At 69.7% G+C, this 56,002-nt stretch carries 48 protein-coding genes and 6 pseudogenes (1 of these 54 running past the window's edge); 29 read left to right on the top strand and 25 right to left on the bottom strand.

Annotated features, from left to right (window positions below; genetic code table 11):
• Positions 1 to 597: 597 nt before the first annotated feature.
• Positions 598 to 2,865 (top strand): protein translocase subunit SecD, encoded by a 2,268-nt coding sequence (gene secD, locus R2D22_RS00500; protein WP_318100058.1) that lies wholly within the window; start codon positions 598 to 600, stop codon positions 2,863 to 2,865.
• A gap of 268 nt (positions 2,866 to 3,133) precedes the next feature.
• Positions 3,134 to 3,814: a DUF998 domain-containing protein gene (locus R2D22_RS00495; protein ID WP_318100056.1), complete on the top strand. Its 681-nt coding sequence runs from the start codon at positions 3,134 to 3,136 to the stop codon at positions 3,812 to 3,814.
• Positions 3,815 to 3,989: 175 nt separating this feature from the next.
• Here the strand turns inward: R2D22_RS00495 and R2D22_RS00490 are convergent, their stop codons facing one another.
• Positions 3,990 to 4,889, bottom strand: a complete 900-nt coding sequence (locus R2D22_RS00490; RefSeq protein ID WP_318100054.1) for an arginase family protein — start codon at positions 4,887 to 4,889, stop codon at positions 3,990 to 3,992.
• A gap of 32 nt (positions 4,890 to 4,921) precedes the next feature.
• Positions 4,922 to 5,248 carry a DUF6336 family protein gene (locus R2D22_RS00485; RefSeq protein ID WP_318100053.1) on the bottom strand — a complete coding sequence of 109 codons (327 nt, stop codon included), beginning with the start codon at positions 5,246 to 5,248 and terminating at the stop codon, positions 4,922 to 4,924.
• A 270-nt stretch (positions 5,249 to 5,518) separates the two neighbouring features.
• Here R2D22_RS00485 and R2D22_RS00480 point away from each other — a divergent pair, with 270 nt between their 5' ends.
• Positions 5,519 to 5,722, top strand: coding sequence for a cold-shock protein (locus tag R2D22_RS00480; protein ID WP_147981444.1), 204 nt, complete (start codon positions 5,519 to 5,521; stop codon positions 5,720 to 5,722).
• A 245-nt stretch (positions 5,723 to 5,967) separates the two neighbouring features.
• On the opposite strand, the gene R2D22_RS00475 is transcribed toward R2D22_RS00480, so the two are convergent.
• Positions 5,968 to 6,294 (bottom strand): hypothetical protein, encoded by a 327-nt coding sequence (locus R2D22_RS00475; RefSeq protein WP_318109516.1) that lies wholly within the window; start codon positions 6,292 to 6,294, stop codon positions 5,968 to 5,970.
• Between the two features lie 453 nt (positions 6,295 to 6,747).
• On the opposite strand from R2D22_RS00475, the gene R2D22_RS00470 reads away from it, so the two are divergent.
• The gene (locus R2D22_RS00470; RefSeq protein WP_318100050.1) at positions 6,748 to 8,013 is read left to right on the top strand and encodes a S1 family peptidase; all 1,266 of its coding nucleotides are present in this window, start codon (positions 6,748 to 6,750) and stop codon (positions 8,011 to 8,013) included.
• Positions 8,014 to 8,412: 399 nt separating this feature from the next.
• Complete coding sequence (locus R2D22_RS00465) at positions 8,413 to 8,853, top strand: VOC family protein (RefSeq protein WP_318100049.1); 441 nt, start codon at positions 8,413 to 8,415, stop codon at positions 8,851 to 8,853.
• A 78-nt stretch (positions 8,854 to 8,931) separates the two neighbouring features.
• Here the strand turns inward: R2D22_RS00465 and R2D22_RS00460 are convergent, their stop codons facing one another.
• On the bottom strand, positions 8,932 to 9,897 hold the full coding sequence (locus R2D22_RS00460) for an SMP-30/gluconolactonase/LRE family protein (protein ID WP_318100048.1): 966 nt from the start codon (positions 9,895 to 9,897) through the stop codon (positions 8,932 to 8,934).
• A gap of 242 nt (positions 9,898 to 10,139) precedes the next feature.
• On the opposite strand from R2D22_RS00460, the gene R2D22_RS00455 reads away from it, so the two are divergent.
• Positions 10,140 to 11,126 carry an ArsR/SmtB family transcription factor gene (locus R2D22_RS00455; protein WP_318100046.1) on the top strand — a complete coding sequence of 329 codons (987 nt, stop codon included), beginning with the start codon at positions 10,140 to 10,142 and terminating at the stop codon, positions 11,124 to 11,126.
• A gap of 62 nt (positions 11,127 to 11,188) precedes the next feature.
• Here R2D22_RS00455 and R2D22_RS00450 read toward each other — a convergent pair whose 3' ends face one another.
• A complete protein-coding gene (locus tag R2D22_RS00450; protein WP_318100045.1) occupies positions 11,189 to 11,326 on the bottom strand; it encodes a hypothetical protein in 138 nt (45 codons plus the stop codon).
• Between the two features lie 55 nt (positions 11,327 to 11,381).
• Between R2D22_RS00450 and R2D22_RS00445 the strand changes: the two genes are divergently transcribed.
• The 4 genes from R2D22_RS00445 (at position 11,382) to fxsT (ending at position 14,842) form a co-directional block, all read left to right on the top strand.
• Positions 11,382 to 11,843, top strand: a complete 462-nt coding sequence (locus R2D22_RS00445) for an SRPBCC domain-containing protein (RefSeq protein ID WP_318100043.1) — start codon at positions 11,382 to 11,384, stop codon at positions 11,841 to 11,843.
• Positions 11,840 to 12,202 carry an ArsR/SmtB family transcription factor gene (locus R2D22_RS00440; RefSeq protein WP_318100042.1) on the top strand — a complete coding sequence of 121 codons (363 nt, stop codon included), beginning with the start codon at positions 11,840 to 11,842 and terminating at the stop codon, positions 12,200 to 12,202. Before R2D22_RS00445 ends, R2D22_RS00440 begins: the two co-directional genes overlap by 4 nt.
• 14 nt (positions 12,203 to 12,216) lie before the next feature.
• On the top strand, positions 12,217 to 12,660 hold the full coding sequence (locus tag R2D22_RS00435; protein WP_318100040.1) for an SRPBCC family protein: 444 nt from the start codon (positions 12,217 to 12,219) through the stop codon (positions 12,658 to 12,660).
• A 169-nt stretch (positions 12,661 to 12,829) separates the two neighbouring features.
• Complete coding sequence (fxsT, locus tag R2D22_RS00430; protein WP_318100038.1) at positions 12,830 to 14,842, top strand: FxSxx-COOH system tetratricopeptide repeat protein; 2,013 nt, start codon at positions 12,830 to 12,832, stop codon at positions 14,840 to 14,842.
• A 132-nt stretch (positions 14,843 to 14,974) separates the two neighbouring features.
• On the opposite strand, the gene R2D22_RS00425 is transcribed toward fxsT, so the two are convergent.
• Positions 14,975 to 16,192 carry an aminotransferase class V-fold PLP-dependent enzyme gene (locus tag R2D22_RS00425; RefSeq protein WP_318100036.1) on the bottom strand — a complete coding sequence of 406 codons (1,218 nt, stop codon included), beginning with the start codon at positions 16,190 to 16,192 and terminating at the stop codon, positions 14,975 to 14,977.
• 258 nt (positions 16,193 to 16,450) lie between these two features.
• On the bottom strand, positions 16,451 to 17,632 hold the full coding sequence (locus R2D22_RS00420) for a low temperature requirement protein A (RefSeq protein WP_318100035.1): 1,182 nt from the start codon (positions 17,630 to 17,632) through the stop codon (positions 16,451 to 16,453).
• Between the two features lie 166 nt (positions 17,633 to 17,798).
• Between R2D22_RS00420 and puuE the strand changes: the two genes are divergently transcribed.
• Complete coding sequence (gene puuE, locus R2D22_RS00415; RefSeq protein ID WP_318100033.1) at positions 17,799 to 18,701, top strand: allantoinase PuuE; 903 nt, start codon at positions 17,799 to 17,801, stop codon at positions 18,699 to 18,701.
• Between the two features lie 361 nt (positions 18,702 to 19,062).
• Here puuE and R2D22_RS00410 read toward each other — a convergent pair whose 3' ends face one another.
• Entirely contained in the window at positions 19,063 to 19,764 is a 702-nt protein-coding gene (locus R2D22_RS00410) for a helix-turn-helix domain-containing protein (RefSeq protein WP_318100031.1), read from the bottom strand.
• 343 nt (positions 19,765 to 20,107) lie between these two features.
• Between R2D22_RS00410 and R2D22_RS00405 the strand changes: the two genes are divergently transcribed.
• On the top strand, positions 20,108 to 21,577 hold the full coding sequence (locus R2D22_RS00405) for an NCS2 family permease (RefSeq protein ID WP_318100029.1): 1,470 nt from the start codon (positions 20,108 to 20,110) through the stop codon (positions 21,575 to 21,577).
• A gap of 404 nt (positions 21,578 to 21,981) precedes the next feature.
• Here the strand turns inward: R2D22_RS00405 and R2D22_RS00400 are convergent, their stop codons facing one another.
• A complete protein-coding gene (locus R2D22_RS00400) occupies positions 21,982 to 23,298 on the bottom strand; it encodes a phytase (RefSeq protein ID WP_318100027.1) in 1,317 nt (438 codons plus the stop codon).
• Positions 23,299 to 24,107: 809 nt separating this feature from the next.
• Here R2D22_RS00400 and R2D22_RS00395 point away from each other — a divergent pair.
• The gene (locus R2D22_RS00395) at positions 24,108 to 25,349 is read left to right on the top strand and encodes an NAD(P)/FAD-dependent oxidoreductase (protein WP_318100026.1); all 1,242 of its coding nucleotides are present in this window, start codon (positions 24,108 to 24,110) and stop codon (positions 25,347 to 25,349) included.
• A gap of 293 nt (positions 25,350 to 25,642) precedes the next feature.
• On the opposite strand, the gene R2D22_RS00390 is transcribed toward R2D22_RS00395, so the two are convergent.
• Positions 25,643 to 26,551, bottom strand: coding sequence for a helix-turn-helix domain-containing protein (locus R2D22_RS00390; RefSeq protein WP_318100025.1), 909 nt, complete (start codon positions 26,549 to 26,551; stop codon positions 25,643 to 25,645).
• 88 nt (positions 26,552 to 26,639) lie between these two features.
• On the opposite strand from R2D22_RS00390, the gene R2D22_RS00385 reads away from it, so the two are divergent.
• Positions 26,640 to 28,433 (top strand): ABC transporter ATP-binding protein, encoded by a 1,794-nt coding sequence (locus tag R2D22_RS00385; protein WP_318100023.1) that lies wholly within the window; start codon positions 26,640 to 26,642, stop codon positions 28,431 to 28,433.
• Entirely contained in the window at positions 28,430 to 30,145 is a 1,716-nt protein-coding gene (locus R2D22_RS00380; protein WP_318100021.1) for an ABC transporter ATP-binding protein, read from the top strand. Before R2D22_RS00385 ends, R2D22_RS00380 begins: the two co-directional genes overlap by 4 nt.
• A gap of 30 nt (positions 30,146 to 30,175) precedes the next feature.
• Here R2D22_RS00380 and R2D22_RS00375 read toward each other — a convergent pair.
• Positions 30,176 to 30,295: pseudogene (locus R2D22_RS00375) on the bottom strand (adenosylhomocysteinase); the annotation flags it as partial.
• 481 nt (positions 30,296 to 30,776) lie between these two features.
• Positions 30,777 to 31,280 carry a hypothetical protein gene (locus tag R2D22_RS00370; RefSeq protein WP_318100020.1) on the bottom strand — a complete coding sequence of 168 codons (504 nt, stop codon included), beginning with the start codon at positions 31,278 to 31,280 and terminating at the stop codon, positions 30,777 to 30,779.
• 62 nt (positions 31,281 to 31,342) lie between these two features.
• Between R2D22_RS00370 and R2D22_RS00365 the strand changes: the two are divergent.
• A pseudogene (locus R2D22_RS00365) lies at positions 31,343 to 31,536 on the top strand (IS5 family transposase); the annotation flags it as partial.
• Positions 31,537 to 31,893: 357 nt separating this feature from the next.
• On the opposite strand, the gene R2D22_RS00360 reads toward R2D22_RS00365, so the two are convergent.
• From R2D22_RS00360 to R2D22_RS00350, 3 genes are all read right to left on the bottom strand, one after another.
• Positions 31,894 to 32,832 (bottom strand): squalene/phytoene synthase family protein, encoded by a 939-nt coding sequence (locus R2D22_RS00360; RefSeq protein WP_318100018.1) that lies wholly within the window; start codon positions 32,830 to 32,832, stop codon positions 31,894 to 31,896.
• Positions 32,825 to 34,147 (bottom strand): FAD-dependent oxidoreductase, encoded by a 1,323-nt coding sequence (locus R2D22_RS00355; protein ID WP_318100017.1) that lies wholly within the window; start codon positions 34,145 to 34,147, stop codon positions 32,825 to 32,827. Before R2D22_RS00355 ends, R2D22_RS00360 begins: the two co-directional genes overlap by 8 nt.
• Before the next feature lie 557 nt (positions 34,148 to 34,704).
• Positions 34,705 to 35,091, bottom strand: a complete 387-nt coding sequence (locus R2D22_RS00350; protein WP_318100016.1) for a RidA family protein — start codon at positions 35,089 to 35,091, stop codon at positions 34,705 to 34,707.
• Positions 35,092 to 35,138: 47 nt separating this feature from the next.
• Here R2D22_RS00350 and R2D22_RS36060 point away from each other — a divergent pair.
• Positions 35,139 to 35,414 (top strand): annotated as a pseudogene (locus tag R2D22_RS36060) (DUF6283 family protein); the annotation flags it as partial.
• Between the two features lie 135 nt (positions 35,415 to 35,549).
• Here R2D22_RS36060 and R2D22_RS00345 read toward each other — a convergent pair.
• Positions 35,550 to 36,686 carry a LuxR C-terminal-related transcriptional regulator gene (locus R2D22_RS00345; RefSeq protein WP_318100015.1) on the bottom strand — a complete coding sequence of 379 codons (1,137 nt, stop codon included), beginning with the start codon at positions 36,684 to 36,686 and terminating at the stop codon, positions 35,550 to 35,552.
• 164 nt (positions 36,687 to 36,850) lie between these two features.
• Here R2D22_RS00345 and R2D22_RS00340 point away from each other — a divergent pair, with 164 nt between their 5' ends.
• On the top strand, positions 36,851 to 38,329 hold the full coding sequence (locus R2D22_RS00340) for an FAD/NAD(P)-binding protein (RefSeq protein ID WP_318100012.1): 1,479 nt from the start codon (positions 36,851 to 36,853) through the stop codon (positions 38,327 to 38,329).
• A 345-nt stretch (positions 38,330 to 38,674) separates the two neighbouring features.
• On the opposite strand, the gene R2D22_RS00335 is transcribed toward R2D22_RS00340, so the two are convergent.
• Positions 38,675 to 38,944 (bottom strand): NHL repeat-containing protein, encoded by a 270-nt coding sequence (locus R2D22_RS00335; RefSeq protein WP_318100009.1) that lies wholly within the window; start codon positions 38,942 to 38,944, stop codon positions 38,675 to 38,677.
• A 49-nt stretch (positions 38,945 to 38,993) separates the two neighbouring features.
• Positions 38,994 to 39,410 (bottom strand): annotated as a pseudogene (locus R2D22_RS36055) (NHL repeat-containing protein); the annotation flags it as partial.
• Positions 39,411 to 39,511: 101 nt separating this feature from the next.
• Between R2D22_RS36055 and R2D22_RS00325 the strand changes: the two are divergent.
• The 5 genes and pseudogenes from R2D22_RS00325 to R2D22_RS00305 all read left to right on the top strand — a co-directional run.
• A pseudogene (locus R2D22_RS00325) lies at positions 39,512 to 39,709 on the top strand (SAM-dependent methyltransferase); the annotation flags it as partial.
• Between the two features lie 124 nt (positions 39,710 to 39,833).
• A complete protein-coding gene (locus R2D22_RS00320; RefSeq protein ID WP_318100008.1) occupies positions 39,834 to 40,085 on the top strand; it encodes an ABC transporter permease in 252 nt (83 codons plus the stop codon).
• Entirely contained in the window at positions 40,082 to 43,486 is a 3,405-nt protein-coding gene (locus R2D22_RS00315) for a choice-of-anchor D domain-containing protein (protein WP_318100006.1), read from the top strand. Before R2D22_RS00320 ends, R2D22_RS00315 begins: the two co-directional genes overlap by 4 nt.
• A gap of 63 nt (positions 43,487 to 43,549) precedes the next feature.
• Positions 43,550 to 43,834, top strand: a pseudogene (locus R2D22_RS00310) (HNH endonuclease); the annotation flags it as partial.
• A gap of 959 nt (positions 43,835 to 44,793) precedes the next feature.
• The gene (locus tag R2D22_RS00305) at positions 44,794 to 45,000 is read left to right on the top strand and encodes a hypothetical protein (protein WP_318100005.1); all 207 of its coding nucleotides are present in this window, start codon (positions 44,794 to 44,796) and stop codon (positions 44,998 to 45,000) included.
• A gap of 211 nt (positions 45,001 to 45,211) precedes the next feature.
• On the opposite strand, the gene R2D22_RS00300 is transcribed toward R2D22_RS00305, so the two are convergent.
• The 6 genes from R2D22_RS00300 to R2D22_RS00275 form a co-directional block, all read right to left on the bottom strand.
• Entirely contained in the window at positions 45,212 to 46,000 is a 789-nt protein-coding gene (locus tag R2D22_RS00300) for a hypothetical protein (protein WP_318100003.1), read from the bottom strand.
• Positions 46,001 to 46,864: 864 nt separating this feature from the next.
• Positions 46,865 to 47,419 (bottom strand): hypothetical protein, encoded by a 555-nt coding sequence (locus R2D22_RS00295; protein WP_318100001.1) that lies wholly within the window; start codon positions 47,417 to 47,419, stop codon positions 46,865 to 46,867.
• Between the two features lie 237 nt (positions 47,420 to 47,656).
• A complete protein-coding gene (locus R2D22_RS00290) occupies positions 47,657 to 48,040 on the bottom strand; it encodes a bifunctional DNA primase/polymerase (protein ID WP_318109514.1) in 384 nt (127 codons plus the stop codon).
• Between the two features lie 1,313 nt (positions 48,041 to 49,353).
• A complete protein-coding gene (locus tag R2D22_RS00285; protein WP_318099998.1) occupies positions 49,354 to 49,512 on the bottom strand; it encodes a hypothetical protein in 159 nt (52 codons plus the stop codon).
• Positions 49,512 to 49,724: a hypothetical protein gene (locus tag R2D22_RS00280; protein WP_318099996.1), complete on the bottom strand. Its 213-nt coding sequence runs from the start codon at positions 49,722 to 49,724 to the stop codon at positions 49,512 to 49,514. Before R2D22_RS00280 ends, R2D22_RS00285 begins: the two co-directional genes overlap by 1 nt.
• A gap of 62 nt (positions 49,725 to 49,786) precedes the next feature.
• Entirely contained in the window at positions 49,787 to 50,389 is a 603-nt protein-coding gene (locus R2D22_RS00275; RefSeq protein WP_318099994.1) for a hypothetical protein, read from the bottom strand.
• A gap of 705 nt (positions 50,390 to 51,094) precedes the next feature.
• Here R2D22_RS00275 and R2D22_RS00270 point away from each other — a divergent pair.
• From R2D22_RS00270 to R2D22_RS00260, 3 genes are all read left to right on the top strand, one after another.
• Positions 51,095 to 51,280: a hypothetical protein gene (locus R2D22_RS00270; protein WP_318099992.1), complete on the top strand. Its 186-nt coding sequence runs from the start codon at positions 51,095 to 51,097 to the stop codon at positions 51,278 to 51,280.
• Positions 51,281 to 51,717: 437 nt separating this feature from the next.
• A complete protein-coding gene (locus R2D22_RS00265; RefSeq protein WP_318099991.1) occupies positions 51,718 to 52,002 on the top strand; it encodes a hypothetical protein in 285 nt (94 codons plus the stop codon).
• A gap of 292 nt (positions 52,003 to 52,294) precedes the next feature.
• The gene (locus R2D22_RS00260) at positions 52,295 to 52,672 is read left to right on the top strand and encodes a PaaI family thioesterase (RefSeq protein ID WP_318109513.1); all 378 of its coding nucleotides are present in this window, start codon (positions 52,295 to 52,297) and stop codon (positions 52,670 to 52,672) included.
• Between the two features lie 161 nt (positions 52,673 to 52,833).
• Here R2D22_RS00260 and merB read toward each other — a convergent pair whose 3' ends face one another.
• Positions 52,834 to 53,541 (bottom strand): organomercurial lyase, encoded by a 708-nt coding sequence (merB, locus tag R2D22_RS00255; RefSeq protein WP_318099989.1) that lies wholly within the window; start codon positions 53,539 to 53,541, stop codon positions 52,834 to 52,836.
• 86 nt (positions 53,542 to 53,627) lie between these two features.
• Between merB and R2D22_RS00250 the strand changes: the two genes are divergently transcribed.
• From R2D22_RS00250 to R2D22_RS00240, 3 genes are all read left to right on the top strand, one after another.
• Entirely contained in the window at positions 53,628 to 54,086 is a 459-nt protein-coding gene (locus tag R2D22_RS00250; RefSeq protein ID WP_318099988.1) for an AraC family ligand binding domain-containing protein, read from the top strand.
• Between the two features lie 821 nt (positions 54,087 to 54,907).
• On the top strand, positions 54,908 to 55,639 hold the full coding sequence (locus R2D22_RS00245) for a sporulation protein (protein WP_318099987.1): 732 nt from the start codon (positions 54,908 to 54,910) through the stop codon (positions 55,637 to 55,639).
• Between the two features lie 285 nt (positions 55,640 to 55,924).
• On the top strand, positions 55,925 to 56,002 hold the 5' portion of the coding sequence (locus R2D22_RS00240) for a hypothetical protein (RefSeq protein WP_318099985.1). The gene runs 99 nt beyond the window's last position; only the first 78 of its 177 coding nucleotides appear in the window; its start codon is at positions 55,925 to 55,927; its stop codon lies off the right edge, out of view.

The raw sequence follows: 56,002 nt of genomic DNA, 5'->3' as shown, positions 1-56,002 counted from the left end.
CAGACCGCCTCAAGGATCCCAGCTGCCCACTCCCCAGCCGGGACCTTGAGGCCCCACAGCCCGCTGCCGAAACAGCCACACCGAGCGCACCGAGGAAGGGGGGACGGGGCATGACCCGCTCCACGCACACCGTCCCTCACACCGTCCCGCGCAGCGGTGGCCTCGGCCCGGCAGCGGTGATCGCGGTCCTCCTTGCCGTCCTCACCGCCCTGCTCAGCCCGCCGACGCACGGCAACCCTCAGGTACCGGATGGTGCGGTGCTCGCTGCCGGGGCACTGCAGGCCGGCAGCGGACCTTACGCGGACGACGGACACTCCGCCGTACACAGCGCCGCGGCCCGAAGCCATCGCGACACCACCGGCGAACGACCTTCGCCGCCCGCCCCCGCCACTCCCACCCCATGCTGCACAGCCGACAGCCCGCCGCGGTATGCGTCCTCACCGCTGCCTGCGACGCGCCTGCCCACCTCCACTCAGTCGGCGGACTGCCACCCGCTGCGTGCACCACCTCCGCTGTCAGGCACCTGACGCACACCCTTCTCTTTTTCCCTGACCGCAGCCACTGACCTGGCCGCGGTGTGCCTGCCGGAGGCCCCCTGTGAACCGATCCCTGCGCATCAGAGGGCTGCTTGCCCTCGCTGCCGTCGCCCTGTCCCTGTACATCGCGCTCACCGTGCCGGTCCAACTTGGGCTTGATCTGCGCGGCGGCACGCAGATCGTTCTGGAAACCCGACCCACCGCCACCGCCGACGCCACAGCCACCGATGACGCCGACGCCGACACTGAGACCACCGACCGCATCGTGGAGGTGCTGCGTGGCCGTATCGACGCACTCGGTGTCGCCGAACCGACCATCGCGCGATCCGGCAGCAATCGGATCGTGGTCGAGCTGCCCGGTGTCCAGGACCCGAGCGAGGCCGCCGACGTCCTCGGCCGTACCGCTCAGCTCACCTTCCACCAGGTGGTCGGCACCGCGAACAGCGCCGACGACACTCCTGAACCGCTGCCCAAACGGCCCCGCCAGCACGTCCTGGCCGACGAGTCCGGCCAGCTCCTGCGCCTGCAGACACCCTCACCCTCGCTGACCGGCAACGAGGTCAAGGAAGCCACCGCCCGCTTCGACCAGCAGGGCGGCGCCGGATGGCACGTCACCGTCGACTTCAAAGGCCCCGGCCGTGACGGGTGGGCCCGCCTGACCGGCCAGGCCGCCTGCCACGCTGCGGGCGACCCGTCCCGCAGGCTCGCCATCGTCCTCGACCACAAGATCATCTCCTCCCCGCAGGTCGACCCCTCGGTCGGCTGCGGCTCGGGCATCAGCGGCGGCTCCACCCAGATCACCGGATCCTTCAGCGCCGACGAAGCCAAGGAACTGGCCCTGCTCATCAACGGCGGTGCCCTGCCCGTCCCCGTCGAAACGGTCGAGCAGCGCACCGTCGGACCCACCCTGGGCGCTCAAGCCATCACAGCCAGCGCCTGGGCCGCCGTCATCGGCACCGCGTTGACCGCGCTGTTCATCAGCGCCGTCTACCGGCTCATGGGAGCCCTGGCCGCCGTGGCACTGGCCTGCTGCGGCCTCATCTCCTACGCCGCCCTGGCCGCCCTCGGCGCCACCCTCACCCTCCCGGGTCTTGCCGGGTTCGTCCTGGCCATCGGCATGGCGGTCGACGCCAACGTCCTCGTCTTCGAACGCGCCCGCGAAGAATACGCCGTGCGCCACCGCCCCACCTCACGGTCGTCGCTGACCGCGGGATTCCGCAGCGCCTTCAGCGCGATCGCCGACTCCAACATCACCACCCTGATCGCCGCCGGCCTGCTGTTCTTCCTCGCGTCCGGACCCGTCCGGGGCTTCGGGGTCACCCTGGGCATCGGCGTCCTCGCATCCATGCTCAGCGCCCTGGTCATCACCCGCGCGCTCGCTGAGTGGGCCCTCGCCCGCACCTTCGTGCGTCGACGCCCTCGCCTCACGGGCATCGCTCACACCGGTGCCGTCCGCGACCGTCTCAGCCGCAGAAACCCCCACCTGATGCGCCACCCCCGCCGATGGCTCGCCGCCTCCCTCGCCGCGCTCGTCCTGGCCGTCGCCGGCATCGCCCTGCGCGGCCTCGACTTCGGCATCGAATTCACCGGCGGGCGCATCATCGAGTACTCCACCGCCACCCCCGTCAACCCCGACCAGGTGCGCACAGCCCTCACCGACGCCGGATTCCCCCGAGCCGTCGTCCAGACCTCCGGCGACAACCAACTCACCGTACGCACCCACCAACTGAGCAACACACAGGCAGCCGAGATCACCGAAACCGTCGGCGATCTGACACGGAACGCGAACAAGATCCGCGACGAAGCCATCGGCCCCAGCCTCGGCAAGGAACTACGCCAAGGCGCACTCATCGCCCTCGCCGTGGCCCTGGGCGCCCAACTCATCTACCTCGCGGCACGGTTCCGCTTGCTGTTCGGAACCGCCGCGGTCGCCGCCCTCGCCCACGACGTGGTGATCCTCATCGGCATCTTCGCCTGGCTCGGCAAACCCATCGACGGCGTTTTCCTCGCCGCGCTCCTGACTGTCATCGGTTACTCCGTCAACGACTCCGTCGTCGTCTTCGACCGGATCAGAGAACTCAGCCGCCGCGACCGCAAGGCACCTTTCTCCCGCATCACCAGCCAGGCACTCCTGCAGACCCTGCCCCGCACCGTCAACACCGGCATGGGCGCGGCATTCATCCTCACCGCGCTGGCGGTCCTCGGCGGCGACTCCCTCACCGACTTCGCCCTCGCCCTCCTCATCGGCCTCGCGGTCGGCACCTACTCCTCCATGTTCACCGCCACACCGCTGGCCATCGAACTGCACAACCGCGCTCAGAACTCATGACGGAATGAGGCGCCGGCAATCTGGTGCTCCTCCACCGTCGGCTGCTGGACGACGCGGGGTGACCTGACGGCGGTAGGCGCGCGCCCGGCCGATTCGGACGTCAACACCGAGGCGCAGAGCCAGGATTCGGCCTGGTGGGGATTGCCCCACCCTGCTGCGGGGGCTCGTCGGAGTGATCGGAACCGAGTCTCGTGGTCTGCTGAGTGCACGGGAATCGTGCGACTGAGGGGGACGGGTGAGAGGTCGGTTCGGGTATACAGCGTGGATCGTGGGTGTGGTGCAGTTCTTCGTCGTCCACGTGATCGTTCAATCGGCCTGGGCGGAGCCGTACAGCTGGGCGGGGAACAACATCAGCGACCTCGGGAACGTCCACTGCGCCCTCCAGCCCGAGCCCGAGCCACGGTACGTCTGCTCGCCCGAACACGGCCTGATGAACACGTCGTTCGTCGTGCTGGGCGCCCTGCTCGTCGTCGGTGTCGTCCTGACCGGGCGCGCCGTGTGGCGCAGGGGCCCGGCCGCAGTCGCGGCCCGGTTGCTGCTGGCCGGTGCCGGTGTCGGATTCGTCCTCGCCGGACTGGCCCCTGCGGACGCCGACGAGAACATGCACGTCCTCGGCGCCCTGCTCATCATGGCGACCGGCAACATCGGTCTGCTGCTAGCCGGACTCGGGCTCGCCGCAAGCCCTGCGAGCCGCTGGGCGACCGCCCTCCTCGGATTCGCGGCGGCGACGGCCCTCGGCCTCTTCCTCTCCCACCACTACCTCGGACTCGGAATGGGAGGCATGGAACGCGTCGCCGCTTTCCCGCTCCTGGCCTGGGCGCTGGCCGTCGGCGTGTCCGGCTTGACGGGACGCCGGTCAGAGGCAGCCGCACCCGACTCCATGGAGGACGAACCGAGCCGGCGGAGCCAGAAAGACGCCCCCGGCGGCTTCAACCAGAGGACTTCCTGAGGGAGTACCACGACGGGCCGCGAACCATCGGCGGCGCGGCGCATCGGCGCTGCCGAGTGGTTCGCGGCCAGGACCACGCAATTGCGCAGCACCAGAGCCGCCGTCCACGCGCTCCACGTCATGGACGCGGCCTTCGCCGGAGGTCGCCCACGCACCCCGCCCCGGACCAGTGGCGTCAGGACGCCGTGAACGCCGCCACCACGAGATCCGTCAGGAGGCGGCCTGCGGAGCCGTCCGCGTCGAGGTCGGGGTCGTAGATGGTGATGTTGAGGCCCACGCAGCGCGGGGAGCGGATCAACGGCCGCAGAAGCGCGGTCACCTCGTCGGGCAGCAGGCCGCCGGGGTCGGGGCTGTCAACGGCCGGCATGACCGTGGGGTCGAGGACGTCGGCGTCGAGGTGGACCCAGAAGCCGTCGAGCGCGTCGTTCTCCAGGCTCTGCGCGACGTCCGCGGCGACGTCCGCAGGGCCTCGCTCGCGCAATTCAGATACCGTGACGACCGGTACCTTCAGCTCCCGCAGCTCGGCGACATCCTCCTCGAACTCGTCGCGGATGCCGAAGAGCCGTACGTCCTCGTCGCGCAGATACGGCCGCCGGCCTTCGAGGTCCGTGAGGTCGTCCTGGCCCCGACCGGTCGCCAGGGCCAACTCCTCGCCACCGGCCGCGCCGACCCGGTCGGAGTTGCCCGGGTGGCGGAAGTCGTGCGAGGCGTCGATCGCCGCGAGACCGTACCGCCCGAGCCGGCGCAGTGCGAGCGCAGCCCCGAGCTGAATGGAGCAGTCGCCACCCAGCACAAGCGCGAAGTCGCCTGCCTGGACGTGGTGTTGGATCCGGTCCGCGAGCTTCGGCGTGTACGCGGCGAGCGCCGCCGCGTTGAAGACGCCGTCGCCTTCCTGCCAGTCGCCCCGGTCGTATCGGGGAGGCACGACGACCCCGCCGTCTTGCGCGCCCAACCGCTGCACGATCCGGTTCTCGCGCAGCGCTCCGGCGAGCTTGTAGCACCCGGGGACCGTGCCGGGCGCCGGCGGGCGCAGACCGAGATTGGACGGGGCGTCGATGACCACGATGTTCCGCATACGGGCCATCCAACCCGCAGCAGCGCGCTGGTTCAACGGGCTATGCGCCCGCTGCGCGGTTCGCATCGACTTCCGTACAGCCAGCTGCCGAAGCCGGCCGCGTCCACCAGTCCGTACAGCAGGTACGGGCCCCGGAACAGGAAGAGACCGAGCACCCCGAGCCGGACCAGGTTGATGGCGGCGGCCGCGGTGAGGGCCGGGCCGGCCGTCACGCCGAGGGCTGCGGCACAGCGGCGGATGAGCTCGGTCGGTCGAGCGGGAACCCGGACCGCGTCCGTCCGGCAGACCAGGGCGCGGTGATGTCGTCGTGGAAGGCGCCGACCGCAAGGGCTGTGCCATCGACGCCTGCGGTGCGGCACTCGGCGTACTGTAGCCGCGATCCGTCCGAGCGCCTGCGCGACGTGGACTACTCGGCGACCGGCGATTGCGAGAGCACGGCCGCGACCTGCTCGGTGAGACCGCCGATCGAGGCCCCTATGGCCTGCTGTCCGCGGGCGCTGAGTTCGAACACGATCGGATGAATGAGTGTAGGTGCGAGGGTCTGGGGGGAGGACTGGTTCGGGCGTCCGATGGGGAAGCCCGGGGTGGCCCGAACCCGGTCCACCATTGAACTGACCAGAAGGACGAGCATGGCCAGCGGCACCGTGAAATGGTTCAACTCCGAGAAGGGCTTCGGCTTCATCGCCCAGGACGGAGGGGGACCGGATGTCTTCGCTCACTACTCCAACATCTCCGGCAACGGGTACCGCGAACTGACCGAGGGCGAGACGGTGACGTTCGACATCACCCAGGGCCAGAAGGGCCCACAGGCCGAGAACATCATCCGCGGCTGAGTTCCGATCCTGCTTCCGGCGGCGCCTGCACCATGTGCAGACGCCGCTGGTGCATTTGGAGGACGTGGCTTCTCTGCCTCTTCGATTCGGTCCGCTTGTGTGTCGCACCGGGTGGCCACGCGCGGCCGTCGAACCTGCAGCTCGTGCCGGGACCAGGGGGACGGCAACAGGAGCCACGGGCCTCGGTTCCAGCTGTGGCCCGCTGCTGCGCGACGGGGGCGCCGGGCGGACGCTCCGCACCGCTTTCAGGGTGCGGGCAGTGGAAGGGGCACCCGTCGTCCCAGGCCGAACTGTTCGGCCTCGTCGTTACTGAGGACCGCGACGGTTCCCGCGGGGACCCCGGGCAGCGTGGCCACGCGGGACGCCGCCGCCAGCAGGTCCCCCTCACCGGCTCCGGTGAGGAAGAAGACGTAGGCGTCCCCGTCCTCCTCTGCCTCGTCGAAGACTTCCACACCACCTTGGTCCTCGAGACCAGACAGGAAGTCCTCGACCTCCTCGATCCAGGGAAACGGGTAGGAGCCGTCCGGCAGAGCGGGCGTCGGCAGCATCGGCACGTGGATCTCAACAACCATGGTGGGCACGAGGGCATCATGCCCCAGGGCCTCCGCCCCGGCTCGACCCGGGGCGAGACGCGTCACCAGCCCTACTGAAAACAGGCTCCCTGCCTTCCCGTGGGGAAACTGAGCGGTCGGCCCGTTCGGGCGGGCGCGGGTCGCTGGGGGTGTCTCCGGCGCCATCGGGTTCGGTCGGGCGTTCCGCGAAGGCGTACGAGTTCACCCCAACCGAACGCCGTTCGTCGGCGCGCGTCGCTGCCCCAGGACTTTGACTCCCGACACCGGTGCATCTCAGAGCGGCTGCTCCCCTTCTGTGACGATGTGTTCGCGAAGGCAACTCCGCCCTGGGTAATTCCTTGCTGAGGCGATGAACGGAGCCCGCCCCTCCATCCGTATGAAAGGCCGGACACGTGCCCGGCGGTCGCTCCTTCAGCGATCGCAGTCCGTACCCCCACAGCAGGAGGCGAAGCTTTGAGTCACAGGCGAATACCCAAGCGGAAGGCCGTTCTCGCGGGAGCCGGGGCGGTGGGCATCGCCGCGGCGGCGATCCTGCTGCCGCAGGCCAATGCCTCGCAGGACGGAGCGGGGGAGCAGGCGGGCTCGCCGAGAAAGATGAGCGCCGCCTCAGCCGCGGGACTCGTTCAGCGGCTCGGCAAGCAGCTCGGCGACTCCTACGGCGGTGCCTACTACGACGCGGACAAGCAACAGCTCGTCGTCAACGTCGTAGGCGACGACAACAAGGCCGACGCCGATGTCGAGAGGGCCGGCGCCGTTGCGCGCAGCGTGCAGAACAACCTCTCCGCACTCGCCTCCGCGATGAACTCTCTCCGCGGCAAGGCGTCGGTCCCGGGCACCGCCTGGGCCGTCGACCCCAGGACGAACCAGATCCTGGTCACCGCCGACCGTACGGTCACCGGTGAGCGTTGGGACACAGTGGATAACGCCGTCCGCGCGCTGGGCGACGGCGTCGCCCGCATCCAGAAGTCGAAGGGGGAGTTCAAGCCCTTCATCGAGGGCGGGGACGCCATTTTCGGCGGCGGCTCGCGCTGCTCGCTCGGGTTCAATGTCACGACCCAGGACGGCCGGCCCGGCTTCCTGACGGCAGGACACTGCGGCGTCGCCTTCGAACAGTGGTCCGAGCAGCAGAACGGCCAGCCGATCGCGACGGTACAGGAAGCCGTCTTCCCGGGTGCGGGCGACTTCGCACTCGCGACCTACAACGACCCGAACGCCCAAGCCCCGAGCGCTGTGGACGTCGGAGACGGCCAGACCGTAGAGATCAAGCAGGCGGCCGATGCGGCGGTCGGCCTGCAGGTGTTCCGCATGGGCAGCACGACCGGTCTTCGGGACGGCCAAGTGACCGGCCTCAACGCCACCGTCAACTACCCCGAGGGCACAGTCTCTGGGCTCATCCAGACCGATGTCTGCGCGGAGCCCGGCGACAGCGGCGGTGCCCTGTTCACCCGGGACGGAAGCGCGATCGGCCTCACATCGGGTGGCAGCGGCGACTGCACCTCGGGCGGGGAGACGTTCTTCCAGCCGGTGACGACCGCGCTGGACGCCGTCGGCGCCCAGATCGGCTCGGGCGGTGCCGACGACGGTGGCACCGGGGACGGCGGTGCCGACAGCGATGACACCGCGGACGGCGGTGCTCAGGACGGTGGCGTCAGCGGCGGTGACAGTGACGGCGACGGTGCCGCCGGCGGTGCCATGGAGGAGGGCGGCTACGGGGGCTGATCGCAAGGCATCGGGCTAGTGCCTGCCTGTCGGATGTTCTGCGGGTCCAACAGCTGATCACGTGCTCGGCCGGCGGAAGCGACGTGGGGTGTCAGGCCACGTCGCTGTCCCGTGCCCGATCGCCTTGAGGCGGTTCATGAGCCGATGGCGCGTCGCTCGAAGACAACTTCCCGCCCGTCTCGGTCGGGGAGTATCTCCAGTGACATCGGAGGCCCTCCCTGGTTCAGATCGTCTCCCTTGGCCCGATGGTTCTCGTTCTGTGAGGTCGGCACTCAGGCCGAGGCCAGAAAGGGGCCTCAGGAACTCGGCCCATTCATGGGTGTCGGGAATGGCCGCTGGCTCCTTCCTCGGTATACCGGTGGTTCCAAAGGGCTGCCGCAACGCAGAGGGAGAACCGTCATGACGCTTCAGAGGATGGACAACGTGGGCATCGTTGTCGAAGACCTGGACGCCGCCGTCGCCTTCTTCACCGAACTTGGCATGGAGGTCGAAGGCAGGGCGCAGATCGAGGGCCTCTTCGCGGACCAGGCCGTCGGGCTCGACGGAGTTCGCAGTGACATGGCGATGATGCGGACTCCGGACGGCCACAGCAAGCTGGAGCTCGCGCAGTACCACCGTCCCGCGGCGATCGGTGACGCTTCGCACCACCCGGCGCCGAACACGCTGGGCCTGCACCGGGTCATGTTCGCCGTCGACGACATCGACGACACCATCGCCCGCCTGCGCGCTCATGGCGCCGAACTGCTCGGCGAGGTAGCGCAGTACAAGGACATCTACCGCCTCTGTTACCTCCGCGGCCCTTCAGGCATCATCCTGGCCCTGGCCGAACAGATCGGCTAGCGGCTCTTCACGGCTGACGCGCAAAGAATTCGGAACACGAACGGCCCCGTTGCCGGGCCCGGTCACGCTGTCGTGTCATCAAGGGGTGTCGCACGTGGGGTCGTCGATCGCGCTCACCGTGTACGGCGGGCGGCCCGGCGGCTGGTCCAGCTGGCTGTTGACGACGTAGAGGCGGCACCCGTGGCGCGCGAGGGTGGTCGGCAGGTCGAAGCGCTCCCCGGTGATGCGATGGGTGACCTTGCCCGTGCGCAGGTCGTCGTCCAGTTCGGCGATGTAGACGCCGTGCGGTGCGCCGTAGTTGAGCACGGAGTAGAGGGTGTGGCCGTGCAGAACCATGCCGTCGGGGCCGAAGGACGGCTCGTCGAGGGAGAGTTGGTCGATCTCCTTATCGGCCGTGCCGATCCGCCAGACCGCCTCGGTTCCGTTGGACGCCACCAGCAGGGCGGTGCCGTCCTCGTTCGCGACGATGCCGTTCAACAGCCAGTATTGTGCCGGGAACTGGGGGAGGGCGCTGCGTATGTCGAGCCAGGGTTCGAGCGGGCCGACGATGCCGCCCTTCAGCTGTGCCCGGTGGATGACGGGGTTGGCCCAGTCGGTCACGTACACGGCGTCCTTCGTCACGACGAGGTCGTTGAGGTGGGGAGCACCGAGCGGTCCGCTGCGGGCGGTGCGGGTGGCCAGCAGCCGGCCGTGGCCGTCGTGGACGGTCAGCGTGGCGCCGCCCACGGAGAGGACGCGTCCCGCGCGATCGGTGTGAACGCCGAGTGAGCTGGGACGGTCCTCCAGGCCGCGGGCGGGAAAGGTGGTGAGGGCCGGGTCGCCGATGTGGCCGCGGTACAGGGCGCCGGTACCGTCGGACGAGACGTACATCGTGCCGCCCGGGGCGATGGTGATCCCCTCGGGCAGGACACCGGGTTGCCGCGAGACGACGTACGTGTCGGGCAGGTCCCGGGCTGCGGCCGGGCCGGGCGCCGCGCACACGGTGGTGAACACGGCTGCGGCGGCGAGGCAGGCCGTACGGACATGGTTGCGGTTGCGGGGCATCGTTGCGTTCCTTTCGACGGGGTGGACCGATCGGCCAGGCGGATCGAGCAGGCGGATCGACCAGGCGGTTCGGCCGGGCCCGCCGGTCGGGCCTGTCGGCCGGCAGGGCGGGTCGGCCGGGTGGGGCGGGTGGGGCGGGCAGGTCGGCTGGACGGACACCCGGAGCCTGGCCTGTCCTTCCGCGCGGCGCACTGCCTTTCACCCCTGTGCGAAAGGGTCCGACGGGCCGATAATCGGTTGGCGTGATCCGCCTACACTTCACCGCCGCCGACCTGCGACAGATCACCCTCGCTCCGGCGGCCAATGCGCTCTCGGAGACCGCGCTGAGCCTGCGCCTGGGCCTGCGCCACGCACACAACGGCCGCGGCACCGGCAGGCTGCACCCGGCCGTGGAGCAGTGGCGCCGCTCCCACAGTGTGGGCGCGACCGCGCAGGCGGGCGTCCTGGCCGAACTGGTCACCGGGCAGGGTTTTGTGCCGGACTTCTTCCTGCAGCCGGCGGTGCACGACTTCCACGCCGCGCTCGACCTAGCCGCCTCGACTCCCACGGCGCAGTTGGCGACCGATCTCGGGATCCCGGACGCCTCGGGCTGGAACGGCGCCCTGGCCGCGCCCGGCAAATGGGCGCACGAGCTCGCCCAGGGCTCACCGGCCGCGCGGCGGACCCTGGCGAGCGACACTCGGCGCTACTTCGACGCGTCGATCGCTCCGCTGTGGCCGAGGATCCGCAGCGACGCGCTGACCGATCGCGCGCTACGGGCCGAGATGCTGCTGCGCGGGGGTGTCGACGCCCTTCTGACCACCCTGGGCACCACCTGGCGATGGGAGCCGCCCACCCTGCACCTTCCCTCACCCTCCACATACGACATTCCGCTGTGCGGCCGTGGACTGCTCCTGGTGCCCTCGTGGTTCGCCACCGGCCCCTTGGTGATGTACCGCCCTGAGACCGCGACCGTCCTCGTCTACCCCATGTGCCGCCGCGAACGGGCGGACAGCAGGCCGGAAGCACTGGGGGCGCTGCTGGGCCGCACCCGGGCGAAAGTCCTCGCACTGCTGCGCACGCCGGCCACGACCACGGCCCTGGCCGAACGTGCCGGCGTCTCCCTCGCCGCGGCCAGCCAGCACGCGGGCGTTCTGCGCGACGCGGGCCTGATCGACACGGTCCGCACCGGTACCGCCGTGCTCCACAGCCTCACGCCGCTGGGACACTCCCTGCTGGCCGGGACCTGAGCGGACAAGCACCAAGGGTTCCCGCTCCGCGCCGTACTCGCGCGGGGCCTCCGAGGGCGCTCTCACTCCTGCTGACCGGCGGGCAGGCGCAGGGCCCGAGGCGGTGTGACCGAGAGGCCGCTGTCCCAGGAGGACGGTCGTACTTCGCGCTCCAGGGCGCCGAACCCGGTCACACCATTGCGCAACCAATGGTTGCTCATGCCGGAGCGGTCGGCTAGGCTGATACGCAACCAAACGTTGCGGAAGGTTGCGGGCATGGAATTCGGAACGATCGAGCGGGAGATCCGTATCGACGCCTCACCGGAGGTGGTCTTCGACGTGGTGAGCAGTCCCGAGCACCTGCGCGAGTGGTGGCCGGATGAGGCGGAGTTCCCGGCCGTTCCCGGGGGAGCGGGGCGGATCGGCTTCGGGGACTGCTCACAGGGCGGCACCTGGGTGCAGTTCACCGTCGTCGACGCCGTGCCGCCGAGGCTCTTCTCCTTCCGGTGGACCCACGAGGAGGGGGAGTCGGCCGCCCCGGGCAACTCCAACCTGGTCGTCTTCGAGATCGAGCCCTCCGGGGCGGGCACGATCCTGCGGATGACCGAGAGCGGCTTTCGTGAGCGCGGCTGGGACGAGGCGAAGGTGGCTGCCAAGTACGCCGAGCACAGCACCGGCTGGGACTTCTACCTGCCGCGGCTGCCGGTGTACGCCGCGAAGGTCGGAGCGGGTGGATGAGCGTGATGGTGGACGACGACCTCTGGTCGGCGGTCGGTGACCCGACCCGGCGCCGGATGCTCGACCTGCTGCTGAGCGAAGGCAGTGGGACGGCGACCAGCCTGAGCGAGCAGCTGCCGGTGTCCCGTCAGGCCGTGGCGAAGCACCTCGTCGTCCTCGACCGGGTCGGCCTCGTCCGCGCGACCACAGCCGGCCGCGAGAAGCGCTTCCACGTGGATCAGGCCCAGCTCGCGCGCGCCGTCGCCCAGCTCGCCGACGTCGGCAGCGCCTGGGACTCCCGTCTCCAGCGCATCAAGCGCATCGCCGAGACGATCCAGCGCGGCAAGGACACGAACAACGAGACCGAGAAGGCGCAGTAGAAGGGAACACGGAGATGTCAGACATCCTTCACCGCATCGGCGTCGAGCACTCCTCTCCGGAGCAGGTGTACGACGCGCTCACCACCCTGGACGGCCTGTCCGGCTGGTGGACGGAGAAGACGTCGGGGCAGACCGACCTCGGCGGCGTGATCGAGTTCCGGTTCGGTCCGGGCGGGTTCGACATGAAGGTCACCGAACTCGATCCGGGCCGGCTCGTGCGCTGGGACGTCGTGGACGGACCGCCGGAGTGGGTCGGCACGAGCGTGCAGTGGGACCTGCGTCAGGACGGCGACTACACCATCGTGCTGTTCAGGCACGAGGGCTGGCGTGATCCGGCCGAGTTCATGTACCACTGCAGCACCAAGTGGGGCACTTTCCTGATGAGCCTCAAGCAGCTCCTCGAGACCGGGGAAGGCGCCCCCGCCCCGCGCGACGTGAAGATCAGCGACTGGCACTGACCCGGCGATGCCCGAGCAGGGGCACGACGCCGCTCGCCGCCTTCTGATCGAGGACGCCTCGGAGAGCCGGACCGTCGACGCGGGACGACACCCCTCGCGCGGTACGGCTCCGGGGATAGGATCAGGGGCTGTTGATTGACACGGTCGCCGCCCTACCGAAGAGGGAGCCATGTGGCGCACGCTGGTCAGCGCTGTGGCCGGTTTGCTCGTGCTGTTCGTCGGGAGCCTCGCCTTCAACGCGGCTTCCGGTCAAAGCCGTTGGCCAGGGCCGCTCGACCATGTGCGTGTCCACCCGTGGGTGGTGCTCCTCATCCTCGTACCCTTGGCCCTGATCGGGCTGTGGCAGACTCCCCGCCGTACGCAGGCCCCGCCCACGCCTTTCGCGTACCGACTGCCGCCGCGCAACACCCACTTCACCGGCCGTGACGCCACGCTCCGGGAGTTGCGGCAACGTCTCACCTCGATGAACGACGTCGCGATGCTGGCCGTGCACGGGCTGGGTGGCGTGGGCAAGACCCAGCTCGCGGTCGAGTACGCGTACCGCCACCTGTCGAAGTATCGGTTTGTCGCGTTCGTGGACGCCGAGCATCCCGATCTGGTGGCACCGCAGTTCGTGGCGCTCGCCGGCGAACTGGGACTGACGGACGTGAACTCCGACCAGGCCATTCCCAGGGTGTACGGCAAGCTGCTGGACCGCAGGCCCTGGCTGATCATCTTCGACAACGGGGAGAAGCCCGGCACGCTCACGCACGCGCTGCCGTCGGGCGGCCTGGCGGGCAGCGGCCATGTCATCGTCACGACCCGAGTCAGCGGCTGGTCGAGCAGAGCCGACGTCATCGACCTGGATGTGTTCACCAGGCGGGAATCGGTCGAGCTGCTGGTCCGGCGTATTCCTGGCATGACCGCGCCCGTGGCGGACAGGATCTCCGAGCAACTCGGGGATCTACCACTGGCATTGGAGCAGGCAGCCGGGTACATGGGCTACAACCAAACGGCGCCCGAGGAGTACCTCTCCCTGCTCACGTCCCGGCTGGAGGACATGATCGGGCAGGGCGAGCTCGCCGACCGGCCGGCGGTGGTGGTCGCGACCTTGTGGCAGCTCAGCGTGCGGAGGCTGGAGACGGAACAACCCCAGGCCGTACGGCTGCTGGAGCTTTGTGCCCTGCTGGCGCCGGAGCCGATCCCGCTGGACCTGTTCACCGGCAGCCCCGACCTGCTGAACGTACCCGCAGGCGACCCGCTGGCATGGAACACGACGGTCGGCGCCCTGGCCGGTCTCGGTCTCGCGCGGCGCGGGGACGCCTCCCTGATGCTGCACCGGTTGGTTCAGGCGGCGATCCGGGCCGCGACGCCGGACCCCGTGCTCAACGAAGCTCGGGTCCTGCTCTGTCGTGCGTTGCTCGCGGCCGTGCCGCAGGACATCCACGCAGAACCCGATGCGCGGCCGCGCTGGCAGAAGCTGCTGCCGCACGTCATCGCGCTGACCAAGGACGACCCACCGGCGGAATGCGCCGCTGAAACTGCGGTGCTGCTGAGGCGGGCGTCGGAGTTCCTCATCCAGATCGGGGACTACTCGGTCGCGCTGCCCCTGTGCGAACGTGCCCTCGCGATCGACGAGTCGCTCGGCGGCCGGAATGCGGAGGTCGGCTTCGACCTGATCACTCTGGCGCAGATCCACCGGGACCTCGGAGCGCCGGAGAGAGCGCGTCCGTTGGCCGAACGCGCACTGCGCCTCCACGATTCCTGCCTGCCGGCGAACAGTCCCGCCATCGCCACGGATCTGGCCACGCTGGCGCGGATATTGTGCAACCTCGACGAGCACAGTGCGGCGCAGCCGCTGGCCGAGCGGGCACTGCGGATCGACGAGGCGGCGTACGGGCCGAACGACCCGTACGTGAGCTTCGACCTGGTGGCGCTGGCGAACGTCCACGTCGACCTCGGCGACTACGCCACGGCAGTGCCGCTGATCTCGCGGGCGCTGCGGATCCGCGAGGCCAGCTACGCGCCGGACCACTTGTACATCGGGTACGTCCTGCTGTTCCAGGCCCGGGTCCTGCACCAGCTGAACGACCCGACGGCACCGGACCTCGCACGCCGGGGCGCCCGGATCCTGGACACCCGACTGGGCAAGACCCACCCCAAGACCGAGGAAGCATTCGCCCTGGTCAACCGCCTACGTTGACTCCGGGCCCGGGTGCGACCGCTGGTGGGCACGGCGCTTGCAGAGCTGCCCCGCTCGAGCGATCTGTCGGCCAAACGCGTCACAAGCTCAGCGACACGCCCGTCCAGGCGTACGCCGACAACTCGTTGCGGTTCAGGCCGGGCGGCGGGTCTCGCGGGCCCAGTCGGTCAGCGTGGGGACGCACCGTTCGGCGAAGTACTCGTAGTCGGCGGCGGTGTTGTACACGTGGGTGGAGAGCCTGAAGTACCCGATGCCGCCGAGGCTGGTGAAGGCAGCCTCGACGCCGAGTTCGGCAGCCACGCGGTCGCGCAGGGCGTCGGCGTCCAGGCGGGTGGTCGCCAGGCCGTCGGGGAGCCGGACCAGGCGCAACGCGTTCACGGGCATGCCGACGTCGACGGTGGAGCATTCGCCTGTCAGCTCGGTGAAGGCCGCGCTGATGATCTGCTCGGCGTAGTCGGCCAGTTCACCCATGTAGCTGCGGGCGGTCTTCCAGCCCCAGGTGTCCTCGATGAAGTCCAGTGAGGTCGGCGCCGCCAGGTAGCCGGTGACGTCGATGGTCCCCTGGGTGTCGAAGCGCTCGGGGAAGGGTGCCTCGGCGCCCCACGAGTCGATCAACGGGTAGAGGAGGTCGCGCCTGTCGCTGCGCACCACGAGGGCGCAGGCGCCGCGCGGCGCGCAGCCGAACTTGTGCAGGTTTCCGACCCACACGTCGAACTCCAGGCCGGCCAGCGGGTCCTCGGCCAGGCCCGGGACGTGCGCGCCGTCGATCAGCAGCGGGATGCCGGCCGCCCGGGCAGCGGTGCCTATCTGCTCCACGGGCATCCAGCGGGCAGTTGCCGACGTGATGTGGTCGAGGACGATGAGTGCTGTCCGGTCCGTGATCTCGGCGAGGACTGCCGCGGTGGCCAGCTCGGCGGAGGCGTCGAGCGGAACCCGCGCCGTGCGGACACTGCCGCCCCAGCGCCGGGCCAGCCGCTCGGCGCCCATGGTGACGGCGCCGTAGCCGTGGTCGGTGACGAGGATCTCGCCGCCCGGCCGGGCCGGCAGGCTGTGGTAGACGACGCTGGCCCCGGCGCTGGCGTTGGGGACGAGGGCGAGGTCGCGCGCCTCGACCCGCAGGAACTCCGCGACTTCCCTCCTGGCCGCCGCGACCCGGCGTGGCAAGGCCGGGAACCACACCACCGGCGCGCGCTCCATCTCCGCGCGCAGCCGCTGCTGCTCCTGCTGGGCGATCCGTGGGACCCCGCCGAAGGAACCGTGGTTGAGGTGCCTCGTCGCCGGATCGAGGGTCCAGGCCCGGCCGGCGGGCTCGCCGTCGGGCAGCAGCAGGGGGTGGGGCGCGGAACTCATTCGCGGTACTCGATTCCGAAGTGGTGGTAGATCAGCCCCGGGTACCGTCAGGCAGGGCGGGAACCCGCTCCATCCTGCCGGGCGAGCACATGTGTAGTCGAGGACCTCGACAGATGTGCGGCCTGACGCGGGCTCTTCGGCTTCGCCCCCCGCGAGCGTCCCGTCGAGCACGCTGTGCTGCACAACTCATCTGCGCCGCTCCCGTGTCGGCCGGCCCTGATGTGAGGGCTACTGAACGTGACAAACCCACACGGCGGGCTATGCGGTGCCGGCGGTCTGACGGCGGGACCGGATGGTTGTCGCGTACAGCAGGTGGGCGATGGCCTCGGCCGCGAGGAGCAGGACCACCAGCCACGGCGCGAGCACATCGGCGCCGAGGACGACCAGGAGAGGGATGCCGATCCCGGGCAGTGCCCAGACGGTCACCTCACGCAGGGGACGGCCGAACCGGAGCGCGATCAGGGCGTGCGCTGCGTGGTAGGCGGCCAACCCGCCGGCGAGGGCCCATACCGCGCCCCGTGCCAGGTGGTCGTGACCGGACTCCTCCACGGCGGTGGCCAGTCCGGCGGCCATGGAGATGACGGCGGCGGTGACGAAGAAGTGCAGAAAGCCGCCCACGTCACGGGCGAGGAGGTAGGCCTCGCGGGTACCGGCGGCGCCGATGACGCGCTCCGCCGCCGTCGAGGCGAAGTCGAAGTAGGACCACCACAGCGCGGCCAGCAGAACGAACCCGAGCACAGCTACGACCCCGGCCGCGGCAGTCCAGGTGTGGTCTGTCGAGGTGATGAGTGCCAGTACCGACTCGCCGAGGACGATGATCACGAACAGTCCGACCCGCTCGACCAGGTGGCCGGTGTGGACCGGGCCCGGGATGCCTCTGCCGCGCGCGGTCAGTAGCAGGACCATCTCCGCCAGCAGCAGGGCGACCCACATCCCGTAGCGCCAGGGAGCCGGAACCGCCGCCGAGCCGGCCCAGAGCACCCCGGAGAGCAGGCAGTAGGTCAGTGGCCGCCAGCGGGGCAGGGTACGGGGCGCGGGGTAGCGGGTGGCGGGCCACCACAGGGCGAGCAGGACGAGGCGGGTGCCCGCGTAGCCGAGGGCGTAGGCAGGGGCCCGGTCCCCGTCTGCCTCGGGCACCGCGGCGGCCATCACGGCGAGGCAGAGCATCGCGATCAGCATGACGACGCGGCGGCGGGCGCTGTCGTCCTGGAAGAGATTGGCGGAGACCGTGAGATTCGCCCACATCCACCAGGGCGGAAAGTAGAGGCCGAGGAACACGGCGAACTCGCGCCAGCCGGGATCGCCGTGCAGGCCGTGCGAAAGCTGGGCGACGACGGCGACAAAGACCAGGTCGAAGAAGAGTTCCAGCCATCTGGCGTGCCGGGGCCCCGGTTCCGACGTGGGTGAGGGCAACGACGCTGGGGTGTGCGGAGTGCTCATCGGGCCATCCGGGAGGGGATTCGACGAGGGATTCGACAGCGGCACGGTCTGACTGCATCAGATCACGAATCCGGCCCTCCGCCCGCGAAGCGCCGGCCATGCGCGTCCCGAGGCGCCGCCGCTGCGCCTCGTCCAGACGGTGGTCGATCGACGGTAGGGTGCCGCCGTGTCCGACCATCAGCGCGACTTCGTCGGCTACGGCGCCCAGCCGCCGCGTGCCGCCTGGCCCGGCGGCGCGCGCGTGGCCGTCAGCCTCGTCCTCAACTACGAGGAGGGCGGCGAGCACAACGTCCTCGACGGTGACATGACCTCAGAGGGTTTTCTGCATGAGGTCGTCGGCGCGCCGCCGGTGGCCGGCGGACGTGATCTGAACGTCGAGTCGATGTTCGCCTACGGTGCGCGGGTGGGGTTCTGGCGCATTCATCGCACGCTCGCGGCACACGGTGCACCGCTGACGGTCCACGCGGTGGGGCAGGCTCTGGAGCGCAACCCGGCTGCGGCGCGCGCGATGGGCGTCGCCGGCTGGGAGGTGGCCGGCCACGGCTGGCGCTGGATCGACTACCGCGACGTGCCCGAGGACATCGAGCGCGGCGATGTCGCCCGCACGACCGCGACGATCGAGCGGCTCGTCGGACGCCGGCCCGTGGGTTGGTACACCGGCCGGACAAGCCACGCCACACGGCGCATCGTCGTCGAGGAAGGCGGTTTCCTCTACGACTCCGACGACTACTCGGACGATCTGCCGTTCTACGTCGAGGCGGCCGGCCGGCCGCACCTCGTCGTGCCGTACAGCCTGGACGCGAACGACTTCAAGTTCTTACTCGTCCACGGGTTCACGACCGCCGACGACATACTCGCGTATCTGATCGACACGTTCGACGCCTTGCACGCCGAAGGCGCCGAACGCCCCCGCATGATGAGCGTCGGCCTGCACTGCCGGATCATCGGCAGGCCCGGCCGCATTCGCGCGCTCGACGGCTTCTTGCGGCACGTCGCGCAGCGTGGCGGCGCGTGGGTCGCCACGCGCGAACAGATCGCCCGGCACTGGCTCGCCACGCACCCGCGGTGACGCTTGGGAGCCGGCGCTGCGCACATGCGGCCTGGGAACGCCTGCATGCCGCTGCAGCGACGTCGTCGATGCCGACGCCGGAGGCCCACGGTGTCGACACAGCATGCCCCCATCCCGAGGCGCCGTCGCAGCCTCGTGTTCTGGGAGCGGATGGCCGTGCTCACTGCCGACGGCGGTAAGTGCGCCTACCGCGACCGCCGCGACGGGACAACGGTGGATCGCGGGCCGAAGGGCCTCGAGCTAGGCTGCGGCCGCCGCTGGAACCGGCTCCGGCACCCTGTCGGGCCCCGAGCCGCAGGGCCGCCGACGCGGATCACGGCCCGGAAGCCGCTCCGTCTCCACCAGCCGGCGCGCTCGGTTCTCAGGCCGATGCCTCCACGAGGTCCCAGAAGCGGTCGACGACCCGTTCCATGTAGGCGCGGCCCTGCTCGCCGGAGGCCGCCGCACCGGCGGCCCGACTCAGGGTCGCCGTCATCAGGTGCTGGTACTCCTGGTGCATCGTCCGCAGCGGGCCGTCGAGCGTGCGGCGGTCGTGGCCGGTGAGTTTGGCGACGGCACGGATGTGCGCCTGCCAGCGGGTGCTCACCGCGTCAGCGAGCAGTCCGGCGAGGCGCTCGGCGTCACCCGTGACGGCCATGCGGTCGCGTGACGACAGGCCGAGCACGGAGGTGAGAGCCGCCGTCTGCCGGGCGTCGCCCGTCCAGACACCGGTGAGTTCGGCGTGCTCGTAGGCGCCGAAGTCCATGCCGATCGCGCGAGCGACGTCGGCGGCGGCGTAGCCGCTGATGAGGCGGTGCTCCCTCAACCCACGTGGCGTACCGATGAGTTGGGTCGGATCGCACCACAGCACGCTCGAGAGGGCGGTGAGCTCGCTGGGACTGGGCGCGGCCATGCCGCGTTCCCAGGCTATGACGATGTCAGGGCTGACATGACGTAAACCGAACGAGGCGCGCAGGCCGTGCGCGACATGGCTCGGTGTCATGCCCAGCGACTCGCGGATGCGGCGCGCGGCAGCGGCGTCGAAGGGCGCGGGCCGGTCATGGGGGGAGGGGGGTCCAGGCACAGCCGGGATGCTAGAGATCGTTTCGCGATCTGGCTACTGTGCGTTCTGCCGAGTGTGCGTTTCGTGTGTGTCTCCGAGGGCGGCCCGGGCGGGAAGCGGTCCAGGTGGGGGCGCAGCCGCTGGATCTTCATAACATCCTTGCAACCATTGGCAGTTGCTACCAATCCAGTCCGCGCCGCAGGGCTTGCGTCCGTATGATCCACACCACTTCGCATGTGCGTTCGCGCATCACGAGGCTGACTACGGCATCAGAGGATCGCCCCAACTGTCCCTGATTCCGAATGCGTTCCCCGAGTCCACCCATGTGCCGCTCCCGAGGGCATGTGCTGATTCTGGAGAGTTGATGAATTCCCCCAGCGCGACTGGCGCACCGTACGACGCGCACCCCCACGCCGGCGGCTCCTCCCGCACCCCCGGCGGCCCGCTCGACCGCTACTTCCGTATCACCGAGCGCGGATCGACGTACGCGCGCGAGATACGCGGTGGAATCGCCACGTTCTTCACCATGGCGTACATCCTCGTCCTCAACCCGATCATCCTGAGCGCGGCCGAGGACAAGACCGGAGCCCAGCTCGACCCGGCGCAGCTGGTCACCGCCACCGCGCTCGTGGCCGCTGTGATGACCGTCATCATGGGCGTCGGCGGCAACCTCCCGCTCGCCCTCGCCGCGGGTCTCGGCCTCAACGCCGTCGTCGCCTTCCAGCTCGCCCCGCTGATGACGTGGGACGACGCGATGGGCTTGATCGTGCTCGAAGGACTCATCATCTGCGTCCTCGTACTCACCGGTCTGCGCGAGGCCGTCATGCACGCCATCCCGCAGCCGCTCAAGCAGGCCATCAGTGTCGGTATCGGCCTGTTCATCGCGTTCATCGGATTCGTCGACGCCGGATTCGTCACCCGAGTCCCGGACGCGGCCAAGACCACCGTGCCGGTGCAGCTCGGCACCGGAAGCCTCACCGGCTGGCCGATGCTCGTCTTCGCCCTCGGAGTCGTGCTGACCATCGTGCTGCTCGCACGCAAGGTCAAGGGCGCGATTCTGATCAGCATCGTCGCGATGACCGTCCTCGCCGTCATCCTCGACAAGGCCGCCGACATCAAGACCTGGGGCCTGACCACCCCCTCGCTCCCGGACTCCGTGGTGGCCTCTCCCGACTTCGGGCTGCTGGGCAACTTCGACGTCTTCGGTGCGTTCGGGCAGGTCAGCGTCGTCACCGTGCTGCTGCTCGTCTTCACCCTCATCCTGTCGGACTTCTTCGACACCATGGGCACGGTCGTCGGCGTGACGGCCGAGGCCGGGCTCCTCGACGAACGCGGCCAGGTCCCGAACCTCGGCAGGGTGCTCCTCATCGACGGTGCGGCAGCCGTGGCCGGCGGCGCCGCGTCGGCGTCCTCGGCGACGACCTACATCGAGTCGGCGGCAGGCGTCGGCGAAGGCGCTCGCACCGGTTTCGCCAACCTGTTCACCGGCGGCCTGTTCGCGCTCGCGCTCTTCCTCACGCCGGTCCTCACGATCGTGCCGCTACAGGCAGCCGCCCCCGCTCTCGTGGCTGTGGGCTTCCTGATGATGACGCAGGTCAAGCACATCGACTGGGACCGCTACGACATCGCCATCCCGGCGTTCCTGACCATCGCCGTCATGCCGTTCACGTACTCCATCACCAACGGCATCGGCGCCGGCTTCCTCGCCTACGTCGTCATCAAGACCGCGCTCGGCAAGGCGCGCGAGGTGCACTGGCTGCTGTGGGGGGCCTCCGCACTCTTCCTCGTCTACTTCGCCATCGACCCGATCGAGCAGTTGCTCGGCGTCAAGTAGCGTCAAAATCAGTTGAGTTGACGACGGCGGGGCCCGGTTCGGTAGCCGGCCCCGTCGTCGTCCTCATTTCTGGCTTCGCCGCTTCCTGCGATGCGGACCCGGCTCGGCCTGAGGCGTCGGGTGGGGACGCGACCGGCCGGCCGTCGGCCCGACCGAGCTCGGTCAGAACTCCGGCACCTCGCGGTCGAGCGGATACTGTGCACGTTGCATCATCCCCGCCTTAAAGGGCGGGGATTCCCGCGTGGTTGCCAGCGGTGACCGGCTGGTCCTACGGGTCGGTTCCCCCGTTCAACGGGCTGTGTCTGGCATGGGATTTCCACTCCACGGCTCATCGGCCCGGTACGTTGACGATGACGACACCGACCCGGCCTGTCCTCAACGCGAAGGCCGTAGGGCTCGTGGGTTCAGTCCGCGTCGCGGGGGTCGAAGGACGTGGTGTCGATCGTCAGCGGGTCGGGAAAGGCTCCGGCCACGGCGTCCCAGCGGACGAACTTGAAGTTGGTGCCGGCCCGGTCGCCGTCGGTGGGGGTGGCTTCGCCGTCGTGGGTGATCAGCAGGCCCTTGGGGAAGCTCCGGCCGAGGGGCACGTTGACCACGGTGGAGCCGTCGGAGTGCTGCACGCCGTCGACGTTGCCGTCGCCGACGCGGAAGGAACCGATGTACTCGTTGTCGCCGTCGCGCTCGTAGACGGCAAAGGCGTTGTCGCCCTGGCTGGAGGCGAGGACGTACCCCGCGCCGTCCTCGGCGTGGTAGACGGTGATGCCCTCCGCGTCGGCGCTCAGGTGCTCACCGCCGAAGCCAGGGTCGTGAGCGGTGTCGAGGACGCACTCTTCCTCCGTCGCGTCGTACGTCCACGGCGTGCCGTACTCCCGGACGCGGTCGACCAGCTTCGGGTCCTCGAACTCCTCGTCGTCCAGGTCGATCCGCCACAGGCCCACACGTTCCTGGGCGGCGTACAGGACGTGCTCCTCCAGGTCGACGGCCATGCCCTCGACCTGGGGGTTCTCGCCAGGGTCCGCGCACGGGGTCCACGCCTTGCCGTTGGGCAGAGTGAACGTGGCGGGCAGATCGAGGGTGTCGTCGGTCCGGTAGCCGACGCGTCCGCCGCGGTCCTCCAGTTGCAGGAGGCGCAGGCGGGTCTCCTCGCGCTGCGACACCACCACGTAGGCGTCGTCGTCATCGCTGAAGGCGGCGAGGCCGTAGGAGGTGCGTTGGTCGTTCACTTCGGTCTCGTCGGCGGCGAACACCGGTGGGGCGTCGAAGGACGTCACGTCCTTCAGCGGCGGCCTGCCGGCCGCGACGGCGGCCGGGTCGATGGCGTACGCGCGGACGCGGTCACGGCCCCGGTCGCTGACGAGGGCCAGGTCCGTCTTCCGGCCGCCCAGCTCGAACCCGTAGACGATGTCGACGTTGTTGAAGCGGCCGGGCTTGGCGTCCTCGCCGGGGGCCGCTGGCGCCGCAATGTGCTGCAGGCGCCGCCCGTCGAGTCCGTACACGTCGAGACCGGCCTCCTTCAGCGTGCCGACGACGATGCTGCGGCCGGGGTTCTTGGGGTCGACCCACACGGCTGGGTCGTCGGCGTCGGCGTTGCCGCCCGCCTCGTCGTCGAAGACCGCGGGAGTCTCCACGGCGGCTGTGACGGGGACTGGGGCCACGGGGCTGGTGGTCAGGGTGAACGCGGTGGCGAGCGCGGTCAGGGTTCCGAGAGCGAAAGCAGTCATGTTACCCCTTAGTAGCGATGTGAACGTCGTGAACGCTATGGGGACTTGCCGAAGTCATCGGAACGCGGTCGTTAACGGCGGGTGATCTTTGGGGCGGGCGGCGAAAGTCTCTGAGGGGGCCCTGGTTGGCTCGCTGCGAGCGGCAGCCGTGGCTCAGGTATGGCGCCGCCGCGTCCTTCCCGTCCGCCTCCACGAACGTGAGGAACCCCGGCTCAGCTCTGGTTGCGACGTCGTGCCTGGGACCGGATCACCACCAGTCCAGACGCCCTCAACGCGACCTGGACGAGTGCGGGAGCGCCGAAGGTCAGGAATCGACCAAGGGAGTCGGCTGGTGCGTCCTCGAGCCCATAACCACGAGCAACGACGCCGGACGTGACCCGCTACACCGGGCTGCTGCCTCGACGCGCGAGCCGACCATCCGCACTTCCGTGAATGCGTCCGGCTGCCTGGGATGACGGATCGTTCCTCCAGGGCAGCTCCTGGTGGTGGGGGCTACTGCGCGATCGATCGAAGAGCCGGCGCGGACCGTGCCGTCTTCGACCTGGTGATGCTGGACTCGGACATCGCAGGTTGTGTTTTCACGTGGATCAAGAACGGCGGCGACCTCGAAGCGTGAGATCGAAGCATTCGGCCCTGCCGTGCCCGGCGCGGGGTTGCGGCCGTCTTGTCCGGGCCCGCCCGCCGAGACCGCGTTCCGAAGGTGTTCTAGCGTAGAAAGGGACGTGCACCGTGCAGCGGCGATGGCCGGCACCTTCGGTTCGCCCGGCCGGCCGCCCTCTCGCGAGGCGTCCGATCGGCAGGTGAGAGCAATGAGCGACACGCCCGGCCCAGCCGGCGGCGGAATCCACCACCACGACGTGATCGTCGTCGGCGCACGCTGCGCGGGCGCGCCGACCGCGATGCTTCTGGCCCGACTCGGTCACCGGGTCCTTTTGGTCGACCGGGCCACGTTCCCGAGCGACACGATCTCCACGCACCTGATCCATCCGCCGGGCCTGGCCGCGCTGGACCGGTGGGGACTGCTGGAGCGGGTCGTGGCGACAGGATGTCCGCCCATCGACACCTACTCGTACGACCTCGGACCGTTCGCCATCGTCGGGTCCCCGGCCGGAGACGGCTTCGCCGCCTCGTACGCGCCGCGCCGCACGGTCCTCGACAAGATCCTCGTCGACGCCGCCGCGGAAGCCGGTGCCGAGGTGCGCGAGGGTTTCACCGTCGAGGAGATCCTGTTCGAGGGCCCCACGGTGACCGGGATCAAGGGCCACAGCAAGGACGGCAGCACTTCCGTCGACCACGCCCGAATCACCGTGGGCGCGGACGGACTCCACTCGTCCGTCGCCAAGGCGACCGGTGCCGCCGGCTACACGGAAAAGCCGAAGATCAACGCCTACTACTACACGTACTGGTCCGGGCTGCCCCTGCACGGAAGGTTCGAGGCCTACGACCGCGGTGACTGCGCCTTCGCCGCGTGGCCCACCAATGAGGACCAGGCGATGGTCATCACCGGCTGGCCCATGCGTGACTTCGAAGCCAAGCGCGGCGACGTGGAAGGCAACTACCACGCCACGCTGGCCCGTGCGCCGGCCTTCGCCGAGCGGATCGCGCGGGCCACGCGGACCGAACGGTTCGTCGGGACGGCCGTCCCCAACTACTTCCGCCAACCCTATGGCCCCGGCTGGGCCCTGGTCGGCGACGCCGGATACCTGAAGGACCCGATCACCGCCCAGGGCATCCAGGACGCCTTCCGCGACGCGGAGCGGTGCGCCCACGCACTCGACGACGTGCTCACCGGCCGCCGGCCCTTCGACGAAGCGATGCGGGCGACCCAGGAGGCGAGGGACGCGCAGGTCACGAGCATGTACGAGTTCACAGCCGAGTTCGCGACGATGGAACCACCACCCCCTGAGATGGAGCAGCTGCTCCTCGCCACGTCCCAGAGCCCCTCGGCCTCGGACGAGTTCGTCAGAGTCACAGCGGGAATGACCCCACCGGAGGAGTTCTTCGGCCACATGCAGGAACGCATGAGCCACCAGACACGTGATGCGGCCTGAGCCAGGTCATCGCCACACGGCGTGATCGCTGGTCCTGCCGGTCCTGCTTCTGATGGCTCGCGCTCCACCGACCCCTCACGCATCGCCCATGCATGGAGAGTCGCGGTGTCCCACCTTGTGTGATTGGGGGACGGGAAAAGGGCGCGGGCAAGGTCCGGTCTCTTGTGGGCGATGGAGCCCGTCACCAAGATCTTGCGGTTCTCGGTTCCGGTGACTTGAGCGCTCGCCCGCAAGGGGTCTCCAGGGGCACTGACCTGCGGTGGCGCATCCGGAGTGAGATGGTCATTCCCGGGTTATGCGCCGCAGCGCATGCGGGAGGCCGGGGCATCGCCCCAGCGCGCCGGGAGGCGTGGCACGTGGTCCATCCACGCCATGTCGGCCGTTGCGACGAGCGACCCGCCGGCCACGGTTGCGGGGGTCACACCGGTGAACGCCAGGACGTCCCGGTGCAGATGTGACTGGTCGGCGTAGCCGCAGTCGGCCGCGACGCTGGCCACCTCCTGGCCTCCGGCCAGGCGGGTGGCGGCACGGTCGAAGCGGACGAGCTTCACAGCGCGCTTGGGCGGCATGCCGAGCTGCGCATGGAAGCGGGACCACAGGCGTTTCCGGCTCCAGCCCAGCTCGTCGGCCAGCCCCTCGACCCGCACCTGGCCCTGTCTGGCGATGATGCGGTCCCAGGCCCAGGCCAGCTCCGGCTCGATGGCGGGCCCCGCGGAGGACAGCCGGGCGAGGATCGCTTCGACGAGCGCGAAGCGTTCCTCCCACGAGGCGGCCTCGGCCAGCTGCTCGCGCAGCCGGGCTGCCCGCCGCTCTCCCCACAGGTCGTCCAGGGTCACCACGGAGCTCTCCAGCTCAGCAGGGCCCACGCTCAACACGGCGTGCGCGATGGCGGGGGACAGGCGCACCTGCATCCACTCGACGTTCGCGGCCCGTACCCGTGCCGCACCGCCTGCGCCGAACCCGAGCCCGGTGACAAGGCTGCCGCGGTGCTGCCGCCCCGTCGACTCGTCGATGCCCGGCGCCGCATCGCCGCATGGCAGCGCCAGCGTCAGCACGGGGTGCGGGTCGAGCCGGTGGTCGACCGGAGCCGGGCCGCGGTCGCGGAGCCCCGCCAGGACGACGCCGGGTACGCGGCTGGGCCGGACAGGGCGCGTGACCTGCCACGCGGGGGCAGAGACGCGCTGGCGCACGGCAGTTGACATGCGTCCATGCTACGGGCCTGCCCGACGCAGCGCCCGGACGGAACATTTGTCCAATCCAGCGGGTCGTGGGCGCGGTGAAGGTGAGCGCATGACTTCCACCGGAATCACCGCGCCGCCACCACCGAGCGTGGCTCGTCTGTTGCGCCCGTACGCGGGCAGCTTCGCCGCCGTCGTCGTCCTGCAGGTCATCGGCGCTGTCGCCGGCCTGGCGCCGCTGCTCGCGGTCGTCGAGCTCGGCCGTACGCTGCTGGCGTCGGGGCCGGCCGACGACGGGCACGTGCGCGACGTCGTGATCGCGGGCGCGGCAGGCCTGCTCGTACGGCTGCTGTTCACGGCCGCTTCGTCCGGCGTCGGGCACCTCCTCGACACCCGGGTGCAGCTGTCGCTGCGCCGGCAACTCGCCGCGCGGCTCGGGCGGGTACCGATCGGCTGGCTGGCGCGGCGGCGCAACGGGGAGCTGGCGAAGCTGGTCGGTGAGGACGTCAGCGCCGTGCACCCGTTCATCGCGCACACGCCGGGCGAGCTGGTCTCCGCCTTCGTGGTGCCGCTGGTCTCGCTCGGCTACCTCTTCACCGTGGACTGGCGGCTGACGCTGATCACGCTGATCCCCGTGTTGCTGGCGGTCGCGTTGGTGCCGCTGATGATGACCCCTGCGCGGCTGCGCGAGCAGAAGGAGTTCGACGCCGCGATGGGGCGGATCTCGGCGTCGGTGGTCGAGTTCGTGCACGGCATCGCGGTGGTGAAGGCGTTCGGCGGGTCGGAGCGGGCGCACGGCAGGTTCCGTACCGCGGTGGACGACTTCACCCGGAGCTTCTACCGGATGGTGCGCGGTCTTTCCGGGGTCGCCGCCGGGATGCAGGTGGCACTGTCGCCGCCGTTCGTGCTGCTGGCGGTGCTGGTCGGCGGCGCGTACCGGATCACCGGGGGCGGGCTGGCCCCGGCGGACCTGCTGCCCTTCATCCTTCTCGGCCTCGGCCTGACCGCGCCCGTGGCCGCGCTCGGGCACGGTTTCGACGACCTGCAGGCCGCGCGGCGCGCCGTCGGCCGCATCCGGGACGTACTCGCCGAGCCGTCGCTGCCCGAGCCCGTACGGCCGGTGGCGCCCCAGGGACACCGGGTGGAGCTGCGGGACGTCCGCTTCGGGTACGAGGGTGCCGCGGGGCGCGAGGACGCCGCGGCTGGGCGCGAGGTGCTGCGCGGTATCGACCTGGTGCTGGAGCCGGGGACGACCACGGCCGTGGTCGGGCCGTCCGGCAGCGGCAAGTCCACGCTGGTGCAGCTGCTGCCGCGGTTCTACGACCCGTCGCACGGCTCCGTGCTCCTCGGCGGCGTCGACCTGCGTGAAGTGGGCAGCCAGGAGCTGTACCGGCGGGTGTCCTTCGTCTTCCAGGACGTCCGGCTGCTGCGCGCCTCGGTCGCGGACAACATCGCCCTCGCGGTCCCGCAAGCCGACCGCGACGCCGTTGTCCGTGCCGCCCGCCTGGCGAGCATCCACGACCGGATTGTCGAACTGCCCCGCGGCTACGACTCGGTGATCGGCGAGGACGCCCGCCTCTCCGGCGGCGAGGCGCAGCGCGTCTCGATCGCCCGTGCCCTGCTCGCGGACGCTCCCGTCCTGGTACTCGACGAAGCCACCGCCTTCGCCGACCCGCAGACCGAGCAGGCAGTGCGCGAGGCGCTGGCGCAGACCCGGGAGAAGCGGACGACGCTGGTCATCGCCCACCGCTTGGAGACGATCGCCGACGCCGACACCGTCGTGATGCTGCGCGACGGCGCGATCGTGGAGCGGGGCACGACCGCGGAACTCCTCGCGCGAAACGGCGCGTTCGCCGAGTTCTGGAAGATCCACGCCGGTGTGACGGAAGGGGAAGAGGCCCGATGATCAGCACACTGCTGCGTGTGCTCGGCCAGGAGTACGCCGGGCCGGTGCGCCGCACGGTCGCCCTGATGACGGCGACCGCCCTCGTCGAGGGACTGTCGTACGCCCTGCTGGTGCCGGTGCTGCGCGCGCTGTTCGGCAGCACACCCGAGGACGCCCGGCCCTGGCTGGCCACCTTCGGCGCGGCGGTCGCGGTCTATGCGGTGCTGCGGTACGTCAGCGACCGCTCCGGATTCCGCGTGGGCACGACGATGCTGCACGGCATGTACGAGCGCCTCGGCGAGCACCTCGCCCGGTTGCCCGTCGGCTGGTATCAACCCGGCCGCACCGGCGAGGTGTCCGTCCTCGCCAGCCAGGGCGTGCTGCAGGCGATGGGCGTGATCGCGCACCTGCTGGCGCCGTTCATCTCCGCCTGCGTGACGCCGCTGACGATCGTCGCCGTGATGCTCGCCTTCAACTGGCAGATGGGGCTTGCCGCCCTGGCCGCCGTGCCGTTGGTGGCCGCGGTTCAGCTGCGCGCGGCCCGCGCGACGACGGCGACCGACACGGAGCGCGTGGAACGCGAGCGGGCGGCCACCGGCCGCGTCATCGAGTACCTCCAGGCCCAGCCGGTGCTGCGCGCCGGCGGCCGCACCGGTGAGCGATTCGGTTTGCTGGACGACTCCCTGAAGGAACTGCGCCGCGCCTCGCATCGCTCCACCATTTCGGCGCTGCCAGGTGTGCTGGGTCTCGCGGTCACCGTGCAGGCGGTGTTCACCGCGCTGCTCGCACTCGGTGCGTACCTCGCCCTCGGCGGGCACGCCGGCGCGGCCGAGGTGCTTGCGGTCCTCGTACTCGCCGCCCGCTGCGCCGACCCGCTGCTGTCCCTCGCCGAGATGAGTGGTGGCATCCGCGCCGCCCGCGCCGAACTCACCCGCCTCGAAGACGTCCTCGCCACCAAGCCGCTGCCGGAGCCTCGCGAGCCGCGCGAACCGGCCGGTCACGACGTCGTGTTCGACGCGGTCACCTTCCGGCACGGAGAACGCGCGGTCGCCGACGGGGTGACGCTGTCCGTACCCGAGGGCCGGCGGCTCGCCGTCGTCGGGCCGTCGGGCGCGGGCAAGACGACGCTGCTGCAGCTGCTCGCCCGCTTCTACGACGTCGAGGCGGGCGTGGTGCGGATCGGTGGCGTGGACGTACGGGAGATGGACACCGCGGCGCTGATGGCGCGGATCGCCATCGTCTTCCAGGACGTCTACCTCTTCGACGGCACGATCGAGGAGAACGTGCGCCTCGGCCGCCCGGACGCCACCGACGCCGAGGTACGGGCCGCGGCCTCCGCGGCCCGTCTCGACGAGGTGATCGAGCGGTTGCCCGGCGGCTGGTCGGCGCACGTGGGCGAGGGCGGGGCGCTGCTGTCGGGCGGCGAGCGGCAGCGCGTCTCCATCGCCCGCGCGCTGCTGAAGGACGCGCCGATCGTGCTGCTCGACGAGGTCACTTCGGCCCTGGACCCGGTCAACGAGGCGGCCGTGCACGCCGGCATCGAGGAGCTGATGGCGGGCCGGACCGTGGTGATGGTGGCGCACCGCATGGGCACCGTGCGCCGGGCCGACCACGTCGCCTTCCTCGACGCCGGGCGGGTGGTCGAACAGGGCAGCCACGACGAGTTGCTGCGACGCGGCGGCCGGTACGCCGCGTACTGGGACTTGTCCCTGGCTGGGGCGGCGCAGCACTGAGACGGCCGTGCACGGTGCGGCCCCGGCCGCGAGGACCTCGGTGGAGAATACGACGGAACGGCCGACGAGGAAGTCCTCGGGAGCCTTCAGCGGAGATCGGGCCACGGAAACCACCGGGCAGCGGAGCATGTCGTCGTCGGCGTAGCTGCGGAGGACGACCTGGCGGCCGGGCGGCACGTTCTTCGAGCCGGCGCAGGGCCCACGAGATCTCCGATCCGGGTCCCGCGTGAGGGGCCGAGGGCGGCCCACCTGATACACGTGGTGGGCCGTTCTCGTGTCCCCTCGCCGGGGTTCGTGTTGCTGAACCCCCTGGCGGAGTCCCACTGTGAGAACGAGGGACCGCTCCACCTCGTCAACGTCGCCGGACGGTTCGACGAGCGAGGAGAAGCCTCCTGCCGGACCGGCTTCATGGCCTTGTCCACGGAGCAATGCCGGGCCCAGGTGGCTGGGGAACGTGGCGATCGTGAGGTCCGCTTCATGGAGCCTTCTCGGCCGTGGCACAGCCGGCCGTACCGCGAGCACGCAGGTCCTGGAGACAGTCTGCTAACCGACGAGCAGCAGGTCGTGCGACTGGGCCGAGCACTTCCGATGGCGAGTCAGCAGGGCGCGGGTTGCGAACGGGCGCCGCCCATCACACGGCTGGCGGTGCCAGGCCGAACCCTTCACGGAACCGGAACCCCAAGGCGTGAACGAGCGCGAAGACCAAGTCTTCTGCCAGCGGAGCACACTCAGCCACCAGAGCAGTCCTGAGCGCCACCGGGTCCGGCTGAAGGCCGGCCCCTCGAGCCCAGGCCGCAGCTCGTTCTCCTACTTCGGCCGAATTGCCGATCCACTCACCGGGCAGACCGTAATCCCGCGCCATCTCCGGGGACAGAGCACATTGCCATGACTGGCCATCGGGACTCACTGCCTGAACTGTCGCAAAGTCGCTGTCCACCACATGAGCGACCAGGACAGAAGCGCGCGTCTCGCGAATGATCGAAGGATCCGGATCCGTGACAGGGCACGCTTGCAGGATCTGCCACTCGCCATCACGTGCCCACCAGAGCGGCACATAGTCCAAGGCCCGCATCGCCGCCAACTCCGTCAGCGGCCGACTGGCTCGCGCCACGATGAAAGACCCCGAGAACCCCATGACCGAAGACCGTAGCCGCGATCACTGACACCGGCGATCACCCGGCCAGGGCTGCGTGACGAGCCACGAGCGTCGCCGACAACGCCGGCGGCATCCACGTGCTCTCGAGCATCGCCGCCGATCACCCCCGCATCACCAAAGCCTGGGCCGACACCGGCCACCACGCCAAGCCATCGACCACGGCGCCCGCCCGGGCATCGACGTCGAGGTCACCTGCCGCGACCACCCCCCAGAAGCCGGCTCACCCGCGCCGCGCATCGACCCCGAACCGGCGCGGCGCATGACCACTGGGCACGGCATCATCACCAGCTCGCCGACCCCTGCCGAAACACCCTGAATCGCTGCTCCACCAGGTCGACACACTCGTGCAGACCCGGGGTCGGTAGATCGGCACGCTCACGCATCACGGCGATGGCCTGCACACTCCGCCCAGCCGAAACGAGGCTGTCCACCTCCGCCTGCACCTCAATCGAGAGCCGGTCCCACAACGCGTTCCCCATACCAGCATTGAACCCCACGGACCGCACTCAGGAGCCACCGCGATCCGCCGAAACAGCCGCCCCACCAAGCACCCCTAGCGGGACACAACAGCCCCTCAGCTCCGGCAGCCCGCTCACTGACCGCCAGCCGTAGCCGCACGCTTCCATATCGCCTTCGCCAGGTACTTGATCAACAGCCGAGCGAGTCTCAGACCGGAGATGTCGGGCGGCGCGACGAGGACCAAGGCGCCGGCCCGTCGAACCGCGTGGGCTCTCAGCTCCTGGACCTCGAAGAGGGCCGACACGAATGGTCCGCAGTCCGGGTTGACCATGGTTGTCAGGCCACGTGCAGCCGCAAGGGATTCCTCAGCGCGTTCGACTTGCTGCCGAACCAGCTGGTCCAACGCCGATGAATCAGGCGACAGGCCCCGCTTGAGGTCCTCCGGTGCCAGACCGTGACAGTCGAGAGTTTCGAGGCTGATGCCCAGTCGTCCCGAAGCCACGTCCTCGGCCAGGTCGCTGAGGAAGTCGATCCTCTGCATCGCATCGATGAGCTCATGGCAATGGCCCTCGTACGCTGCTGCGTCCTCGGAGCCCTGCCTGAGGAGACATGCAGAGAGCATGAAGGCGGGGAGCGAGTAGGCAGCGACGTACTCCTTGTACTCAGCCTCCGAGCCGAATCCCACCCAGGAGGCTTCAACGGCCGCTCCGCGGAGGAAGCTCTCCACCCGGTCTCGGAGCCCAGGATGGCGCCCGCATGCGCTGACAAGGCAGCGCAATGTCGAGTCCGGCGAATCGCCACTCTGCAACGCCTCTCGCGTTTGCTCCTCCCAGCTGGCGAGACGGCTGATCCCCTCGCCGGGCAGCGCGCGGTCCAGTAGGTCGTCCGAGTCGTGCATGAAGGCAACGACCGCCACGACGTCGGGGAGGAGCGAGGTGGGAAGGAGAAGCCGGGCCGCCATGTACTCGGCGCGGGAGCGTTCGGCGACACGCTTTCGCTGCTCACTGAAGTCGGCCCTCAGCGACGGTGTGTCGACGGCAGCGCGGTCGAGGGTGGAGCTCCAGCTACGCATCGCGCCTGCCGCCAACTCGGAGGGCTCGCAGAAGCACCGCAGGCGAGGTCAGCTGCCGCGGAGGCACCTTCATGTGGACGACGTTCATGAAGAGGTCATTGATCTCGGGATCGGTGACGGAGGCACCGGTGATCTTGTCGCCGGCCCACTTCATCAGGCGGTAGCCGGGCGGATAGGGGCCGAGAACGTGGGGCTGGGCAAGGTCTGCCGTCGTCGACAACTGCCAGGCCGCATCGACGAAAGCAGAGGCGCGCCGGAAGTACGCCGTCGCAGGCTCGTGGAGGTCAGCTCCGGAGCCGAGGTAGCGGTCAAGGCAGTGTGCTTGCAGTGCTGCAAGGGTGAGCCCCTGCCCGTAGACGGGGTTCACCGACGCGAGAGCGTCGCCCAGGACGACGAGCCCGCCCGGGAGATGGGAACAGCCGTGGTAGTTACGACGCTGACTCTCACGGAAGTTGAACGTCTCGACCTTGCCGATCATGGAGCACGCCTGTGCCACGGTGCGGATGGGACCCACGCAGCGCCGCATGCGTGCGAGGAAGTCCTCGACATCATCCGTGGGCCTCTGATCGGCGTAGCCCGCGACAACCACACTCCATCGGCCGCCCTCCACTGCTGCGAGCGCTCCGGGCTCAGTCAGCCCTGGCTGATAGTTGGAGGCGGGGCCCGGGGCCGAGTGGGCGATGACCGTGCTGCCGAGTTCGTCGCCCCGTGTGAACGACGCTGTGGCGTAGCCGAGGTCGACGCGCATGCGGTCCGTCGGCACCCGCCCACGGCCCGCCTCCTCAAGCCACGTTGCAACCCTGCTCGAACGCCCCATCGCGTCGACCACCAGGTCGGCGTCAAGCATCTGCTCGGGGTGCGGAGAGCCGGCTTCGGAGAAACGCGCACCGGAGACGCGTTCGCCGTCGAAGGTCAGACCCCGCGCGTGTCCGTGGACCAGGCGGACGTTACCCAGGGCGAGGACCCGCCTGCGCACCGCCGCTTCCAGGAAGGGGCGGCTGGCTCCGAGCATCTGGATGCCGTCGACGGGAGGTCTGCAGACGCCGTCGACGTAGAACTGAACGTCGCGTCCCTGACCCAGCCGGGCTCCTGCCTCCACGAGTTCCTGGGTGATGCCGGGGAAGCGGCTCTCGATCTGTGTGTGGCCCATGGCCAGCAGAGCGTGCAGTTGAGTCCGGTGAGGGCTGCGTTCCCCGAGACCGTCCTCGCCGATGTCGTCTGGCTCCAGCACGACAACCTCCTCAACGTGCTGGCTGAGTGCCTGTGCTGCGTTGAGGCCGGCGAAGCTGCCGCCCATCACGATGGCGCGTCGCATTGCTCTTGGTTCCCCCGGGTTCAGTTCGATTCGATCGAGCCATTCATTTGCTGTGAAGCTATCGCAAACTTGGCGGCGCTTGTGCCGAGTTCGGCTCCTCCACACGCCCCAGGCCGGGTCTTCGTCGACCTGCTTCGCCCCAGCGGAACCCGACGGTCCGCGAGTGTCGGCGACACAGGCCGTCACTGCACCAGAAACCGACGCCGCCGCCCCAAGCCTCACGCCCCACCACCGACAGTCGTCCTTGCCGTCCAACGCAAGCTGCAGGCCTCACGAATCGAAGAACCACCGGACTCCAACCGTCCGGCGGCGGCCGGGCCGCATCGTGGACCGCATTCGGTGGCGGGTTCACCGCAATGACGACGAGATCCGCGATGCGATTGAGGCCGTCATGCCGTCACGGTCGCCCAAGTCGTGCCAGGCGTGGTGCCTCAGAGGATCGACCACGACGGTGCAGCCGTTGGACTCCCCGTTGCACCCGCAGCAGTCCGAGGTCCCCGACGGGGACGGCCACCACCCGCGACGAACAGCCAGCCGCCGAACATGGCCGAAATCGATCACCCCGCGGCCACGACCTCAATCTCTACCAGCCAGTTGCTGTCAAGGGTCGTGGCAACGATCGCGGTGGTCGGGACGCGCCTGCCACCCAGGGCAGCCGTTCGAGCGGCAGCGTTCGCCTCGGCGTAGGCGGAGTCCCGCAGGTAGCTGGTCAGCCGCACGATATTGTCCACGGTCATGCCGGCCGAAGCGAGGATGGCCCGGATGTTGGACCAGAGGAGGTCGAGTTGCTCCTCCAGATCGGCCCCCGGCTTCCCGGCAGGGTCGAGCCCCATAGTGCCGGCGACGAACAGCAGCCGTCCGGCACCTCGCACTTCCAAAGCATGCACATAGTCGTCGGTGGCTGCGTAGACACCTTCGGTGGGATTGTGAGACACGAACTCCATCGATTCCCTCACTCTCTCGGCAAACGCCACGGTCGCGATCGCTACCCATGCGCAGGACGCAGGGGAAGCACAGCACACCCACCCACCACCGGCCAAGGCGTTTCGATCACTGCGGCCGACATGAGGGTTCAATAGCCGGCTGTGGTCACTCCCTCACACACTCAAGCCTGACCGTCTGTCAGGCGAGGCGCGGTGTATGTGGTGGCTGGACAGGTTGCCACGACAGCAACCACCTCCTGGCACTGCGCGTCGCCTCATCCGCGGGCGACATCACCGCGCAGACGGCCGAGGCAATCCGGAACTACACCTCACAGGTGTCGCAGTTCGACTCCGGCGGGATCGTGTACCCGGTCCGTTCCCGGCGGCCCTGTTCGCCGCCGGCGCGGGTCGGACGGTTCCTCCGGTTACCGGTTGGGGCCTGCTTCGGCTTCTTCGGTATGGCGGCTCCCGCCGGCATGTCAGATGTGGGGGAACCGTGCGTGGGCGGGGGGCCGGTCGGGGCGTGGGAGGGGTGTGGGGGTGGGCAGGGCGGGCCAGTAGTGGTCGGTGAAGAGGCGGGCGACGAGTTCGCCGCGGCTGGAGACGCCTGCCTTGGTGAACACGGATTTGAGGTGGTCGCGGACGGTGTGGGGTGAGATGACCAGGGTGGCGGCGATGTCGGTGGTGGTCATGCCGCGGGCGAGGAGTTGGGTGATCTGCAGTTCGCGTGGTGTGAGGGCGTAGGCGTCGGCGATGAGGACCGCGAGGTCGGCGGGTGTCGCCGGCTCGATGACGAGGGCGACCGGTCCGGGTGTGCCGCCGGGGCCGGTCAGGCTGGAGGCGTGGCAGACCAGCCAGCGGCCTTCGGTGGTTTGGATGCGTACCCGGGCGTTGCCGTGGTCGCGTCCGTCGGCGATGGCGCGGGCCTGGAGGACCACGCCGATCACCCAGATGGGCAGCTGGGCTCCCAGGGGTGAAGGAGACGAGGGTCCTTCGGGCAGTAGTGCCAGGTGATGGCGTGCCTCGTCGTTGATCGATGTGGCCCGGCCGGATTCGTCGAAGAGGATCAGCCCGGGCGCGGGTGCGTCGGTGTGTGGTGTGGACCGGGGCGGGCGCGCCAGGTCGCGTAATCGTCCGGCCAGCGGGCGGGAGAGGCCGGCGAGGAGTGCGATCTCGTCGGGGCGGAACGCGGTGGTGGTGCGGAACAGGCTGACCAGGCCCCATGGCCGGCCGTCGATCCTCAGCACGGCGCGGAGTTCGTCGTACACGCCTTGATCGCGCAGGAGGCGCCGGAAGCGGGTGCTGCGGGCGGGCAGGTCGCCGGTGGCCGCGCGCAGCCCGGCTGCCGGTACGGTCGCCCGGGCCAGCTCGTGGAACGGCAGGACGTTCTCCTCCAGGAGTTCGCTCTCCCAGTACGCGGCGCAGCTCCCCCCGGAGCCGAGGTCCTCCACCAGCATCGGCGCCGTGATCAGGCCGGTCTGCGGGTCGGCCGCCGTCCACACCGCCGAGTGGAACGGCACCGCCCGCCGCAGCTTCGCCGAGGCGCGGTTGAACAAGTCCATTGCGTCATCGGCCCGTTGGGCGGCGGTGAGTATCGGGCGGTGCGGGTCGGTCACGGGTTCCTCCTTCGTGCGTGATCAGCCTGTCCGTTCGTCTGTGTGGCGACAACCCCTCATATGAGGGGCTGTTGCCGTCCGTGATCCCGTGCGCGGGGGATATGCCGCTCCCGCGCAGTCGCCGAAGGTCGTTGCCACACGGCACTACGGACAATGGGGAGCGCATGGACATCGCGATCATCGGGGGCGGTGCGGCGGCGGTCGGTCTGCTCGACGCGCTGGCCGCCACGGGCGGGACGCATGGGGGCGGAACTGGCACGATCACGGTCTTCGAGCCGTCGCCGCGGTTGTGGCGGGGACGGGCGTACGGCCCGGATCTGGACTCGGTGCTGGTGAACGCGCCACCCGTCATCATGTCGATCCGCGACGGCGACTTCGACCACTACGCGGCCTGGTTGGGGGAGCGGGGCGCCGACCACACGGACGAGTTCCTCGGTCGGCCGCTGGTCCCGCGGGCCCTGTACGGCGAGTACCTCGTGCACAGCGCAGAGAAGGCCGTGGCAGCGCTCGGTGAACAGGGCTGGCGGGTACGTGTCGTGACGGCACGCGTGACGGAGGTCGTGCGTTCAGGAGCCGGTCTCGTACTGCGCACGGACGACGTGCATGACGACGCACGCCAGGGCGCCTACGAGCACGCGGCCACCCATGTCGTGCTGTGCGTGGGCGGGGGAGCGCCCCCGGACCTGTACGCCCTGACCGGCTGTTCCGGCTTCACGGCCGACCCGTATCCGCTGGCCGACACGCTCGCAAGCGTTCCGCCCGGAGCCGACGTCGCGGTCATCGGCAGTGGTCTGACCGCTGTGGACGTCGTCGTCTCTCTCGCCGCGCGTGGGCACACCGGGGGGATCGCGCTGCTGTCGCGCAGCGGTGTGCTGCCGCATGTCTGGCAGCGCCCGATCGCCCGGCCCCCGCAGCACGTGACCGTCGATCGCGTGGCGCGGCTGCACCGGGACGGGGGAAACGTCGCTCTGGACGACCTCGTCGGCCTGCTGCGCACGGAACTCGGCGACGCGGGTGAGGACTTCGACGTGTTCGCGACGGAACTGCTTGCCACCGTGACCGACGACCCGGTCGAAAGGCTCCGCCGGCAGCTGGCCGCTGTCGCGGATCCTCGGATCGGCCGGCGTGTGCTGCAGGAGACGATGCACACCGTCGGCCCGTACGCCTGGCGGCTGCTGTCGGAGTCCGACCGTGCGAGGCTGAGGCGTCACCTCCGCACGGCCGTGAGCGTGGCCTCGCCCATGATCCCGCGCAACGCGACCGTCCTGATGCGCCAGCTGGACTCCGGCCGGCTCACTCTCGTTCCGGGCGTGCGCGCGATCGTCCCGGCGAAGGGGAGCTTTCGGATACGGCACGACGGCGGCGAGCGCGGCGCGGACTTCATCGTCAACGCGGTGAACCCGCCACCGCAAGCGGTCCCCGAGGCGGCCCGTTGCCTGCTCCGCTCCCTGACGGCCACCGGCCTGTCCGCTCTCCACCCGGCCGGCGGCCTGACCCCCTTGGACCCGCGCGTGCACGTGGTCGGAGACCTCATCGCCGGCGGCCCGGCGATCACCGCCAGCATCCCCGCCCTGGCGGCCCAGGCCGCCCGCACGGCCCGGGCACTCCTGCGGACGTCGCCTCATCCGGCGAGTCTGCGGTGACGGATGAGGATGCGGGCCGCTGCTGGTGAGGGCGGCGGAGCGGCCGGCTCTGCGGTGGTGGCGGTGGTGCGGTCGTGGAAGCCGGCGAGCCGGGCCACGGCGCCTGATGGTCCGTCTACGAGGCCCTGGGCCGCTGTGAGGACGAGGCCTGCTGTGGTCTCTCGTTCTGGTGTTCTGTCGGCCCACCCCCATTGACGCCAGAACTGGTGGGGGATCGGTGTGGGCTCCGGCCGCATGCTGGTCGGCCCGCAGGATGGTGATGACGAAGCCACCGCGGCCGAAGCCGCGGTCGAGGGTGCCGTCGTCGCGGAAGCGGGCGAGGAGGAAGTCGCTGTCCACACCGAACTAGGTGGCAGCGGTGCTTCCGCCGGCGAGGATGCGGCCGTCCGGCTGAAGCGCGAGCCCGGCCAAGCCTTCGTCGGTGCTGTCGGGGCCGACGTTGGCGAGTGCCTTCCCCGCAACGCCGAATCGGCGGTTGAGCGATCCGTCCGGGCGGTGGCGGGCGAGTGCCAGGTCGAAGCGGCCGTCGGCATCCGCGGAACCGCCCGCGAGGATCCGCTCGTGCCGGTCGACGACGACGCTCTCCGCCAAGTCGAGGCCGACGTTCGCCGCCATGGGCGTGCCGACCACGCCCGGCCGGCGGCCGCCGGAGCCCGAAGGAGGGATCCAGGCTGCCGTCGCGGAAGTAACGGGCGACGACGAAGCTCGTGCCTCCCCAGGCCGCGGGGAGGGTGGCCGAGCCGACGGCCACGACGCGGCCACGGGCGTCGAGGGTGATGTCCCGCAGCTGGTCGCGCCCGCCCTCGATGTCGGTCACCACGGTGCCGGGGCGGGGCCCGGACCGGTTGAACGAGCGGTCGAGGCGCCCGTCGGGCAGGTAGCGCACGAGGGCGAAGTCGCCGCCCTCGGGGCCCTCGCCCGTACCGGCGTACGCGCCTAACACAATGCGCTCGTCGTGCTGGAGACGCATGGCCTGGGCGTCGTCGTGCGGGCTGAGCGCCGTCACGCCCCGCCCCTGGGTGGTCCGGTCGAGGCGGCCGTCGGGCAGGTAACGAGCGACGGCGAAGTCCTCCCCGCCGTCGGCGCCAGATGCTGAAGGCTGCGGCGGTTGCGGTGCCGAGGTAGACGTAGCGGCGTTTGTCGTAGCGGGTGGGGACTGCCCGGTGCTGTTTGAGGAGGTTGGGGCAGTCCGTACCGATGGCGTTCTGGCGCAGGCCGTTGCACGCCGTGATCGAGGCCTTCACCAGCGCCGGTTTCCGGCTTTCCCTCATCAGCGAGCCTCAGCCCGACCCCGCCGCCCGCGAGCTGTTCCCCGACGGCTTCCATGACGTCTCAACCAAACCCAACCTCCTGTTCTTCGTCTGCTCCGGGTGCGTTTGACAGATCCCTGGCAGCGACGCTTACTGAAGGTGACATCAGAGCCAGACAGTGCACGACGTCCCCCCGCGCCCAGGTGAGGGCCCGGGACGCTCGCACGGCTTGCCCGCACGTCAAAGGGCACGACATGAAGTCACGTCTGCGCACACGAGGTTGGTTCGAGACGGTGGCAGCCGCCATCAGCGGTTGCCTGTTCCTCGTCACCCTGGCCTGGCCCGACTGGATCGAGGGCGTGTTCGGGGTAGATCCCGATAAGCACAGCGGGGCCCTTGAGTGGGCGATCGTTGCCGTCGCCCTTTGCGCCACCGTTGTGTTCTCCCTGCTCGCGCGAGGTGAGTGGCGCAGGGCCCAGGTGAGCGGGGCGAAAGGACGGCCATGACTCAGCATGCGGCCATCGAGATCGCCATCAGGGCGCGCCTGCACGAGGCGCGCCGGCTGGCGCGGGCGCGGGCGGACGGGGAGTTCGACCGTGAAGCCTGGTTGGAGGCGCTGCAGCAGGTCGAGGGCCTGGAGCGCGACGCCATGCAGCTGCGCATCGCCGGCTTCGGCGGTGGGGTCGCTGGCAGTGCTCCGCTGGTCGCGGCGCAGTGGCGGCAGGTGGGGCCGGCACCCATGCGGCAGCCCCTGGGCGGCGGTCCCGCCCCGGTGGCGGGTCGTGTGTACGACGTAGCCGTCGACCCGCGCGGCAGCAGCGACAAGACCCTGTACGCCGCCACCCTCGGGGGCATCTGGAAGAGCCTCGACAGCGGCGCCACCTGGGCGCCGAAGACCGATCGCCTGCCGTGGACCCAGATGGGCGCGGTGGAGCTCGACCCCGTCAACCCGGACATCGTGTACGCGGGCGGTACCTTCGCGCCCGGCCCGTCGCTGTTCCGATCGGTCGACGGCGGCGAGACCTGGAGCACGATCGGCGGCGCCGCCATGCTTGGCCAGAGCGTGGTACGCATCGTCCTCCCCGCCCCCGGAGTGGTCCTGGTGGGCACCTTCATCAACGGGGTGTACCGCTCCGTCAACGACGGTGCCAACTTCGGCAACAACGTGGGCGCCTACAACAACAACGCGCCGATCCTGGGTGGCCTGCTGACGGACCTGCACCTCCACACCACGAAGCCGACCACGGTGTACGCGTGCATGCGCGGGCAGGGCATCTTCGAGTCCACGGACTCCGGCGCCACCTTCCCCACCAACCTGTTCGCCAACCCGGGTGCGCCGGCCGCCGGTACCTACCTGACCGTCACCATGGCGCAGTCGACGAAGCCCGCCGACCACACCATGTACGCCACGGCGTCGACCCAGAGCGCCTGGGTGGGGCTGTTCAAATCGACCAACGACGGCCATAACTGGAAGCTCAAGCCCGCCGCGGCGGCCCCCGCCATCGGAGCGCAGTTCGGCTTCGACCAGACCGTCGGCGTCGACCCGCAGGACGCCAGGCGGGTCTACCTGGGCTTCCTGGAGCTGCACCTGTCCACCGACGGTGGCGACAGCTTCGCCCCGGGATCAGTGACCGGGGGCAAGGTGCACGTCGACCATCACGCCATCACCTTCAGCCCGCAGTCCCACTGGGGCGCGGCGCCCACCCGACTGTACGTCGGCACCGACGGCGGCACCGCGGTCAGCGGCGACGGCGGCAGCACCTGGACCAACCTCAACGAGGGCGTCTCCACCATCCTCGTCGGCATGGGCAGTCTCGACATCGGCCGGCACTCGGCGGTCAACAACGGCTACGGCTACGCCGGTTCGCAGGACAACGGCACCGCGCAGCGCGCACCCGGCATGCCCGGCAACGACTGGCGCCACCGACTCGGCGGCGACGGCGGCTGGGTGGCCGTCGACCCCTTCGCCCCGCTCTCCGTCCACGCCACAGTCAACAGCTACTACCAGCACAGCACCGACGGCGGCGCCACGTGGACCAGCGCGGCGGGTATGACGCCCGGTGTCCACGCCATCGCCGTCGATCCCGGCGACGGCAGCCGGGTCTACGCCGCCGGCGGGCCGCACGGTGACTGGGGCCCGCAGTTGCTGCAGAGCACCGACCACGGCGCCAGCTTCACCAGCATTCACACCTTCCCCGAGGGCATCCTCAGCATCGCGCCCGTCTACGGCAGCGGCGGCGCCAGCGTGTGGGTGGGTTTGATGGACGGCTCGATGTGGCGGACCGACAACGCGCTGATGGGCACCGGGTCGACGTGGAATTCGTACTCGACCGGTTTGCCAGGAGGACGCGGCGTCACCAGCATCGCGGTCGATCCCTTCAGCGCGCAGCGCGTGATGGCGGGCTACTGGGGCGCTTCGGGGATCGCGCCGCCCAACCGCAGCCAGCACGTCTACCTGACCACCAACAACGGCTTGACCTGGGTCGACGCCAGCGGAACCGATGGCAGCCCGACCACCAACCTGCCCGACCTGCCCGTCTACAGCGTCGCCATGGACCCGGGCTCCAGCAACGGTCTGTCCGGCATCGCCACGTCCGGAAGCGTGATCGTTGCGGTCGGCCTGTTCGGGACGGTCCTGACGTCGACCGACGGACTCGCCTGGACGGCCCGGGTCTCGGACGCCTACAACACGCTGGCCGACGTGGTCTGGACGGGCTCCCAGTTCGTCGCGGTCGGCCTGGACGGGGCCATCCTCACCTCGCCGGACGGGATCGTCTGGACCACACGCAAGGCGGGACCGTCCTCGGAGGCGCTACAGGGCGTGGCCTGGTCCGGCGCCGTGCTGGTTGTCACCTCGGCGTCGTACGGTACGGTCTACCGCTCGACCGACGGCGTCAGCTGGATCTCGGTCCACGACGCGGCCGCTCAGGCGCTGCTCGCCATCACCTGGGGCAACGGCCAGTTCGTCGCGGTCGGGTATTCCGGCACCGTGGTCACCTCGCCTGACGGCCTCACCTGGACCGCGCACGCGACCCCGACGACGGCCAACCTCGTTTCCGTCGCCTGGTCGGGTACGCAGTACGTGGCCACCGGCACCGGCACCATCCTGACCTCGCCGGACGGCAGCACCTGGACGGCGCGCGTGTCGCCGACCCCTGACCAGATCACTGAGGTGGCGTGGTCCGGCGTGCGCTTCGTCGGCACGGTCAACTCCGGTAAGGTCGTCACCTCGACGGACGGGGTCACCTGGACGCTGCAGCCGACGGGATCGGCCTACCGGCTCAGCGCGATCCTCTGGACGGGCTCGCAGTTCATCGCCGTCGGCGACTTCGGCACCGTGCTCACCTCCGCCGACGGGACGGCGTGGGCCGACCACAGTGTGCCCGTCGTGCCGCCGGCGCTGATCTGCGGCAACGAGACCGGTGTGCTGTTCAGCATCGATGACGGTGCAACCTGGCGCGTGCTCGGCGTAGGGCTGCCCGCGGCGAGTTGCATGTCGCTCGCCCTCGACTGGTCGCGCACGCCGTCGTTGCTGCGCGTCGGCACGAACGGTCGCAGCGTCTTCGAACTGGTCACGTCGGTGGGGCCCCGGGTGGCGGTCGTCTCCAACCTCGCGTTCGGGAAGGTGGCGGTGAACGGCTCGGCCAACCTGGTGGCCAAGGTGTTCAACGCGGGGTCGACGCCACTCGGCGTGACCGGCTTCACGCGAGCATCGGGCAGCCCGGCCTTCGCCCTCACCGCTGGTGGACCCGGCTTCCCGTTCACACTGCAGCCCGGCCAGGAGCAGGACCTCACCGTGCGTTTCCAGCCCACGACGGCCGGGATCGCCACGGCGGTCTTCCGCCTCACCAGCAACGATCCCGGCACCCCCGCGGTGTCGGTCCCGATGAGCGGCACCGGGAAGTAGGCACCCGCCTGGACTTGTCCGGCCGATGATGTTCGGAGCCAGATGCTGAGGGCTGCGGCGGTTGGGGCCTCGAACTGGGATGCGAAGCGGCGTGAGGCGTACGCCAACGACCAAGACGCCGCCGTCTCCTTGGTGGCCGTGACGGCGCGGTCGAACAGGAGCAAGGCGGACCAGGACCCGGCCGAGTGGATGCCGCCGCTCCCCGAAGCGCATTGCCGGTACGTCGGCGAGTGGACCGGCACCAAGCTGCGCTGGGGCCTGTCGGCGGACCAGGCCGAGGTTGACGCGCTGACGGTGTACGCCGAGGCCTGCGAGACCACCGTCGTCCACTACACCCCCGCTCCGTAGCCTGCCCGACCGACCGGGAGATAACGCCATGAAGAAGACCGCTGTACTGCTCGCCGCGTGCGCGGCCCTGACCCTGGCCCTCACCCCGACGGCCCCCACCGCGGCCCTGTGGACGCCGTCCGCAGACAACACCGACGCGACGCATACGCCGCCTTCCTCGAAGCCGCCGTCACCTACCGCGACGGGACGGAACTCAGAAGAGTGCGTGCGCGGGCTTGGGGAAATCTGCCTGACACGGTGAGCCCAGCTGAGTCCGCGCGCATGTCGCAGCGGGCACGTGAACTCCGGCTCGAGGCGTCCCAATCCGTGGACGGACTGCATCGCGCGTACTCTTTAGTACTCCTGGAGGGCCCCGCCCACATCGCCGATCTTGCCCGGGCCATCAAGGATGCTGCTCTCCAGGTACGCCTGAGTGCTCATGGCTACTTTCCGATACGTCACGGCACCGAAACCGATAGCAGGCCGCATGAGGTTCTTATGCATGCGGCCTTGTCGACGGCGATTGACGCGTTCATGGTCGCAGCTCGTGATCATCTGAACGGCGACAGCGCTGGGCGGTGAGGGGGCACTCAGGTCCGGGCGACTCCTCCCGATCGTCCATCAAACGATCGGAACCTGCTCCTGTGGTTCGAGGACGAGTCGGACGAGGGGCGCCACGGGGGGAGCTGGCGGGCGACCTCGCCGGGCGGCTGGCGTCCTGCTAGGGCCTGTCCGGGCGTCGTCCACCACACACCCATCCCCGTAGCCCGGCGCCGGCCGCTGCCGGATGGCTGCCGCAGCGTGCCCCTGGCCCAAAGCGCTGGAACCAGGGGCGCCGTGGGCCTGCTGCCTCGGCGCGCAGGCCGACCGGCCCTCGGGTTTACGCCGGGTAGATCTTCAGAATGGGAGATCATCGAGTGTGGTGTGTCGTACCCCGCATGCGCTTCGCGCGCACTGGCCACCCGTGCTGCATCCGCGTCGTGAGAGAAGGCCGCCTCGCTCGCCGCCAGGCATCGCTCTACGGCACCGGTGCACTGCGCATAGGCCTCCTGGCGCTGCCCGCGCAGCCAGTGCTGATGTTCCACCGCCGCCTGATCACGTACCTGCTGACGTGCGGACTGTGCCGCTGTCCGTGCACCGCGGACGGCAGCGACACCTCCGACAGCCGCGCCGGCCAAGGCCCCTAACGCACCCGAGAAGCCTGCTACCAGAGCGGCTATTCCTTGATCCATATGCAGCAGGACGGCAGAGCCTGACTTCAAGTCCCCATGCCCGGTGAACGCGCAGGTCGCGAGACCCATACCCCTGCCTAGGAGGCCATTACAGACGCCGACTGGAAGGGGGAAGCCAGCTCAGGGCGCCGAGGTCGCGGATCTGCATTTCCCACCCAGGAGAGGATCAGGGGGCCCAGGGCAGTCGTACGGCCTCGATTGCTGTGTCGCTGAGGAGGGCCTCGACGAGCGGGGCGGGGCCCGCCACTTTGGTGGCCCAGAGGTCGTAGTCCGTGCACAGGACCCAGGACCGGTCCTGGGCCCAGAGATTGGACGGGGTCCAACCGTCCTCTTCGGGGTGGTCGTACAAGGCCTTGGCGTCCGCGAGCGCGCCGGCCCGGACGTGCAGGTTGACGAAGTCTTCGGCTCCGTGCAACAGCGGGCTGTAGTAGGCCAGGCAGCGGGTTCCCGCGCCCTGGGGGCTGTGCTTGGTGAGGATGTCGACCAGTCGGTTCCAGTCGGTTCGGTCCAGACTGCCCTCGGACGGCCCCGTGATGCCGACTGGCCAGCCGTCCGGCTCCCGGAGCGAGGGGAAGGAGCGGTAGCAGGGCAGTTGCCCTTCGGGCACGAGGGGATCACGGGTCCGCCGTGCGAGCTCCGCCCAGAGCAGCCGGCGCCAACGAGGTCCGGGGCGCTCGCCTACGGTGCCTGCGAACACTTCCGCCGGGTCGAGGCCCGGGATGATCTCCGGTCCGCCGCCATTGAGCACGGCTCGTTGGTACGCGACGTAGGACATGTCGGTGGGCCCGAGTTCGTGTTCATACATGGAATGGAGCACCCATGCAGCATCGGGCAGCGCTGGGGGCATGAAGCCAGTGAGCCCGTCGTCGCCGGCCAGCTCCCGCAGCCATTCGATCTCCCCAGCCGCGGTCAGCGGCCACCGGGCGGTTGCCAGAGCTGCGGATGTCTCGGTCATCCGTTCAGGATCTCACTCGCAGCCGGGAGCGAGCGCCGGGATCAGTTCCAGGTCGACTCGACCCACTTCCAGCACCGCCGACAGTGGTCGGCTACACCTCGGTGGCGTAGGCGATGGCCAGGACGGTCAGGGTGCCGGTGTGCCCTGACAAGGATGGCCACGGTGACGTGCTCGCGCGATAGTGCGGATGATGCCGTCGTCCATGCGATACGGCTTCGACGCCTCGTGCGGGAAGCCGACGGGAAACGAGTGGGGGCCCGGGCCGGGCGGGGTCCAGGCCCCCGGGTGACGCACCCCGTCGTGCGAGGCGTGCACGCGCCACGCGGACAACGTAGACACCTCACGTTGCTATGCCGTCAAGTTCAGGGGATGAGTCCTCCGTTCACGGCGCGGCCGTGAATGTCAGGTCAGACAGCCGATCCGCTCGCCGCTGTCGGGGTACTCCCAGCTCGAGCTGCACGATCAGGAGCTGGTCCGGGTCGTGCATCCGGCGAACTGCGAGCGGCCGGACCTGGTGGAGGCGGGTCGGGCCGGCCGCGACACGGGACGTCAGGGGTGGAGGGCTATGGCGTCCGTCGAAGTGGAAGGTGGCGACGACGGGGGCGTGGTCGGACTCGGGGTACCTGTCGTCGGTGGCGAAGGCGAGGGAGTCGTCGTGGAGGATTTCGTTGTGCCTTCGGAGGCGAGGTTCTCGAGGACCTAGGCCAGCGAAGGGTTCCCGGGGAACTCGGTACGGGCGGCCTCGCGCAGCCCGCGCTGCTCCGCCTCGTTGAAGGTCAGGTTCGCCATCGGTTCCTCCGGCGGTCGGGTGCTTCGTCGAGGCTAGCGCAGCTGGGCTGGCTGGGGACCTGGTTCGTCTCGGAGTCAGCTGGATGCTTGCCGGTCAGGCTGAGGAGGCACGACGTTGGTGCCTGCTCCGAGCGCGACCGCGGCAGCTACAGCAGGGTGCTCCGAGGTCGGCAGAGGTGAGCAGGCTACTACCTCGCTTTGGTACTGCCTCTGACTCATGAGCAAGGTCGCGGACGAGAAGAGGACGAGGAAGAAGCCGTACACCCCGATCCACGCGACTGCGTTCGCCGCCCACGGCGTTTTAGGCCCCTCGGCCAGAGCGAGCCACATGACCAGGTACATCTCGGCGAGGATTCCCGCGACGGTGTAGATGCCCCACATCATCTGAAGCACCGTGTATTCATGGAAATCGTGGCGGCCTTTGCGGGAGACGATGGAGAGGTCCCTCTGGTCAGGCGATTCGCTCGCCGCCAGCCGAGCCAGGATGCGGTCCGCGGCCGCCTCGATGAGCCCCTGGATCGTCTCCGCCTCCTGGCGTCGGCGTGCTTGCAGTGTGTTGATCTCCACACCGCCCAGCAGGAGTGTCACGGGGATCACCGTCACCATGGCAGCGGCGAACTCGGTGCTCATCTGCATGTATGTGGTCAGATCGCTCCCGGCCAATGGTCAACTCCTCAGTTTGGCGGGCACATTGGCCCTCGGCGACGTTGCCGCCCAGAAAATCACGCACCTCGAGCCGACCACCGCGCGGCCATGCTTGCGCCCCCGTCCAGAGCGCGGATCGGGGGCGCGAGGAGCGGGCCGACGAAAGCCACCACCCCAAAGGGTGAACCGCCTCGGGACACCGTAGCGGCCCGTGGCCTGTGGTCAGCCGTTTCGGCGGCCGCCAATCAACTCGGCCACCCACACCGGCAGCAGCTGCACCGGCGCGTCGACGGCGACCTCGTACCGCCAGCCGTCGACGACCGATCCGGGGCCGTCGACGTACCCGCCGAGCCGCCGGCCCGGGGCGCGAACGTCGACGCCAGGGCCGAGGCGGATGCGGTCGCAGGACGAGCTGGGTACTGTCCAGCCGGAGCGGGCCCGGTAGTAGATGTGGCGGCCGCCGGACGGCGTGGCGACCGTCAGCGTGTCCGGCCACGGCTCCCGGCACCGCGCGAGGTGCCAGGAGAACGTCTCGATGCCGTTGACGTCGTGCTTCACGTCGAGGTCGAGGACGATCAGGCGGGACCGTCGGCAGGCGACGCCGATGTTCGCCCCGGCCAGCGAGTCGAGTGAAAGCGTCCCGCCGAACCCTCGAGCCCCTGCGCAACGACTAATTCGCCTTCAAGGACCGGGGCCAGGTGGGGGCAATGAATACGTCTGCCCCGTCTTTGCGTCGGTGAGGGGAGTGGTTGGGGTGAACTCGTCCATCGAGGATGCTGGTTCTTCCGTACCGCTCGACTCGCCAGGGGTGGCTTGATCACCTTCATCCGGCGGGTCACTGGCCGTTGCGCTTTCGGTGGGGCCTTCAGGCTGGTCAGCGAGGAGGCACTCGGTCTCGGCAGTGCAGTGCCCCCCAAGTTCCTCCGAGGCGGTGCCAACCTGATAGAGGACCTGCTTGCCTGGACGCTGCAGCCGCAGGTCCACCTTCCACGTACTCCGCGCTCTGTCCAGGACGGCGTTCGCCACCACCCACTGTCGTGTACTGCCGGCCGTCATCTCGGGCCCCAGGAGACCGACCACAGCTGTTCCAGGCTCGAGGTTCTTGAACTTTCCCTCAAGATGGAACAACACGGCCGGTGAGGGGAGTCTGGGGTGGGGGCCCGACTGCACCCTCGTGATGTAGGCCTCGACCGGTTGCGGCTCGGGAGAAGTGGTTGTCGGGGCTGGGTCCGGCTGTGACCCGGTGTCGGGACCCCTCGTGATCAGGATGCCGATAAGCGATACCGCCGCAGCAACGAGCGCGGCCAGCAACGTCTGCCAGCTCTGAAGACGGCTGTCCCGGACCTGGCCAGGGGCCCATTGTCTTCCGGCTCGCCCGTACCTGGCGGCGACTCCTGTCCCATGCGCGCTCCCTCTTGAGGATGTCGCCACCATGCATGGATTCGTGATCAAGCAACCATGCGCCACGCCGCGCGTCGACGCTCCAGCGCGTTCAAGATCGGGTCACTCAGTCAGGCCGGGGCGCTGAAGCGGGGCGTGGACGATGCCTCGGGCGGAGAGGTCTCGGCAGGACCAGAGAAAGGTGGAGCGGCCCAGCTTCGCGCACGAGCTGATCGCGGCTGGCTCAGAATCCCGCGTACGCGATTGCGAGGACAGCCAGCCGTAGCCCGGCGCCGGCCGCTGCCGTACTGCTGATGTACCACGCCCTGGTCCAGAGCGCTGGAGCCAGGGGCGCGAAGGCGACGGGTTGTAGAAGTGATCACCAGAACGTGAGCCCGCCGAAGAGGGGACTGTACCGGCCTCTGGCCAACGGTTGGGCTGGGTCATTCGACCTCGACGTAGGCGACCAGGATGATCGTGCCGACCACGGTCGGGATGTAGACGACGCGGACCCGGTCGTCGCGGTACTCCCACTCGAGCTAGTGCTCGACGCGGGTGCCGATCCGGTGGTCGAGGGACAGGCGGACGATCGCGGCGTCGAGGACCTCGCGCTCGGCGTCGGCCATCGCGTCGATCTGCGGTTCGGCGACGTCGTGGAGGACGACGTGCGCCCGCCAGGGGCCGTGCTTGGGTGCCATCAGGCGGTGCCGGGCGTTCGGGCGGCGTCGGCGTCTCCGAGGCCGTACCGCGCCTGCACCTCGGCATACGGGGTGACCTTCGTCAGGTCGACGCCCTCGGCCGCGAGCTGCTGGAGGGCGTACGCGAGGAGACCGTCGCCGTCCGCGGCGCGCTCACGGGCGGAGTCGCGAAGCATCCGCGTCTCGTCCTCGTCGAAGGTCAGGTGCGCCATCGGGTCCTCCGCCGGTCGCGTACACCCCGAGGCTAGCGCAGCAGCCCGCCACGTGGGTCTGGTCAGGATGTCTCCAGAGCGACGAGGGCACCGATCAGTTTCCGTGCCGCCGCCTTGGTCAGCCTCTTGGACGCCGTGGTCATCCGCTCGCGGGGAGCTCGCGGCTTGATGTCGGTGCCCTTGATCACCTTGAAGAACTCGGCGTCAAACCGCTCCTTGCCTGCGGTCTCCGCGAGCTTCGCCAGGTACGCAAGCTGCTTGTCCGTGGCCCGCTCGGTCCTGGCCTTCGCGGCACGTTCCCGCCGCGGCCCGTAGATGCGTTCGTTCTCCGCCTTCCGCGCAGCTTCGGCCTCAGGGCTCCGGCAGGTGACATGAACGGTCTCGTGCCAGGTCTGAGTGCCTGGTTTGCCGGTGACGGCTTCCCACAGCGCGTTGGCCGTCAGGGCCTGCTCGTCGACACCCTCGGTCAGCCCGGGCCCGACCAGACCGTAGTAGCCGGTCTTGCCGCGCGGGATGACGGTGAATCCAGCGGGGATGGCATGGGCAGTCAGCCAGTCCTGCCCGCAGCCGCAGTGCGTCGCGTGGTAGCGGCTCCACTTGCTTTCCAGGGGCTCGTACACGAGCCGGTCGCCGTAGTACTGCGGATCCCTCGCGAATCCAGACATCGACCCCTCCCCCTGATGATCACCAGTCTGAAGTCCGAGTATCCCAGCGGCCACCGACACCCCGGGCGGAATCCAGTCATCAGAGAGGGTCGCAAAGCGGGGGCGGGGCCAGGCCGGGCGGGTCTGGCCCCGCAGGCGGTTTCTCCTGACAGGGGAGTGCACGCGCCACCCGGTCAACGCGACCGAAGCCGATTAGGTCACGTGCCTCGCCAGGGTCACGGCCGATGCTCCTCACACCGCCATCCTGCCGGGTACGGACGGACTGCCTTCCCGCATCGTCGGCAGCCGATCTCGCACTCTCCGGGCCGAGGCCCGCTGATGACCAGTTCGACGTGCCGCGGCGGTTCCTCGAACTGCGCTGCTTGGCTTTGTTGCAGGAGTCTCGGTCCTGGCTCAGGGTTCTGTGGACTGGCCACATCGAGTTACCGATCGGCACGTGGGGGCGGCCGCGGACGGGCTCGGCTCCGGAGAGCATGAGCCCAAACCGGGGCCCCAGCTCGGGTGAGGCTGACTCAGCCAGGGGCGACCTGATGACAGGTTCTCTCCTGACGCTCGATCAATCAGGGGCCATCCCCGCGCGCACGGGGATGGTCCCCGGGTGTCGATCACCTCCGGCGCGGCGCTGCGGCTCGGTCAGGCGCGCTGACGCGGTTGCCGCTCGTGCATTCGGGGTATGGCTCCGCCGCACTCATCCGAGGGGGGACCATGAGTGGCGACAGCGGCGGTGATCGCGCTGAGCACGAGCATGACGAGGACCGGCGGAAGCGTGTCGAATTGCTGTGGCGTATAGGCACAGTGGTGGCAGGGGTGGCCTTCGTCATCTTCCTGATCTCGATCTACGAGGATCCCGGCTCGGTATGCGGCACGGGCCAGGACAAGGGCCCCTGCTGAAACACGGGGAGGTCGGCAAGCTGAGGAGGTCGATGTTGTCGAGGACCGAGCCGTGCCGTCCTCAGAGGAACTTGCCGCTGGGGTGGGAGCGCTGACCGCCTCACATGCCGCGCCGGCCGTTCCCCGCATGTGCGGGGGATGGTCATGGGACGCAGGTGGACTGGAGCCGGCGGGGCGCAGAGCCTGTGCCCTGTCGCCCGCGGGGATAGTCCGGTGGCGGGATGTTCACTTGGAGCTCGTAACACGATCTTGTTGAGGCTTCCTGGCCGGGGTGACCAGTGTGACGATTCGGCAGTTCGATACGCTGGGGCCGTGATGATCAGGGGGACAGGATGAGCAGGGGTATGGTCGGACGGTGGTCCGTCGCTGTACTGGCCGCTTCTTCGGTACTCATCTCAGGGTGTGCGTACTCGGTCGACCCCGACGAGCTTCCCGGCGTGTACCGCAACGGCAAGACCGGCGGCGAGATCACCCTCGATTCCGACGGCACATTCACCGCCACTGATCTGTCGACAGACGTGCAGTCCGACCCCGCCGATTTCCACGGCCAATGGGAGTTCGTCGACAGCAGCGCCAGCGACTTCGTCTACCTGGACATCGATGAGCGTGGCATCGGTGAGGTCTCCGGTGTCCAGCTCTACGCGCGCGGCGGAGGGAAGGTAGCGTTCAGCACTCCGGATGGGTCGTGGTCCCTGGTGCTCACCAAGGTGTCCGCCCAGTAGATCAGTGTGCCCAGTCCGGCGTGTGGTGGCACCACACCCGGCGGCGGCCGATCCGGGAGCGGCAGCTCCGGATGGCGACCAATGCGTTGATGAATCTGCAAGGCTGCTTCAAGCTCCGAACTGCGTCGTGTGACCCTGAAACACGATCATGGTTGGGGTTTCTTGAGCCGGCGCCAGCAGATGAGGCTGCATGCCGACGCGATGAAGGTGTTGTGGAGTTCGAGGCGTCTTGGAGCAGGCGGGCCCGGCGGTCCGGAAGCGGGTCCAGGACAGCTTCGACCGGCAGGGCCTGATGACCCACCTCGGAGCCCGCCTCACCCACATCGGGCCGGGCCGCGTCCACATCGTGCTCCCGGCCCGGCCTGAGGTGACCCAGCAGCACGGCTACGTTCACGCCGGGGCCACCAGCGCGATCGCGGACAGCGCCGGCGGCTACGCGGCCCTGACCCTGTTCGACGAGGACTCCGAGGTCCGCACCGTCGAGTACAAGATCAACCTCCTCGCGCCCGCCGGTGGCGACCACCTGGAGGCGATCGGCACCGTCCTCAAGCCCGGACGCACCCTGACCGTCTGTCAGCTGGAGGTCTACGGCGTCCAGGGCGACGGGGCGCGCAAGCTGGTCGCCAACGGGCAGCAGACCCTGATCCGCGTGGTCAGGCCCGGCCAGTAACGGCGCAGCGCTGATCGTGCACGTGCCGCCGTCACCGACCTCACATCCTCTGGCACTCCGACCAGGACCACGCACCTGTATCGGCCGAGATGCTCCACCTGTCATGGCCGGGGGCCTGGCCGGGCTGGGGTCCGCGCTGAGCGAAGGACGGAGTGCGGACCTCAGTCGGGCAGGCCCCAGAAGGAGCCGTGCAGGCCGACTTCGGCGAAGTAGTAGGCCGCGGCGGCGGGGTCACGGCGGACATAGCCCGCGTCCAGGCGTCCGGTGTACCAATCACTGGCGAAGCGCCACAGCGTGGGCAGATCCATGACGTAGCCGCGGTCGTGCCCCGTCTTGTGCAGCCAGGTGTCGACGCATTCGGTGGAGCAGAACAGGCGCTGGTTGCCGCAGGTGTGTACGACGTCGTCCCAGGCCCGGCTCATGGGGGTGAGGAAGTGGGCCACCTGGTCGCCCTTCGGGGGCGCCTTGCGGCCGACGACCCAGGCGTGCGGGGTGTCGCAGGCCGGGCAGCGGGTGGCGACCAGCACGTCGGGCTCGTCCTTGAGCAGGTGAGGCAGGGCGAACGAGTCCCAGGCGCAGCCGCCCCACCACAGGGTGCGCGTCCCCATGACGGAGAAGCCGAGCGGTACGGAGGCGAAGGGGTGGGCCATCACGATCTGGTCTTCGTCCTGCGGGTCCAGGACCAGATCGTGGCGTGTGTGGAGGGTGCGCAGTTCCTGGCGTACCCGGTCGGGGGCGAGTGCGGTGAGCGCAGAGAGCTCCGGCACGCTCGGTGCGCTTCCGGTGCCGGCGAATCCGCGGTAGACGGCCAGGCGCACCCGCTCGGTCTCGTGGGGGCTCACCGGTGCTGTCGGGGCGTTCTCGGTCATGCGTGTGGTTCCTTCGCTGATGGAGGCGATGAGTCCAGCGTGCGCCGTGGGCAGGGGCTTGAACGCTCGTGCGGGACAATGGGGACATGACGTCTTCCGGGGAGCGCGCCGCCTACTGGCGGGTTTCCGGGCTCGCGCTGGAAGCCCTGGACGCCCGCTTCGAGCAGTACGCGTATCCGATGCACGCCCACGACACGTACTCGTTCGGCGTGACCGATCACGGTGCACAGTCTTTCGCGTGCAGGGGAGGGCGGTACGTCAGCGCGGCCGGGCTGGTCATGGCGTTCAATCCGGACGACCCTCACGACGGGCAGTCGGCCGTCGAGCACGGCTACCGCTACCGGATGCTGCACTTGGGCGAAGACCACCTCCGGGACGTACTCGCCGACGCCGCGCCCGGCACGGCCGGCTGCCGCTCTTTGCGACCCCGGTCGTGGACAACCCGGCCCTGTCCCGGGCCGTCGCCCGCCTCCACGCCGCGGTCACCGAGAACGCGCCCCGCCTGGTCGTCGAGGAACGCCTCACCGCCGCGGTCCTGCTTCTGACTACGGGCTTCTGCCCTTGAGCCGGTGCGAGCCGTTCACGATGGACCCAAAGGGGTCCGAAGATGAGGCCCCGCGCGGCTTCACCGCCGTCGAGGACCGTGCACGTCCAGGCGACAGGTTCCTGCACATCATCGAAGCAGGATGCAGTGGGGGTGGCGACGCGAAGCCTGCGGCGCCGGGGTCAACCAGAACGGGTGGTCCCCGTCTGGTAGTCCCGCCGCGGGTGACCAGCCAGTCCTTGAGCCCGTCAGGGTCACTCGAAAGAGGGTTCAGTCAGGGTGAGTTCGGGGGCGGTCACAAGTCGGGGTGGCCGAGCTGCTGGGCGGCAGCGTCGATGTCGAGCAGCTCCTGACGGATCTCGGCAGTCTCTTGATGGGCGTCGTGTGAGTTGCAGTGGGATGCGTCGGTTGTCTGCACTGGGTGCTTGAGGTGTCTTTGCTGGTGGTGGTGGGGGTTGGGTGGGGTCGTGGGGGTGTCGTTTTGTTGGTGAAGGTGTCTGTCGTTTTCCGGTGAAGGTTGGTTGTCGTCCGTGTGGGCCTGAGGCGTGGTGTCAGGCGTGGTCGCCCAACTTGCTACGGCCTTCCCGTCCGGCACGTACGAGGTCCAGCCGGGCGGGAACCTCTTTCCTTGGCTCGACGCCCCGAGTGGTTCAGCACCCTCATCGCCCGCTTCCTGGACGGGAACCCGCCGGCCTGAGGGTCCGGCAGCGCGGCCGGTGTGTCCGCCCGGCCCGGCACTGTCCGGCCGGAAGCCGACCGGATAGCGTGGTCCGCGATCATCATCAAGGCCGGTTCCGGCCTTCTCTCAGGGGGGTATGCCGTATGGCGTTCCGCAAGTTCCTCAGCGCGTTGGGTGTCAACGCACCTGAGGTCGAGACCGTGCTCGACGAGCACCAGGTCCAGCCCGGCCAGGAGCTGTCCGGCACGGTCACCGTCCGCGGCGGCGCCGTGGACGTGGAGATCGAGGGCTTCCAGGCCGAGTTGGTGGTCCGCTTCGAGAACCACGGGGCCGAGGCCCGCTACCTGCACGTGATGGAGGCCCGGGAGTTCGGTGCGCCCTTCACGCTGGCCGCCGGGGAAGTCCGTACCCACGCATTCACCTTCCGGCTGCCGCTGGGCATGCCGCTCACCCACTCCGACGGGGAGCGGCTCAGGGGCGCGTACAGCGCGGTCCGTACCGAGCTCGCGATCGACAATGCCGTGGACCGTGGGGACCTCGACGAGGTCGAGGTGCACGCCCTGCCCTCGCAGGCGGCCGTGCTGCGGGCCTACCAGGCGCTCGGCTTCCAGCACGTGGACACCGAGGTCAAGCCGGGCCGGGCCATGAACTCCCGACAGGAGGTGGACTGGTGGCAGGAGTTCGAGCTCGCCTTCCCCCCTGGCTACCGGCCTGCGATGCTGGAGATGATGATCGTCACCCTGCCCGAGTTCATCGACGTGTGCGCGGGGGGCTGGGCTCCCCGGCTCACCCTGACCCACGAGGAGGCCGCGGCCGACCAGGCGGCGCTCAACGCCCGGCTGGAGGCGCACATGAAGAAGCAGTACGGGGCGTGAGGTCGCCCCGGGGGCGGTACGCGAGGCAGGCGCCGCCCCCCACGGGATCACTCTGGGAGCCCGCCTCCGTCGCCACCGCCTTCGCCCACCGGTAGTCGGCCTTAACGCCGGGGGAGCGCTGGATCTCCGGGGGCGATCACCAACTGGCGGGGGATCTTGTACCCGCCAGCCGGATGCGGCAGTGCGTCTATCTCGTCGAGGGTCGGGTCCGCCGCGCCCGGGCGGACCTGTACCACGGTCGCCGAACTCCTCGACGTTCGCGCCGCCCTGGGTAAACCGGTCCCCGTGGCCGGCTACCGCCCGCTCGACCCGGGCCCGGCCTGGTCGGTCGTGGCCGCATGCATCCTGGCCGCCCCGATCACC

The sequence above is a fragment of the Streptomyces sp. HUAS YS2 genome (assembly GCF_033343995.1).
GTDB classification, from domain to species: domain Bacteria; phylum Actinomycetota; class Actinomycetes; order Streptomycetales; family Streptomycetaceae; genus Streptomyces; species Streptomyces solicathayae.
The sequence above is the reverse complement of the archived record's forward strand: the minus strand, read 5'-3'. Positions and strand labels throughout refer to the sequence as shown.

What these genes read in the sequence shown, in the direction of transcription:
- R2D22_RS00490 (WP_318100054.1), bottom strand. Translation starts at nt 4,889, where the DNA reads ATGCGGAACATCGTGGTCATCGACGCCCCGTCCAATCTCGGTCTGCGC.
- R2D22_RS00480 (WP_147981444.1), top strand. Translation starts at nt 5,519, where the DNA reads ATGGCCAGCGGCACCGTGAAATGGTTCAACTCCGAGAAGGGCTTCGGC.
- R2D22_RS00475 (WP_318109516.1), bottom strand. Translation starts at nt 6,294, where the DNA reads ATGGTTGTTGAGATCCACGTGCCGATGCTGCCGACGCCCGCTCTGCCG.
- R2D22_RS00465 (WP_318100049.1), top strand. Translation starts at nt 8,413, where the DNA reads ATGACGCTTCAGAGGATGGACAACGTGGGCATCGTTGTCGAAGACCTG.
- R2D22_RS00460 (WP_318100048.1), bottom strand. Translation starts at nt 9,897, where the DNA reads ATGCCCCGCAACCGCAACCATGTCCGTACGGCCTGCCTCGCCGCCGCA.
- R2D22_RS00450 (WP_318100045.1), bottom strand. Translation starts at nt 11,326, where the DNA reads ATGAGCAACCATTGGTTGCGCAATGGTGTGACCGGGTTCGGCGCCCTG.
- R2D22_RS00445 (WP_318100043.1), top strand. Translation starts at nt 11,382, where the DNA reads ATGGAATTCGGAACGATCGAGCGGGAGATCCGTATCGACGCCTCACCG.
- R2D22_RS00440 (WP_318100042.1), top strand. Translation starts at nt 11,840, where the DNA reads ATGAGCGTGATGGTGGACGACGACCTCTGGTCGGCGGTCGGTGACCCG.
- R2D22_RS00435 (WP_318100040.1), top strand. Translation starts at nt 12,217, where the DNA reads ATGTCAGACATCCTTCACCGCATCGGCGTCGAGCACTCCTCTCCGGAG.
- fxsT (WP_318100038.1), top strand. Translation starts at nt 12,830, where the DNA reads ATGTGGCGCACGCTGGTCAGCGCTGTGGCCGGTTTGCTCGTGCTGTTC.
- R2D22_RS00425 (WP_318100036.1), bottom strand. Translation starts at nt 16,192, where the DNA reads ATGAGTTCCGCGCCCCACCCCCTGCTGCTGCCCGACGGCGAGCCCGCC.
- R2D22_RS00420 (WP_318100035.1), bottom strand. Translation starts at nt 17,632, where the DNA reads ATGAGCACTCCGCACACCCCAGCGTCGTTGCCCTCACCCACGTCGGAA.
- R2D22_RS00405 (WP_318100029.1), top strand. Translation starts at nt 20,108, where the DNA reads ATGAATTCCCCCAGCGCGACTGGCGCACCGTACGACGCGCACCCCCAC.
- R2D22_RS00400 (WP_318100027.1), bottom strand. Translation starts at nt 23,298, where the DNA reads ATGACTGCTTTCGCTCTCGGAACCCTGACCGCGCTCGCCACCGCGTTC.
- R2D22_RS00395 (WP_318100026.1), top strand. Translation starts at nt 24,108, where the DNA reads ATGAGCGACACGCCCGGCCCAGCCGGCGGCGGAATCCACCACCACGAC.
- R2D22_RS00390 (WP_318100025.1), bottom strand. Translation starts at nt 26,551, where the DNA reads ATGTCAACTGCCGTGCGCCAGCGCGTCTCTGCCCCCGCGTGGCAGGTC.
- R2D22_RS00385 (WP_318100023.1), top strand. Translation starts at nt 26,640, where the DNA reads ATGACTTCCACCGGAATCACCGCGCCGCCACCACCGAGCGTGGCTCGT.
- R2D22_RS00380 (WP_318100021.1), top strand. Translation starts at nt 28,430, where the DNA reads ATGATCAGCACACTGCTGCGTGTGCTCGGCCAGGAGTACGCCGGGCCG.
- R2D22_RS00370 (WP_318100020.1), bottom strand. Translation starts at nt 31,280, where the DNA reads ATGGGGTTCTCGGGGTCTTTCATCGTGGCGCGAGCCAGTCGGCCGCTG.
- R2D22_RS00360 (WP_318100018.1), bottom strand. Translation starts at nt 32,832, where the DNA reads ATGCGTAGCTGGAGCTCCACCCTCGACCGCGCTGCCGTCGACACACCG.
- R2D22_RS00355 (WP_318100017.1), bottom strand. Translation starts at nt 34,147, where the DNA reads ATGCGACGCGCCATCGTGATGGGCGGCAGCTTCGCCGGCCTCAACGCA.
- R2D22_RS00350 (WP_318100016.1), bottom strand. Translation starts at nt 35,091, where the DNA reads ATGGAGTTCGTGTCTCACAATCCCACCGAAGGTGTCTACGCAGCCACC.
- R2D22_RS00340 (WP_318100012.1), top strand. Translation starts at nt 36,851, where the DNA reads ATGGACATCGCGATCATCGGGGGCGGTGCGGCGGCGGTCGGTCTGCTC.
- R2D22_RS00335 (WP_318100009.1), bottom strand. Translation starts at nt 38,944, where the DNA reads ATGGCGGCGAACGTCGGCCTCGACTTGGCGGAGAGCGTCGTCGTCGAC.
- R2D22_RS00320 (WP_318100008.1), top strand. Translation starts at nt 39,834, where the DNA reads ATGAAGTCACGTCTGCGCACACGAGGTTGGTTCGAGACGGTGGCAGCC.
- R2D22_RS00315 (WP_318100006.1), top strand. Translation starts at nt 40,082, where the DNA reads ATGACTCAGCATGCGGCCATCGAGATCGCCATCAGGGCGCGCCTGCAC.
- R2D22_RS00300 (WP_318100003.1), bottom strand. Translation starts at nt 46,000, where the DNA reads ATGACCGAGACATCCGCAGCTCTGGCAACCGCCCGGTGGCCGCTGACC.
- R2D22_RS00295 (WP_318100001.1), bottom strand. Translation starts at nt 47,419, where the DNA reads ATGAGCACCGAGTTCGCCGCTGCCATGGTGACGGTGATCCCCGTGACA.
- R2D22_RS00285 (WP_318099998.1), bottom strand. Translation starts at nt 49,512, where the DNA reads ATGGCACCCAAGCACGGCCCCTGGCGGGCGCACGTCGTCCTCCACGAC.
- R2D22_RS00280 (WP_318099996.1), bottom strand. Translation starts at nt 49,724, where the DNA reads ATGGCGCACCTGACCTTCGACGAGGACGAGACGCGGATGCTTCGCGAC.
- R2D22_RS00275 (WP_318099994.1), bottom strand. Translation starts at nt 50,389, where the DNA reads ATGTCTGGATTCGCGAGGGATCCGCAGTACTACGGCGACCGGCTCGTG.
- R2D22_RS00270 (WP_318099992.1), top strand. Translation starts at nt 51,095, where the DNA reads ATGAGTGGCGACAGCGGCGGTGATCGCGCTGAGCACGAGCATGACGAG.
- R2D22_RS00260 (WP_318109513.1), top strand. Translation starts at nt 52,295, where the DNA reads ATGACCCACCTCGGAGCCCGCCTCACCCACATCGGGCCGGGCCGCGTC.
- merB (WP_318099989.1), bottom strand. Translation starts at nt 53,541, where the DNA reads ATGACCGAGAACGCCCCGACAGCACCGGTGAGCCCCCACGAGACCGAG.
- R2D22_RS00250 (WP_318099988.1), top strand. Translation starts at nt 53,628, where the DNA reads ATGACGTCTTCCGGGGAGCGCGCCGCCTACTGGCGGGTTTCCGGGCTC.
- R2D22_RS00245 (WP_318099987.1), top strand. Translation starts at nt 54,908, where the DNA reads ATGGCGTTCCGCAAGTTCCTCAGCGCGTTGGGTGTCAACGCACCTGAG.